Origin of the sequence: Blastococcus sp. MG754426 (assembly GCF_021699055.1) — a bacterium.
Taxonomy (GTDB): Bacteria; Actinomycetota; Actinomycetes; order Mycobacteriales; family Geodermatophilaceae; genus Blastococcus.
This window is the reverse complement of sequence record NZ_SSXC01000025.1, coordinates 1-49,386: the sequence shown is the minus strand read 5'-3', so window position 1 is coordinate 49,386 and position 49,386 is coordinate 1. Positions and strand designations below refer to the sequence as shown.

At 74.9% G+C, this 49,386-nt stretch carries 45 protein-coding genes and 1 pseudogene; 38 read left to right on the top strand and 8 right to left on the bottom strand.

The features are described 5' to 3' along the window. Nucleotides 1-350: pseudogene (locus E9549_RS10725) on the top strand (hypothetical protein); the annotation flags it as partial. A 19-nt stretch (nucleotides 351-369) separates the two neighbouring features. On the opposite strand, the gene ileS reads toward E9549_RS10725, so the two are convergent. Then, complete coding sequence (ileS, locus tag E9549_RS10720; protein ID WP_236826522.1) at nucleotides 370-3,540, bottom strand: isoleucine--tRNA ligase; 3,171 nt, start codon at nucleotides 3,538-3,540, stop codon at nucleotides 370-372. A gap of 129 nt (nucleotides 3,541-3,669) precedes the next feature. On the opposite strand from ileS, the gene E9549_RS10715 reads away from it, so the two are divergent. The 13 genes from E9549_RS10715 (at nucleotide 3,670) to E9549_RS10655 (ending at nucleotide 20,288) form a co-directional block, all read left to right on the top strand. Next, complete coding sequence (locus E9549_RS10715; protein ID WP_236826521.1) at nucleotides 3,670-5,181, top strand: potassium/proton antiporter; 1,512 nt, start codon at nucleotides 3,670-3,672, stop codon at nucleotides 5,179-5,181. A gap of 102 nt (nucleotides 5,182-5,283) precedes the next feature. Further along, the gene (locus tag E9549_RS10710; RefSeq protein WP_236826520.1) at nucleotides 5,284-6,549 is read left to right on the top strand and encodes a DUF4032 domain-containing protein; all 1,266 of its coding nucleotides are present in this window, start codon (nucleotides 5,284-5,286) and stop codon (nucleotides 6,547-6,549) included. Nucleotides 6,550-6,699: 150 nt separating this feature from the next. Then, nucleotides 6,700-8,007 (top strand): extracellular solute-binding protein, encoded by a 1,308-nt coding sequence (locus E9549_RS10705; RefSeq protein WP_236826519.1) that lies wholly within the window; start codon nucleotides 6,700-6,702, stop codon nucleotides 8,005-8,007. After that, nucleotides 8,004-8,969 (top strand): carbohydrate ABC transporter permease, encoded by a 966-nt coding sequence (locus E9549_RS10700; protein WP_236826518.1) that lies wholly within the window; start codon nucleotides 8,004-8,006, stop codon nucleotides 8,967-8,969. The genes E9549_RS10705 and E9549_RS10700 overlap by 4 nt, the downstream gene beginning before the upstream one ends. A 2-nt stretch (nucleotides 8,970-8,971) precedes the next feature. Beyond that, the gene (locus E9549_RS10695) at nucleotides 8,972-9,805 is read left to right on the top strand and encodes a carbohydrate ABC transporter permease (protein WP_236826517.1); all 834 of its coding nucleotides are present in this window, start codon (nucleotides 8,972-8,974) and stop codon (nucleotides 9,803-9,805) included. Between the two features lie 55 nt (nucleotides 9,806-9,860). Further along, entirely contained in the window at nucleotides 9,861-11,168 is a 1,308-nt protein-coding gene (locus E9549_RS10690; RefSeq protein ID WP_236826516.1) for an ABC transporter ATP-binding protein, read from the top strand. 86 nt (nucleotides 11,169-11,254) lie between these two features. Further along, nucleotides 11,255-12,907: a glycoside hydrolase family 13 protein gene (locus tag E9549_RS10685; protein ID WP_236826515.1), complete on the top strand. Its 1,653-nt coding sequence runs from the start codon at nucleotides 11,255-11,257 to the stop codon at nucleotides 12,905-12,907. After that, complete coding sequence (gene lspA / locus E9549_RS10680) at nucleotides 12,883-13,587, top strand: signal peptidase II (RefSeq protein ID WP_308113117.1); 705 nt, start codon at nucleotides 12,883-12,885, stop codon at nucleotides 13,585-13,587. The genes E9549_RS10685 and lspA overlap by 25 nt, the downstream gene beginning before the upstream one ends. 74 nt (nucleotides 13,588-13,661) lie before the next feature. Then, the gene (locus E9549_RS10675; protein ID WP_236826513.1) at nucleotides 13,662-14,609 is read left to right on the top strand and encodes an RluA family pseudouridine synthase; all 948 of its coding nucleotides are present in this window, start codon (nucleotides 13,662-13,664) and stop codon (nucleotides 14,607-14,609) included. 10 nt (nucleotides 14,610-14,619) lie between these two features. Further along, entirely contained in the window at nucleotides 14,620-15,423 is an 804-nt protein-coding gene (locus E9549_RS10670; RefSeq protein ID WP_236826512.1) for a CPBP family intramembrane glutamic endopeptidase, read from the top strand. Between the two features lie 33 nt (nucleotides 15,424-15,456). Continuing rightward, nucleotides 15,457-15,891 (top strand): GNAT family N-acetyltransferase, encoded by a 435-nt coding sequence (locus E9549_RS10665; protein ID WP_236826511.1) that lies wholly within the window; start codon nucleotides 15,457-15,459, stop codon nucleotides 15,889-15,891. A 219-nt stretch (nucleotides 15,892-16,110) separates the two neighbouring features. Continuing rightward, nucleotides 16,111-19,677 carry a DNA polymerase III subunit alpha gene (gene dnaE, locus E9549_RS10660; RefSeq protein WP_236826510.1) on the top strand — a complete coding sequence of 1,189 codons (3,567 nt, stop codon included), beginning with the start codon at nucleotides 16,111-16,113 and terminating at the stop codon, nucleotides 19,675-19,677. Between the two features lie 47 nt (nucleotides 19,678-19,724). Continuing rightward, nucleotides 19,725-20,288 (top strand): hypothetical protein, encoded by a 564-nt coding sequence (locus E9549_RS10655; RefSeq protein ID WP_236826509.1) that lies wholly within the window; start codon nucleotides 19,725-19,727, stop codon nucleotides 20,286-20,288. A gap of 60 nt (nucleotides 20,289-20,348) precedes the next feature. Here E9549_RS10655 and E9549_RS10650 read toward each other — a convergent pair whose 3' ends face one another. Beyond that, complete coding sequence (locus tag E9549_RS10650; RefSeq protein ID WP_236826508.1) at nucleotides 20,349-21,152, bottom strand: LON peptidase substrate-binding domain-containing protein; 804 nt, start codon at nucleotides 21,150-21,152, stop codon at nucleotides 20,349-20,351. Nucleotides 21,153-21,269: 117 nt separating this feature from the next. Here E9549_RS10650 and hisD point away from each other — a divergent pair, with 117 nt between their 5' ends. The 6 genes from hisD (at nucleotide 21,270) to hisH (ending at nucleotide 26,047) form a co-directional block, all read left to right on the top strand. Then, on the top strand, nucleotides 21,270-22,574 hold the full coding sequence (hisD, locus tag E9549_RS10645) for a histidinol dehydrogenase (protein ID WP_236826507.1): 1,305 nt from the start codon (nucleotides 21,270-21,272) through the stop codon (nucleotides 22,572-22,574). Beyond that, nucleotides 22,571-23,683 carry a histidinol-phosphate transaminase gene (locus E9549_RS10640; RefSeq protein ID WP_236826506.1) on the top strand — a complete coding sequence of 371 codons (1,113 nt, stop codon included), beginning with the start codon at nucleotides 22,571-22,573 and terminating at the stop codon, nucleotides 23,681-23,683. The genes hisD and E9549_RS10640 overlap by 4 nt, the downstream gene beginning before the upstream one ends. A 5-nt stretch (nucleotides 23,684-23,688) precedes the next feature. Beyond that, nucleotides 23,689-24,285 carry an imidazoleglycerol-phosphate dehydratase HisB gene (gene hisB, locus E9549_RS10635; RefSeq protein ID WP_236826505.1) on the top strand — a complete coding sequence of 199 codons (597 nt, stop codon included), beginning with the start codon at nucleotides 23,689-23,691 and terminating at the stop codon, nucleotides 24,283-24,285. 16 nt (nucleotides 24,286-24,301) lie between these two features. Next, a complete protein-coding gene (locus E9549_RS10630) occupies nucleotides 24,302-24,478 on the top strand; it encodes a hypothetical protein (protein WP_236826504.1) in 177 nt (58 codons plus the stop codon). 35 nt (nucleotides 24,479-24,513) lie between these two features. Then, nucleotides 24,514-25,107 carry a nucleotidyltransferase family protein gene (locus E9549_RS10625; RefSeq protein WP_236826503.1) on the top strand — a complete coding sequence of 198 codons (594 nt, stop codon included), beginning with the start codon at nucleotides 24,514-24,516 and terminating at the stop codon, nucleotides 25,105-25,107. Nucleotides 25,108-25,408: 301 nt separating this feature from the next. After that, nucleotides 25,409-26,047, top strand: coding sequence for an imidazole glycerol phosphate synthase subunit HisH (gene hisH, locus E9549_RS10620; RefSeq protein ID WP_236826502.1), 639 nt, complete (start codon nucleotides 25,409-25,411; stop codon nucleotides 26,045-26,047). 5 nt (nucleotides 26,048-26,052) lie between these two features. On the opposite strand, the gene E9549_RS10615 is transcribed toward hisH, so the two are convergent. Further along, nucleotides 26,053-26,817, bottom strand: coding sequence for an SDR family NAD(P)-dependent oxidoreductase (locus E9549_RS10615; RefSeq protein ID WP_236826501.1), 765 nt, complete (start codon nucleotides 26,815-26,817; stop codon nucleotides 26,053-26,055). A gap of 92 nt (nucleotides 26,818-26,909) precedes the next feature. Between E9549_RS10615 and E9549_RS10610 the strand changes: the two genes are divergently transcribed. The 4 genes from E9549_RS10610 (at nucleotide 26,910) to E9549_RS10595 (ending at nucleotide 31,960) form a co-directional block, all read left to right on the top strand. Continuing rightward, complete coding sequence (locus E9549_RS10610) at nucleotides 26,910-29,243, top strand: M20/M25/M40 family metallo-hydrolase (protein ID WP_236826500.1); 2,334 nt, start codon at nucleotides 26,910-26,912, stop codon at nucleotides 29,241-29,243. 78 nt (nucleotides 29,244-29,321) lie between these two features. Next, nucleotides 29,322-29,690 carry a hypothetical protein gene (locus tag E9549_RS10605; protein WP_236826499.1) on the top strand — a complete coding sequence of 123 codons (369 nt, stop codon included), beginning with the start codon at nucleotides 29,322-29,324 and terminating at the stop codon, nucleotides 29,688-29,690. 30 nt (nucleotides 29,691-29,720) lie between these two features. Further along, nucleotides 29,721-31,304 carry a cell wall metabolism sensor histidine kinase WalK gene (locus tag E9549_RS24140; protein WP_236826498.1) on the top strand — a complete coding sequence of 528 codons (1,584 nt, stop codon included), beginning with the start codon at nucleotides 29,721-29,723 and terminating at the stop codon, nucleotides 31,302-31,304. After that, nucleotides 31,301-31,960, top strand: a complete 660-nt coding sequence (locus tag E9549_RS10595) for a response regulator transcription factor (protein WP_236826497.1) — start codon at nucleotides 31,301-31,303, stop codon at nucleotides 31,958-31,960. The genes E9549_RS24140 and E9549_RS10595 overlap by 4 nt, the downstream gene beginning before the upstream one ends. 55 nt (nucleotides 31,961-32,015) lie before the next feature. Here E9549_RS10595 and E9549_RS10590 read toward each other — a convergent pair whose 3' ends face one another. The 4 genes from E9549_RS10590 to E9549_RS10575 form a co-directional block, all read right to left on the bottom strand. After that, on the bottom strand, nucleotides 32,016-32,345 hold the full coding sequence (locus E9549_RS10590; protein ID WP_236826496.1) for a hypothetical protein: 330 nt from the start codon (nucleotides 32,343-32,345) through the stop codon (nucleotides 32,016-32,018). A 94-nt stretch (nucleotides 32,346-32,439) separates the two neighbouring features. Further along, on the bottom strand, nucleotides 32,440-33,672 hold the full coding sequence (locus E9549_RS10585) for a phosphotransferase (RefSeq protein ID WP_236826495.1): 1,233 nt from the start codon (nucleotides 33,670-33,672) through the stop codon (nucleotides 32,440-32,442). A gap of 56 nt (nucleotides 33,673-33,728) precedes the next feature. Beyond that, complete coding sequence (locus tag E9549_RS10580; RefSeq protein ID WP_236826494.1) at nucleotides 33,729-34,331, bottom strand: nitroreductase family protein; 603 nt, start codon at nucleotides 34,329-34,331, stop codon at nucleotides 33,729-33,731. Between the two features lie 33 nt (nucleotides 34,332-34,364). Next, nucleotides 34,365-34,913 carry a TIGR03086 family metal-binding protein gene (locus E9549_RS10575; RefSeq protein ID WP_236826493.1) on the bottom strand — a complete coding sequence of 183 codons (549 nt, stop codon included), beginning with the start codon at nucleotides 34,911-34,913 and terminating at the stop codon, nucleotides 34,365-34,367. A gap of 37 nt (nucleotides 34,914-34,950) precedes the next feature. On the opposite strand from E9549_RS10575, the gene E9549_RS10570 reads away from it, so the two are divergent. From E9549_RS10570 to hisF, 4 genes are read left to right on the top strand one after another with little or no spacing between them, the layout of a single operon-like run. Continuing rightward, on the top strand, nucleotides 34,951-35,799 hold the full coding sequence (locus E9549_RS10570; RefSeq protein ID WP_236826492.1) for an AraC family transcriptional regulator: 849 nt from the start codon (nucleotides 34,951-34,953) through the stop codon (nucleotides 35,797-35,799). Nucleotides 35,800-35,837: 38 nt separating this feature from the next. Continuing rightward, a complete protein-coding gene (gene priA / locus E9549_RS10565; RefSeq protein ID WP_236826491.1) occupies nucleotides 35,838-36,569 on the top strand; it encodes a bifunctional 1-(5-phosphoribosyl)-5-((5-phosphoribosylamino)methylideneamino)imidazole-4-carboxamide isomerase/phosphoribosylanthranilate isomerase PriA in 732 nt (243 codons plus the stop codon). Further along, nucleotides 36,566-36,958 carry a RidA family protein gene (locus E9549_RS10560; RefSeq protein WP_236826490.1) on the top strand — a complete coding sequence of 131 codons (393 nt, stop codon included), beginning with the start codon at nucleotides 36,566-36,568 and terminating at the stop codon, nucleotides 36,956-36,958. Before priA ends, E9549_RS10560 begins: the two co-directional genes overlap by 4 nt. Further along, nucleotides 36,955-37,749 (top strand): imidazole glycerol phosphate synthase subunit HisF, encoded by a 795-nt coding sequence (gene hisF / locus E9549_RS10555; RefSeq protein WP_236826489.1) that lies wholly within the window; start codon nucleotides 36,955-36,957, stop codon nucleotides 37,747-37,749. Before E9549_RS10560 ends, hisF begins: the two co-directional genes overlap by 4 nt. Here the strand turns inward: hisF and E9549_RS10550 are convergent. Continuing rightward, nucleotides 37,746-38,357 carry a TIGR03085 family metal-binding protein gene (locus tag E9549_RS10550; RefSeq protein ID WP_236826488.1) on the bottom strand — a complete coding sequence of 204 codons (612 nt, stop codon included), beginning with the start codon at nucleotides 38,355-38,357 and terminating at the stop codon, nucleotides 37,746-37,748. The genes hisF and E9549_RS10550 overlap by 4 nt on opposite strands. Before the next feature lie 137 nt (nucleotides 38,358-38,494). On the opposite strand from E9549_RS10550, the gene E9549_RS10545 reads away from it, so the two are divergent. The 10 genes from E9549_RS10545 (at nucleotide 38,495) to trpC (ending at nucleotide 48,929) form a co-directional block, all read left to right on the top strand. Continuing rightward, complete coding sequence (locus E9549_RS10545) at nucleotides 38,495-40,270, top strand: ABC transporter ATP-binding protein (RefSeq protein WP_236826487.1); 1,776 nt, start codon at nucleotides 38,495-38,497, stop codon at nucleotides 40,268-40,270. Further along, on the top strand, nucleotides 40,267-42,102 hold the full coding sequence (locus E9549_RS10540; protein WP_236826486.1) for an ABC transporter ATP-binding protein: 1,836 nt from the start codon (nucleotides 40,267-40,269) through the stop codon (nucleotides 42,100-42,102). Before E9549_RS10545 ends, E9549_RS10540 begins: the two co-directional genes overlap by 4 nt. 25 nt (nucleotides 42,103-42,127) lie before the next feature. Continuing rightward, a complete protein-coding gene (locus tag E9549_RS10535) occupies nucleotides 42,128-42,526 on the top strand; it encodes a hypothetical protein (RefSeq protein WP_236826485.1) in 399 nt (132 codons plus the stop codon). 29 nt (nucleotides 42,527-42,555) lie between these two features. After that, a complete protein-coding gene (locus E9549_RS10530; protein ID WP_236826484.1) occupies nucleotides 42,556-42,975 on the top strand; it encodes a hypothetical protein in 420 nt (139 codons plus the stop codon). 93 nt (nucleotides 42,976-43,068) lie between these two features. Then, nucleotides 43,069-44,739, top strand: a complete 1,671-nt coding sequence (locus E9549_RS10525; protein ID WP_236826483.1) for an FAD-binding dehydrogenase — start codon at nucleotides 43,069-43,071, stop codon at nucleotides 44,737-44,739. A 10-nt stretch (nucleotides 44,740-44,749) separates the two neighbouring features. Further along, nucleotides 44,750-45,418 (top strand): hypothetical protein, encoded by a 669-nt coding sequence (locus E9549_RS10520; RefSeq protein WP_236826482.1) that lies wholly within the window; start codon nucleotides 44,750-44,752, stop codon nucleotides 45,416-45,418. 25 nt (nucleotides 45,419-45,443) lie between these two features. Next, nucleotides 45,444-45,821, top strand: a complete 378-nt coding sequence (gene hisI, locus E9549_RS10515) for a phosphoribosyl-AMP cyclohydrolase (protein WP_236826481.1) — start codon at nucleotides 45,444-45,446, stop codon at nucleotides 45,819-45,821. Continuing rightward, entirely contained in the window at nucleotides 45,818-47,329 is a 1,512-nt protein-coding gene (locus tag E9549_RS10510; protein WP_236826480.1) for an anthranilate synthase component I, read from the top strand. Before hisI ends, E9549_RS10510 begins: the two co-directional genes overlap by 4 nt. Continuing rightward, nucleotides 47,326-47,967 (top strand): Trp biosynthesis-associated membrane protein, encoded by a 642-nt coding sequence (locus tag E9549_RS10505; protein ID WP_236826479.1) that lies wholly within the window; start codon nucleotides 47,326-47,328, stop codon nucleotides 47,965-47,967. The genes E9549_RS10510 and E9549_RS10505 overlap by 4 nt, the downstream gene beginning before the upstream one ends. Before the next feature lie 152 nt (nucleotides 47,968-48,119). After that, nucleotides 48,120-48,929, top strand: a complete 810-nt coding sequence (trpC, locus tag E9549_RS10500; RefSeq protein WP_236826478.1) for an indole-3-glycerol phosphate synthase TrpC — start codon at nucleotides 48,120-48,122, stop codon at nucleotides 48,927-48,929. Nucleotides 48,930-49,386 lie beyond the last annotated feature (457 nt).

Sequence of the window (49,386 nt, the reverse complement as noted above, 5' to 3'; positions counted from 1 at the left end):
CCCGCCCGCCGCGTGATCGGCCGGACGAGCGCGAGGGCGCCGGCCGCCCGGCCGATCACGCGGCGGGCGGGAGCGCCGCGGCCGGGACGCCGCCGGAGCTGCCGGACCCGCCGGTCGAGGAGGTCGAGGTGACCGACCTGCTGATCATCGTGGACCTCACCGACGAGGTGCTCGTGGTCGACGAGCACCCGCGCTACCACCTGCCCGGCTGCGTCCACCTCCGCGGCCACGAGCCGATCCCGCTCCCGCTGGACGAGGCGCGCACCGACGGGTTCACCCCGTGCGGGGTGTGCCGGCCCGACCGGCAGCTCGCCGACCGGGCCCGAGCCCGGAGGACCCGGGGCGCCTGAGCGGCGCCCCGGGCCGGCGTCAGACGGCGGCCCGGGCCACCCAGAACCGCGATCCCTCCGGACCCTCGACACCCTCCCCGGCGCCGGGGGTGCCGGCGTGGACGGCGACGGCGAGCACCTCGCCGGCGAGCTGCTCGGCGTGCTCGGTGAGCGCCTGCGCCATGGTGCCGTCGGCGGTCCACGACAGCTCGATCCGGTCGCTGACCTCCAGCCCGCTGCCCTTGCGGGCTTCCTGCACCAGCCGGACCGCCTCGCGGAACAGCCCGGCCCGCTCGAGCTCCGGGGTGAGCGCGAGGTCCAGCGCCACGGTGAGCCCGCTGCTGCTGGCCACCGTCCAGCCCTCGCGGGGCGTCTCGGTGACGACCAGGTCGCCCTCGGCCAGCGCGACCGCCGCGCCGTCGACCTCGACGGTGGCGGTGCCGGCCCGGTAGGCCTTCACCAGCGCCGGGGCGTCGGCGGCGGCCACGGCCTTGGCCACCGCCTGCACCTGCTTGCCGAGGCGGCGGCCCACGGCGCGGAAGTCGATCTTGACGCTGACGTCGACCAGGTCACCGCCGACCGCGGCCAGCTCGAGCACCTCGGCCACGTTGAGCTCGTCGGCCACCTCGGCGACCAGGTCGCGGGGGAGCTCCCCCCAGCCCGGCGCCGCCACGACGGCGCGGGCCAGCGGCTGCCGGGTGCGCACCTTCGCCGTGGTGCGGGCCGAGCGGCCCAGCTCCACCAGCCGGCGGACCAGCGCCATCTGCTCGACGAGGGCGTCGTCGAGGGCGTCCTCGTCCACCTCGGGCCAGGAGGCCAGGTGCACCGAGTCCGGCACCTCCGACCCGCCCGCCGCGCTCCTGCCCGGCACGACCGCGCGGAGCCACACCTCGTCGGTGACGAACGGCGTGAAGGGCGCCATCAGCCGGGTCAGGCCGTCGAGCACTTCGTGCAGCGTGCCCAGCGCCGAGGGGTCGCCGTCCCAGAACCGGCGCCGCGACCGCCGCACGTACCAGTTGGAGAGGTCGTCGACGAACTGCGCGAGCAGCCGGCCGGCGCCCTGGGTGTCGAACTCCTCCAGCGCCGCGGTCACGTCGCGGGTGACCGCGGCGAGCTCGGCCAGCGCCCAGCGGTCCAGCAGCGGGCGGTCGGCCCGCGCCGGGGCGGGGGAGGCCGCGGCGTCCCAGCCGTTGGTCTCGGCGTACAGGGTGAAGAAGCTGGCGGTGTTCCAGTAGGTGAGCAGCACCTTCCGGACCACCTCGGACAGCGTCTCGTGCCCGACCCGCCGGGCCGACCACGGGGAGCCGCCGGCGAGCATGAACCAGCGGACGGCGTCGGCGCCGTGCCGGTCCATCAGCGGGATCGGCTCCAGGATGTTGCCCAGGTGCTTGCTCATCTTGCGGCCGTCCTCGGCCAGGATGTGGCCCAGGCACAGCACGTTCTCGTAGGAGCTCTGCTCGAACACCAGCGTGCCGACGGCCATGAGCGAGTAGAACCAGCCGCGGGTCTGGTCGATCGCCTCGCAGATGAACTGCGCCGGGTAGGCGGCCTGGAACTGCTCCTGGTTGCGGTAGGGCGCGCCCCACTGGGCGAACGGCATGGAGCCCGAGTCGTACCAGGCGTCGATGACCTGCGGCACGCGCCGGTAGGTGCCCTCCTCGCCGGGTCGCGTGAAGGTGACCTCGTCGATGAACGGCCGGTGCGGGTCGAGGTCGGAGAGGTCGCGGCCGGTCAGCTCCGAGAGCTCGGCGAGCGAGCCGACGACGACCATCCGCCCCGGGTCGGCGTCGTTGCGCCAGACCGGCAGGGGGGTGCCCCAGTAGCGGTCGCGGGACAGCGCCCAGTCGACGTTGTTGTTCAGCCAGTCGCCGTAGCGGCCGGTCTTGATGTTCTCGGGGTACCAGTTGGTGCGCTCGTTCTCGGCGAGCAGCCGGTCCTTGATCGCGCTGGTGCGGATGTACCAGGACGGCTGCGCGTAGTACATCAGCGGCGTGTGGCAGCGCCAGCAGTGCGGGTAGCTGTGCTCGTACCGGATCTCCCGGAACAGCACGCCGCGCGCCTTCAGGTCCTCGACCAGCGCGGGGTCGGCCGCCTTGAAGAAGTGCCCGCCCACCAGCGGCACCTCGGCCAGGAAGTGACCGGTGGCGTCGATCGGGTTCACCACGGGCAGTCCGTAGCCGCGGCAGACGGCGAGGTCGTCGGCGCCGAACGCCGGCGACTGGTGCACCAGGCCGGTGCCGTCGTCGGTGGTCACGTAGTCGGCCAGGACGACGAAGTGCGCATCCCCCTCAGGGAACTCGACCAGCTCGAAGGGCCGCCGGTAGTGGGTGCGCTCCCAGTCGCGACCCGGGGCGCCGGCCAGCACCTCGACGTCGTCCCCGAGGACGGCGGCCAGGAGCGGCTGGGCCACCACGACGGGGACGTCGTCGGTGCCGGCGGGGCGGGCGACGACGTAGGTGACGTCGGGGTGCACCGCGACGGCGGTGTTGCTGGGGAGCGTCCACGGCGTCGTGGTCCAGATCAGCAGGTCGGCCCGGCCGGCCCACTCGCCGTCGACGATCGGCAGGCGGACGTACACCGACGGGTCGGTGATCGACTCGTACCCCTGGGCCACCTCGTGGTCGGAGAGGCCGGTGCCGCAGCGCGGGCAGTAGGGCGCGACGCGGTGGTCCTCGACCAGCAGGCCCTTCCCGTGGATCTGCTTGAGCGACCACCAGACGCTCTCGATGTAGCCGGGGTTCATCGTCCAGTAGGCCTGGGAGAAGTCGACCCAGTAGCCCATCCGGCGGGTGAGGTCGGCGAAGTCGGCGACGTGCTTCTCCACCGACTCGCGGCAGCGGGCGTTGAACTCGGCGATGCCGTAGCGCTCGATGTCCGGCTTGCCGGCGAAGCCCAGCTGCTGCTCGACCGCGATCTCGACCGGCAGGCCGTGGCAGTCCCAGCCGGCGCGCCGGGGCACGTGCCAGCCCTGCATGGTCTTGAACCGGGGGAAGACGTCCTTGAACGCACGCGCCTCGATGTGGTGGGTGCCGGGGCGGCCGTTGGCGGTGGGCGGGCCCTCGTAGACGTTCCACTGCGGGCGGCCCTGCGAGGCCTCCAGCGACCGGTCGAAGACCTTCTCCCGCTCCCAGCGTTCGAGGATGCGGTGCTCCAGCGCGGGGAGGTCGACCTGCGGGGGCAGCGCGGCGAAGGGACCCTTGGGAGCACTCACGCCGCCCATTCTCCCCGAACCGGCAAACGGGTCCGGCGGTGCGTCCCCGGATCCGCCGACCCGCCGTCCGCATGCGCCGGGCGGTCCCGCTCACGGGGTGCGGGAGACTGCCCCCATGGGGCGGGCAGGGTGAACACGACGGTCACCGTCGCCCTGGCCCTCGGCGCCGGCGTCGTCATCCTCGCGGCCGTGGCGCTGCGCCTGGCCGACCGGCTCGGGCTGCCCAGCCTGCTGCTCTACCTGGCGATCGGCGTGGTGCTGGGGGAGAGCGGCCTCGGCATCCAGTTCGACGACGCCGAGCTCACCCAGACCCTCGGCGTCGCCGCCCTCGTGGTCATCCTGGCCGAGGGTGGGCTGACCACCCGGTGGGCCGACGTCCGGCGGGCCATCGGGCCGGGGCTGACGCTGGCCACCGTGGGCGTCGCGGTGAGCGTGGCGGTCACCGCGGCGATCACGGTGTGGCTGCTGGACGCGTCGTGGGGCTTCGCGCTGCTGCTGGCCGCCGTCGTGGGCTCGACGGACGCGGCGGCGGTGTTCGCGGCGCTGCGCCGGCTGCCGCTGCCCCGCCGTCTCGCCGCCGCGATCGAGGCCGAGAGCGGTCTCAACGACGCCCCGGCGATCCTGCTGGTCACCACGCTGGCCGCCGTCCTCACCGAGGCCTCGGCCGGCGCGTGGTGGCTGGTCGTCCTGCAGGTGGTCGGCCAGCTCGCGGGCGGGGCCGTGATCGGCGTCGCCTCCGGGCTGCTGGGTGCGCAGCTGCTGCGGCGGGTGGCGCTGCCGCTCGCAGGCTTCTACCCGCTGGCGACGCTGTCGCTGTGCGTGCTCGCCTTCGCCACCGCCACGCTGGCGTGGACGTCGGGCATCGTCGCGGTGTACCTCTGCGGCGTCGTGCTCGGGAACGCCACGCTGCCGCACCGGACGGCGAGCATCGGGTTCGCCGAGGGCATGGCGTCGCTGGCCCAGATCGGGCTGTTCGTCCTGCTGGGGCTGCTGGTCTCGCCGCCCCGGCTGGTCGACGCCGTGGTGCCGGCGCTCGTCGTGGGCGGCGCGCTGCTGCTGGTCGCCCGCCCGTTGTCGGTCGTGCTGTCGCTGGTGTGGTTCCGCTGGCCGTGGCCGCAGCAGGCGTTCGTCTCCTGGGCCGGCCTCCGCGGTGCCGTGCCGATCGTGCTCGCCACGTTCCCCGTCACCGCCGGCGTGCCCGGCGCCGAGCGCATCTTCGACACCGTGTTCGTGCTGGTCGTCGTCTTCACGATCGTCCAGGGCTGGTCGCTGCCCTGGGTCGCGCGGCGCCTGCGGATCGGCGCGCCCGTCGCGCCGCGCGAGATCCAGGTGGAGGCCGCGCCGCTGGAGGAGCTCGACGCCGAGCTCATGCAGATGCGGGTGCCGGAGGGCTCGCGCCTGCACGGCGTCTACCTGCCCGAGCTGCGCCTGCCCGAGGACGCCGCCGTGGTGCTCATCGTGCGCGAGGGGCGCGCGTTCGTGCCCGACGAGACGACGCGGCTCATGCACGGCGACCAGGCGCTCCTGGTGTCGGCGCGCGCATCCCGGCCCGAGGCGGAGCGGCGGCTGCGGGCGGTCAGCCGGGCGGGCCGGCTGGCCACCTGGCGCGGCGAGGACGGCCGCCCCGACGAGAAGGACTGAGCAGGGCCCCGCGTCCTCGCCCCCCGCGTCCTCGGCCCCCGCTCGTCGCCGGTCCCGGAGGTCGGCCGTTCCAGCGCGTCGCCGGGGCCGCGGCGTGGGATCGTGGCGGTCAGCACCTGCCAGCCCCCGGAGCGCGCCATGCGGTACCTCTTCCGACCACCGGCCGACGACGCGGCGGGGTTGCTGGCGCTGCCGTGGCACCAGCCGCTCGAGGAGTGGGACGAGAGCCTGCTGCTCGACGTCCGCTCGCGCGGCATCTCCCGCCACGTCGTGCGCTTCGTCGCCGTCGAGGACCGGGTCTACGCGCTGAAGGAGATCGACGAGCGGCTCGCGCGGCACGAGTACGCCCTGCTTGCCCAGTTCGAGGCCGAGGGCCTGCCCACGGTCTCCGTGCTCGGCATCTGCGTCGACCGGCCCGACGACCAGGCGGCGATCCTGGTCACCCGCTACCTCGAGTACTCGATGTCCTACCGCTGGCTGTTCTCCGGCCCGCGCGGTGGCCGGTCGGCCGACCAGCTGCTCGACACGATGGTCGTGCTGCTGGTGCGGCTGCACCTGGCCGGCATCTTCTGGGGCGACTGCTCGCTGTCCAACACCCTCTTCCGCCTGGACGCCGGCACCTTCGCCGCCTACCTGGTCGACGCCGAGACCGTCGAGCGCCACCCGCGGCTGTCGCCCGGCCAGCGCCGCTACGACGTCGATCTGGCGTGCGAGCGGGTGGGCGCCGAGCTGCTCGACCTCCAGTTCGGCGGGCTGCTGCCCGAGGACGTCGACCCGATCGCGGTGGCCGAGGGCCTGCCGCGGCGGTACGAGGCGCTGTGGGACGAGGTCACCCGCGAGGAGGTCTTCCGCACCGACGAGCAGCGCTACCGCGTCGCCGAGCGGCTGCAGCGGCTCAACGAGCTGGGTTTCGACGTCGGGGAGGTCGAGCTGCGCACCACCGACGAGGGCACCCGGCTGCGCGTGGAGACCCGCGTCGCCGAGCCGGGCCACAACCGCCGCGAGCTGTTCCGCCTCACCGGGCTGGAGGTGCGGGAGCGGCAGGCGCAGCGCTTGCTCAACGACGTCCGGGCGTTCCGGGCCTACCTGGAGCAGAAGTCGGGGCAGCCGGTGCCCGAGACGATCGCCGGCCACCGCTGGCTCGCCGAGGTCTACCAGCCGATCGTGGACGCGATCCCCGAGGACCTGCGCGGCCGGCTGGAACCGGCCGAGGTCTTCCACGAGGTGCTCGAGCACCGCTGGTTCCTGTCGGAGAAGGCCGGGCGCGACGTCGGGACGACGGAGGCCGCGCGCTCGTACTTCACCACCGTGCTGCCGGGCACGCCGCAGGAGCTCACCACCCCCTCGGTCATCGCCGGCCGGGGATAGCCCGAGAGGGCGGCGGACGGGCGCGGGTCTCGGTCGGGTCGCGATCGCCGGGCCCGGCGCCGTTCGAATTGACACCCCCTGTGAGGTGTATCACGCTCCGAGGACCGTCGTGATCTCGGTCGGGCCGGACGCCATTGGAGACGAGGACTCATGCCGAACGCTCCCGGTGAGAAGAGCCGGAAGGGAAGAGCAGCGGGTGCCGCGGCATCGCTCGTCGCGGTCGCCGTCCTGGCGGCCTGCGGCAGCGATTCCGGTGACGACACGACGCTCACCTGGTACACGAACCCGGACTCGGGCGGGCAGGCGGAGATCGCCGCCCGGTGCACCGAGGCAGCGGGCGGTGCCTACACCATCGAGACGGCGCAGCTGCCCCGCGAGTCCTCGCAGCAGCGGGAGCAGCTGATCCGGCGGCTCGCCGCGGAGGACGACTCGATCGACCTCATGAGCCTGGACCCGCCCTACATCCCCGAGTTCGCCGAGGCGGGCTTCCTCGCCCCGGTTCCCGAGGACGTCGCCGAACGCGTGACCGAAGGCGTGGTGCAGAGCGCCGTCGAGGGGTCGACCTGGGACGACGAGCTCGTCGCCGTGCCGTTCTGGGCCAACACCCAGCTGCTCTGGTACAAGCAGTCGGCGGCCGAGGCCGCCGGGCTGGACATGGAGGAACCGGTCACCTGGGAGCAGCTCGCGGCCGCGGCCGAGGAGCAGGGCACCCAGATCGCCGCGCAGGGCATCCGCGCCGAGGCGCTCACCGTCTGGGTCAACGCGCTGATCGAGGGGGCGGGCGGCTCGATCATCGAGGAGACCGCCGAGGCCCCCGAGGACATCGAGCTCGGCCTCCGCTCCGACGCCGCCGTGGAGGCGGCCCGGGTGATGGAGTCGGTGGCCCCCGTCGGTGGCCCGGCGTTCTCCACCGCCGGCGAGGACGCCAACGTGACCGACTTCGAGGAGGGCGACGCGGCCTTCATGGTCAACTGGCCCTTCGTCTGGCCGCGGGCCCTGGGCGCCGTCGAGGCGGGCACGCTCGAGCCGTCCGTGCCCGAGGACTACGGGTGGGCGCGCTACCCGCGGACCGTCGAGGGCGAGGAGAGCAGGCCTCCCTACGGCGGCATCAACATCGGCGTCGGCGCCTTCAGCCAGAACACCGATCTGGCCTACGAGGCCGCCGAGTGCATCGTCTCCGAGGAGAACCAGACCTACTACTTCGTCACCAACGGGAACCCGGCGGCCCTGGCGTCGGTGTACGACGACCCCGAGGTGCTCGAGGTCTTCCCGCAGGCCCCGCTCATCCGGGAATCGCTGGAGGCGGCCGCGCCCCGGCCGCAGACGGTCTACTACAGCGAGGTGTCGGGGGCGCTGCAGCGCGTCTACCACCCGGCGAGCTCCGTCCAGCCGGGCGTCACCGGCGAGCAGGCCGCCGAACTCATCCAGGCCGTACTGGCAGGGGAGGAACTGCTGTGAGCACCACGACCCTGCCGCCTGGCGAGAAGACCGATCCGAGGTCGGCGCCCGAGAGGAAGAACGGCGTCAGCGACCGGGCGCGCAGCGAGCGGAAGCTCGGCTGGCTGCTGGCCGGCCCGGCGTTCGTGGTGATGCTGGCGGTCACCGCCTACCCGATCCTGCAGGCGGTCTACGAGTCGCTCTTCTCCTACCGGCTCACCGACCCGGCGAACCGTTCGTTCAACGGGCTGAACAACTACTGGGTCATCCTCAGCGACCCCATCTGGTGGCAGGCCATCTGGGTCACCGTCTTCATCACGGTGGTCACGGTGGCGGTGGAGCTGGTGCTCGGTTTCGGGCTCGCCATGGTCATGGCGAAGGCGCTGAGCAGCATCCGGCCGGTGGTGCGCGCGGCGATCCTCATCCCGTACGCGGTGATCACGGTCGTCTCGGCGTTCGCGTGGCAGTTCGCCTTCGACATCAACACCGGCTTCGTCAACTCGTGGTTCGCCTGGATCCCCGGGGTCACCGAGAACACCGACTGGTTCGGCGACAGGTGGCAGTCGTTGCTCGTCATCTGCCTGGCCGAGATCTGGAAGACCACCCCGTTCATCTCGCTCCTGCTGCTGGCCGGTCTCGCGCAGGTCCCCGAGGTGCTGCAGGAGGCCGCCAAGGTCGACGGCGCCACGTGGTGGCAGCGGCTGTGGCGGGTGACCATCCCGAACATGAAGGCGGCGATCATGGTCGCCCTGCTGTTCCGCAGCCTGGACGCGTTCCGTGTCTTCGACAGCATCTTCATCATGACCGGCGGTGCCAACGGCACGGAATCGGTGTCGTTCCTGGCCTACCGGCAGACGATCGCCCGCTTGGAGATCGGGCTCGGGTCCGCGGTCTCGGTGCTGCTCTTCCTCGTGGTCGTGCTGATCGCGTTCAGCTTCATCAAGGCGTTCAAGGTCGATCTGGCCTCGACGCGGGGGGAGTGACGATGTCCACTCGTAGGAAAGTCATGTGGTGGATCGGTGGCGCGATCATCGTCGTCTACGCGCTGTTCCCGATCGCCTGGATCATCTCCATCTCGCTGAAGGCCCCGTCGGACATCGCCAACGGCCAGTTCCTGCCGAGCGACGTCTCCTGGGTCAACTACGAGACGATCCTGACCGGAGATGCCAGCGAGCTGTTCCTGCCGGCGCTGCGCAACTCGTTCGGCATCTGCCTCATCGCGACGGCCATCTCCTGCCTGCTGGCGATGTTCGCCGCGTACGCCATCGCCCGGTTGGACTTCCCGGGCAAGAAGGTGATCCTCTCCACCGCGCTGGCGGTCGCCATCTTCCCGGTCATCTCGATCGTGACGCCGCTGTTCAACGTGTGGCGGCAGATCGGGCTCTACGACACCTGGCCCGGGTTGATCCTCCCGTACCTCTCCCTGACGCTGCCCATCTCGATCTGGACGATGTCGGCCTTCTTCCGGGAGATCCCCTGGGAGATGGAGCAGGCGGCCCAGGTCGACGGCGCGACCACCTGGCAGGCGTTCCGCAAGGTGATCGTCCCGCTGGCCGCCCCCGGTGTGTTCACCACTGCGATCATCGCGTTCTTCATCGCCTGGAACGACTTCGTCTACGGCATCGTGCTCACCTCCACCGAGGCGGCCCGGCCCGTCCCGGCGGCGCTCGGCCTGTTCAGCGGCGCTTCGCAGTTCGAGGACCCCACGGGCGCGATCGCCGCAGCGGCCCTCATCGTGACGATCCCGGTCGTCGTCCTCGTGCTCCTCTTCCAGCGGCGCATCGTCGCCGGTCTCACCAACGGCGCGGTCAAGGGCTGACCGCCGTGCTCGCGACCTGCCTCACCTCATCGACCCACCGAGGGGACGAACACTGATGGCCTCCATCGAGATGAAGAACATCGTCAAGCAGTACGGCGACGGGTTCCCGGCGGTCAACGACGTCAGCCTGGACATCGCCGACGGGGAGTTCATGATCCTCGTCGGCCCCTCGGGCTGCGGGAAGTCGACGCTGCTGCGGATGATCGTCGGCCTCGAGGACATCACCAGCGGCGACATGATCATCGGTGGCAAGCGGGTGAACGACCTCGCCCCCCGCGACCGCAACCTGTCGATGGTCTTCCAGAACTACGCGCTCTACCCGCACATGACGGTGTTCGAGAACATCGCCTTCCCGCTGCGGCTGGCCAAGACCCCGGACGACGAGGTCCGCCGGAAGGTGAACGCGGCGTCCGACGTGCTGGAACTGAAGGAGCACCTGGAGCGCAAGCCGGCCAACCTCTCCGGTGGTCAGCGGCAGCGCGTCGCGATGGGCCGGGCCATCGTCCGCGACGCCGAGGCGTTCCTCTTCGACGAGCCGCTGTCCAACCTCGACGCCAAGCTCCGCGGGCAGATGCGCACCGAGATCTCCCGCCTCCAGCGCCGGCTGGGCATCACCACCGTCTACGTCACCCACGACCAGACCGAGGCGATGACCCTGGGCGACCGGGTCTGCGTGCTGCGCAAGGGCAAGATCCAGCAGGTCGCCTCGCCCCGCGAGCTGTACGAGCAGCCGGTCAACCTCTTCGTCGCCGGCTTCATCGGCTCCCCGCCGATGAACTTCCTGCCGGCGACCGCGAAGGGCAACACGCTCGAGACGCCGTTCGGGACGATCGAGCTGGACGCCGACCGCGCCGCCAAGGTGGCCGGTCGCGACCTGCTGCTGGTCGGCATCCGGCCGGAGTACTTCGAGGACGCCTCGCTGGTCGACGAGGCCAAGCGCCCGCTCGGGTCGACGTTCCGGGCCCGGGTCGACGTCACCGAGTGGCTGGGCGACTCCCAGTACGCCTACATCCCGTACGACGCGCCCGACTCGATCAAGGCCCAGCTGCGGGAGCTGTCCAAGGAGCTGGACTCCGAGGAGCTCCGCACCCAGGCGATCGTGTCCATCGACGCGACCAGCCGCATCCGCGAGGGGCGGGAGGCCGAGTTCTGGCTCGACAGCCGCAAGGTGCACGTGTTCGACCCGGAGTCGGGGGAGAACCTGACCCGCGATCCCGAGGCCGGCGCCGAGCTCACCCGCATGGCGGCACAGGACCGGGAAGAGCAGCTCCAGGACTCGCAGGCGCGGGCGGGCGGCGCACGTGCGGACGGCGAACGCGCGGGCGGGGCCCAGGTGGGTGGGGCCACGGCGGCCTCGGCCTGAAGAAGGACCGCCCTTCCCGCCACGCCTCGCCGGCTCGGCGCGGGCGCCCGGAGGGTGGCCGTTCCAGCCCCTCACCAGGCTCGGAGGTGTCGACGACGGCTCAGGACACCTGGTGGCGGGGCGCCGTCGTGTACGAGGTGTACCTGCGGAGCTTCGCCGACTCCGACGGGGACGGGGTCGGCGACCTCGGCGGCCTGCGGCATCGGCTGAGCTACCTCGCGGAGCTCGGCGTCGACGCCCTCTGGATCACCCCCTGGTACCCCTCGCCCATGGCCGACGGCGGGTACGACGTCGCCGACTACTGCGACATCGATCCCCGGTTCGGCACGCTCGCGGACGCCGATGCGCTGCTCGCCGAGGCGCACGCCAACGGCCTCCGCGTGATCACCGACCTGGTCGCCAACCACACCTCCGACCAGCACCCGTGGTTCCGCGCGGCGCTGGCCGCCGGGCCGGGGTCGCCCGAGCGGGCCCGCTACTTCTTCCGCGACGGCCGGGAGGGCGGCTCGGCGCCGCCCAACGACTGGATCAGCGCCTTCGGGGGTCCGGCCTGGACGCGGGTGCGTGAGCCGGACGGCTCGCCGGGGCAGTGGTACCTGCACCTGTTCGCCCCGGAGCAACCGGATCTCGACTGGGACCACCCGGGGGTCCGGGAGGACTTCGACGCCATCCTGCGCTTCTGGTTCGACCGGGGGATCGATGGCATCCGGGTCGATGCCGCCCCCGCGATGGCGAAGGTCGAGGGGCTCCCCGACGCCGGCCACGGCCCCGGGGCGATGTTCGAGTCCCGCACGTGGGTGGGCAACCCGCACTGGGACGTCGACGGCGTGCACGAGATCTTCCGCCGCTGGCGGCGGATCGGGGACAGCTACGAGGGTGGCCGGCTGTTCGTCACCGAGGCGGTGGTGAACGGGCCCGAGCGGCTCAGCCGCTACGTGCGGCCCGACGAGATGCACACCAGCTTCAACTTCGACTACCTGGCCTCGCCGTGGGACGCCCGTTCCCTGCGCACGGTCATCGACGCCAGCCTCGCCGCCCTCGAGCCCGTCGGCGCCCCGGCCACGTGGGTCCTGTCCAGCCACGACGAGACCCGGCACGTCACGCGCTTCGGCCGGGCCGAGAGCGCCGCCGCGACGATGGGCTTCGACGCCGGGGTGTCCGGCGCCGACCTGGAGCTGGGGTTGCGCCGCGCCCGGGCGGCGACGCTGCTCACCCTGGCGCTGCCCGGGTCCGCCTACGTCTACCAGGGGGAGGAGCTCGGCCTGCCGGAGGTGGAGGACCTGCCGGACGACGTGCTGCAGGACCCGACCTGGGAGCGCTCCGGCCGCACCGCCCGGGGCCGCGACGGCTGCCGCGTACCGCTGCCCTGGGAAGGCGACCGACCCCCGTTCGGCTTCACGGTGGCGGGGGTCGACCCCTGGCTGCCGCAACCGCCGCGGTGGGCGGCGCTGACGGTGGCCGCCCAGTCGGCCGACCCGACCTCGACGTTGTCGCTGTACCGCGCCGCGCTGCATCTCCGCCGGCGCGTTCCCGGCTTGCGCGGCGAGGACTTCGCCTGGCGCGCGATGGCGGACGACGTCATCGCGTTCGACCGCGGGCGGTCGTTCCGCTGCGTGGTCAACCTCTCGGGGGAGCCGCTGGACCTCCGCGGCACGGGGCGCGTCCTCCTGTCCAGCCAGCCCGGTGGCGGGCTGCTCGCTCCCGACACAGCGGTCTGGCTGGATCCCGGCGCGGCGTAGCCGCTCCGGCCTGCCGGGGCCGGCGGGCCCGCGCGGCTATCGTCGTCGGCACCGCCGGGTCAGCCGGCCGGAGCCGATCCACCGAGGAGCCCGACCTGTCCGAGCACGTCGACCCCGCCGACGGCGCGGGCGGTGGCTCCTCGGCCACCGCGCCGCCCGGCCGGCCGCGCACCCGGCTGCTGCTGTCCCTGGCCGCCGCCGTCCTGGTCCTCGACCTGGTCACCAAGCTGGTGGTCGTCGCGACCATCGAACCGGGGGAGGACATCCGCGTCCTGGGTGGCGCGCTGTACCTCACCAACCTGCGCAACACCGGCGCCGCGTTCTCCTTCGCGGAGGGCGCGACGGTGGTGTTCAGCCTGATCGCCGCCGTCGTCTCCGTCGTCATCGTGCGCACCGCCCGCCGCCTGTGGTCCACCGGCTGGGCGGTGGCGCTGGGGCTGGTCCTCGGCGGGGCCGTCGGCAACCTGGTCGACCGGGTGTTCCGCGACCCCGGCTTCCTGCGCGGCGGCGTCGTCGACTTCCTCTCCGTCTTCGGCCCGGACGGGAGCGTGTGGCCGGTCTTCAACGTGGCCGACTCGGCGATCGTCTGCGGGGGCGTGCTCGGCGTGGTCCTGGCCCTGCGGGGCATCGAGTTCGACGGCACCCGCAGCGGCGCCGACGGGCGGCCCGGCGCCGCGTAGGAGGAGGGCCGCCCGCCCTGCCGCCGCTCGCGGGCCCGGGCTGTTCCACCGCCTCGTCCGGCCCGACCCGCACAATGGGTGGCGTGACCAGCACTCCCGGCCTGCACCGGGCCCTCCCGGTGCCCGACGGCCTGGAGGGCCAGCGGGTGGACCAGGCCCTCTCCCGGCTCTTCGGCCTTCCCCGGACGACGGCGGCCGAGCTCGCTGACGCCGGCCACGTCGTCGTGGACGGCCGGGTGCGCGGCAAGGGCGACCGGCTCACCGGGGGCAGCTGGCTGGAGGTGGAGCTGCCGCCCCCGCCCGGCGAGCCGGCACCCCCGCAGCCGGTCGAGGGCATGACGGTCCTGCACGACGACGACGACCTCGTGGTCGTCGACAAGCCGGTCGGGGTCGCCGCCCACCCCAGCCCCGGGTGGGACGGGCCCACGGTGATCGGGGGCCTGGCCGCCGCCGGGTACCGCATCTCCACGTCCGGCGCGGCCGAGCGGCAGGGCGTGGTCCACCGGCTGGACGCCGCCACCACCGGCGTCATGGTCGTCGCCAAGAGCGAGCGGGCCTACACCGCGCTCAAGACGGCCTTCAAGGAGCGCACGGTGGAGAAGGGGTACCACGCGCTCGTCCAGGGCCACCCCGACCCCTCGCGGGGCACCATCGACGCGCCCATCGACCGGCACCCGCGGCACGACTGGAAGTTCGCCGTCGTCAGCGGCGGCCGGCCGTCGGTGACCCACTACGAGGTGACCGAGGCGTTCGCCGCCGCCAGCCTGGTGGACATCAGGCTGGAGACCGGCCGCACCCACCAGATCCGGGTGCACTTCTCCGCCCTGCGCCACCCCTGCGTGGGTGACACCACCTACGGCGCGGACCCGACGCTGGCCGCCCGCCTCGGGGTGTCGCGCCAGTGGCTGCACGCGGTGCGGCTGGGCTTCCCGCACCCGGCCGGCGGGCAGTGGGTCGAGTTCACCAGCGAGTACCCGCCCGACCTCGCCGGCGCGCTGGCCGTGCTGCGCGCCGAGGCCTGACCCAGCGGCGGTGACGACCCTGCCGGTCGCCCTCGACGCCTTCGGCCCGGCGGCGCTGGCCGCGGTGGTCGTGGCGGCCTACCTGGTGGTGGGGGAGCCCGTCGTGGGGCACGTGCTGCACCGCCGGTTCGAGGGGCGGCTGCGCACCGACGCCGGGGCGCGCCGCTCGTTCTACCGACGGCTGCTCGTGCTCGAGTGGGGGTTGGCGGTGGTCGCCGCCGTCGTCTGGCTGGCCTCGCCGGGGGTCGACGCCGCGGCTGTCGGGCTGGTCCGGCCGAGCGGGTGGCCAGGGCCGCTGACGGCGGTCGTCGTCGTGGTGGTGCTGCTGCTCGTCGTCGCCTCCACCCGCCAGCTGCGGGCCGGCGCCCTGCTGGAGGCGGCGCGGCAGGCCCGGCGGCCCGGTGAGGGGCGCCACGCCGAGCCGCCCGGTCAGTCCACGCTCGCGCTGCTGCCCCGCACCGAGGCGGAGCGGCGGCTGTTCACGCTGGTCGGGGTCACCGCCGGGGTGTGCGAGGAGTGGCTGTACCGGGGCTTCTTCCTCGCCGTGGTCGCGGCCGTGACCGGCGGCCCGCCCACCTGGGTGCTCGTGGTCGTCGCGGCGGTCGCCTTCGGCCTCGCGCACGCCTACCAGGGCCGCGCGGGGGTCGTCCTGACCGGCGTGCTGGGCGGCGTGATGGCGCTGGTCTACGTGGACACCGGCTCGCTGCTGCTGCCGGTGCTCCTGCACGCCCTCATCGACCTGCGGTTCCTGCTCGTGCCGTCCAGCGCCCTGCCGGCGTCGGTGCACGAGGCGGGCGGCCCGCCGGGGCGTTGACCGGCCCACCGGCGCGGGGGCGAGAATGGGCCCGTGCCGAGCCCCACCGCGCAGGTCGCCCGCCCCGCCGACCGGCCCGAGGTCCTGGCCCTGCGCACCCGGGTGTTCGTCGAGGAGCAGGGCGTCCCCCCGGAGATCGAGCAGGACGCCTCCGACGCGACCGCCGTGCACGTGCTCAGCCGGGACGACGCCGGCCGCGTGGTCGCGACCGGGCGGCTGCTGCTCGACGGGGGGACGGCGCGGATCGGCCGGATGGCCGCCGACGCCGCGGTGCGCGGCCACGGGCACGGCGCCGCGGTGCTCGCCGAGCTGCACCGGCAGGCGGTGGTCCGCGGGGCCCGCGAGGTGGTGCTGCACGCCCAGCTCCCGGCCCGGCGGTTCTACGAGCGGGCCGGCTACACCGCCGTCGGCGAGGTGTACGAGGAGGCCGGCATCGCGCACGTCACGATGCGCCGCGCGCTGCCCTGACGCGCCCCGGGGCAGGTGTGACGGATCGGTCCCTGTGAGGAGACACGTCCTGTCAGACCCTCGGCGTAGAACTCATCCAGTGCGAGGATCGGGGCACCCCCGCAGGACCCGCCCCGGGTGCCCGTCACCCGGTGCTCGCACCACCGGTCTTCCCCGCCGGTCGCCAGCCGCGGTCCTCGCCGGCCGGCACGCACGACCAGTTGAGGAGCTCGACCACCCGTGAGCAGCAGTTCGCCGTCCGATTCGTTCGTGCACCTCCACGTGCACACCGAGTACTCGATGCTCGACGGTGCGGCGAAGCTGCCGGAGGTCACCAAGGCCGCGGCCGAGCAGGGCATGCCGGCGCTGGCGATGACCGACCACGGCAACGTCTTCGGCGCCTACGACTTCTACAAGCAGGCGAACGCGGCCGGCGTGAAGCCGATCATCGGCATGGAGGGCTACTACACCCCGGGGTCGCGCTTCGACCGCGCGCCCTTCGACTTCGGCGACAACCTCATCGACGAGGAGGGTGACGGCGGCTCCAACCGGGGCAAGGCCGCCTACACCCACATGACCCTGCTGGCCCGCACCACCGAGGGGATGCACAACCTCTTCCGCATCTCCTCGCTGGCCAGCCTCGAGGGGCAGTACCGCAAGCCCCGGTTCGACCGCGACCTGCTCGAGCGCTACGGCAAGGGGCTGATCGCCACCACCGGCTGCCCGTCGGGCGAGGTGAACATGTGGCTGCGCGCCGGCAAGGAGGACAAGGCCCGCCAGGCCGCCGCGGACTTCCAGGACATCTTCGGGCGGGAGAACTTCTACGCCGAGCTGATGGACCACGGGCTGGCCATCGAGCAGAAGACCCGCCCGGCGTTGATGGCCATCGCCAAGGACCTCGGCATCCCGCTGCTGGCCACCAACGACCTGCACTACACGCACAAGGAGGACGCCGAGGCGCACGACGCCCTGCTGTGCATCCAGACCGGGTCGCGGCTCAACGAGCCCAACCGCTTCAAGTTCAACGGTGACGGCTACTACCTGAAGTCCGCCGCCGAGATGCGGGCCCTGTTCACCGGCGACCTCCGCGCGGCCTGCGACAACACCCTGCTGGTCGCCGAGCAGTGCGAGGTCACCTTCACCGAGGGTGCCGACCTCATGCCCCGCTTCCCCCTGCCGCCGGGGGAGGACGAGACCTCCTGGTTCGTCAAGGAGGTCGAGCGCGGCCTGCACAAGCGCTACCCGGGCGGCATCCCCGACCACGTGCGCAAGCAGGCCGACTACGAGGTCGGGATCATCACCCAGATGGGCTTCCCGGGGTACTTCCTCGTGGTCGCCGACTTCATCAACTGGGCCAAGGACAACGGCATCCGGGTGGGCCCCGGCCGTGGCTCGGCGGCGGGTTCGCTGGCCGCCTACGCCATGGGCATCACCGACCTCGACCCCCTGCAGCACGGGCTGATCTTCGAGCGGTTCCTGAACCCCGAGCGCGTCTCCATGCCCGATGTCGACATCGACTTCGACGACCGCCGCCGCGGCGAGGTCATCCAGTACGTCTCGAAGAAGTACGGCGAGGAGCGGGTCAGCCAGATCGTCACCTACGGGACGATCAAGGCCAAGGCCGCGATCAAGGACGCCGCCCGCGTGCTGGACCGGCCGTACTCGGTGGGCGACGAGCTGACCAAGCTCATGCCGCCGGACGTGATGGGCAAGGGCATCCCGCTGTCGGGTGTCTTCGACCCGGCGCACCCGCGCTACAAGGAGGCCGCGGAGTTCCGCGCCCGCTACGAGTCCGACCCGGGCGCGGCGGAGGTCGTCGACCAGGCCCGCAAGCTCGAGGGGCTCAAGCGCCAGTGGGGCGTGCACGCGGCCGGCGTCATCATCGGCCGCTACCCGCTGATCGACTCGATCCCGATCATGCGGCGCGAGGCCGACGGGGCGGTCATCACGCAGTTCGACTACCCGACCTGCGAGACGCTCGGCCTGCTGAAGATGGACTTCCTGGGCCTGCGCAACCTCACGGTCATCGACGACGCGCTGCGCAACATCGTGATCAACGGCAAGGAGCCGATCGACCTCGACGAGATCAGCAAGGACCTCACCGACCCGAACACCTACGCGCTGCTCAGCCGCGGGGACACCCTCGGGGTCTTCCAGTTCGACGGCGGGCCGATGCGGTCGCTGCTGCGGCTCATGCGGCCGGACAACTTCGAGGACATCTCGGCCGTCGGTGCGCTCTACCGCCCCGGCCCGATGGGTGCGAACTCGCACACGAACTACGCGCTGCGCAAGAACGGCCAGCAGGAGATCACGCCGATCCACCCCGAGCTCGCCGAGCCGCTCGAGGAGATCCTCGGCCAGACCTACGGCCTGATCGTCTACCAGGAGCAGGTCATGGCGATCGCGCAGAAGGTCGCCGGGTACTCGCTCGGCAAGGCCGACCTGCTGCGCCGCGCGATGGGCAAGAAGAAGAAGTCGGTGCTGGACGCCGAGTTCGTCGGCTTCGAGGCGGGGATGAAGGCCAACGGCTTCTCCGGCGCCGCGATCAAGACGCTGTGGGACATCCTCGTCCCGTTCGCCGACTACGCGTTCAACAAGGCCCACTCGGCCGCCTACGGCCTGGTGTCCTACTGGACCGCCTACCTCAAGGCCAACTACCCGGCCGAGTACATGGCCGGGCTGCTCACCAGCGTCCAGGACGACAAGGACCGCCGGCCGATCTACCTGGCCGAGTGCCGCCGGATGGGCATCAAGGTGCTCCCGCCCGACGTCAACGAGTCCTCCTGGGACTTCACCGCGGTCGGCACCGACATCCGCTTCGGCCTGGCGTCGGTGCGCAACGTCGGCACCAACGTCGTCGAGTCGATCGTGCGCGCCCGCGAGGAGAAGGGCGCGTTCAAGGACTTCGCCGACTTCATGCGCAAGATCGACACGGTGGCCTGCAACAAGAAGGTCATCGAGTCCCTGGCCAAGGCCGGCGCCTTCGACTCGCTCGGCCACTCGCGCCAGGGGATCGTCGCGATCCACGCGCAGGCCGTCGACTCCGCCATGGGGCTCAAGCGCAAGGAGGCGGAGGGGCAGTTCGACCTGTTCGGCAGCTTCGGCGAGGGCGACGCGGCCGAGGACCCGTTCGGCAGCGCGCTGGACATCACGATCCCCACCGCGGACTGGTCCAAGAGCGAGCGGCTGATGTTCGAGCGCGACATGCTCGGCCTCTACGTCTCCGACCACCCGCTGCACGGCGTCGAGCACGTGCTGGCCGCCAACGCCGACACCCCCATCGCCGAGATCAACGCCGGCGGGGTCGAGGACGGCGCGAACGTCACCATCGCCGGCATCCTGACCTCGGTCTCCCCGCGCACCAACAAGCAGGGCGCGCCGTGGGCCATCGCCACGCTGGAGGACCTCGAGTCCGGCATCGAGGTGCTCTTCTTCCCCAAGACCTGGGCGGAGGTCTCGGAGAAGGTCGTCCGCGACCAGATCATCGTGGTCAAGGGCCGGATCAGCCGCCGGGACGACCAGCCCTCGCTGTTCGGCTCCGAGGTGATCATCCCCGAGCTCACCGAGGGGCCGCGCGGGCCGGTGCTGGTGTCCATGGCCGCCGCCCGCTGCACCCCGCCGGTCGTCGAGCGCCTCCGCGAGGTGCTGGGCAGCCACCCGGGGACGACGGAGGTGCAGCTCAAGCTGGTCAACGGCAGCCGCGAGACGGTGCTCCGCCTGGACCAGGGGCTGCGGGTGCGCCCGAGCACGGCGCTGATGGGGGACATCAAGGCGCTCCTCGGGCCGACGAGCGTGGCGCTGCTCTAGGAGGGTCCGCCCCCACCCCGGGCGGGCGATCGTTGTTCACTGGGACGGTGACCACCTCACCGCTGCCCGTCCAGCCGGCCCCGGGGGTGCCCGTGCACGCCTACTGGCGGGGGAGGGCGGAGGTCCGCGAGGACCTGCGCGCCGCCCGTCCGCTGCTGGTGGGGCTGGCGCTCGCCGGGCTGCCGACGGGGGTGCTCTGGTGGCTGCTGGCGCCGCGCGCGGAGTTCCAGGTGACCGAGACCGGGCCGGTGGCCGTGGGCCCGCCGGCGGCGGAGGTCCGGGTGGCCGACGACGCCGTGCTGGTGCTCCTGCTGCTCGGGCTGGGGCTGGTGGCCGGGGCGGCCGCGTGGCGGGTCCGCCGCGGTCGCGGGGTGGGCATGCTCATCGCGCTGGCCGTCGGGGCCTCCGCGGCCGCGGTGTTCGCCTGGCAGACCGGGGAGCTGCTCGCGCCCCCGCCGTCGGAGGCGCTGCTGGGCGAGGTGGGCGCGCAGGTGACCACGGGGCTGGTGCTCAGCTCGCTGCCCGGCCTGGCCGCCGCGCCCTTCGCCGCGCTGCTGGTCTACGTGGGGTGCGCGCTGGTGGCCGCCGACGACGGCCTCGGCCGCTACTGAGGGGCCCGTCGCGAGGCTGGGCCCGATCTCGCGAGGGCTGAGGAGGACGGGGTCCTCCGGTCAGTTCACCGTCATCGGTGCGGCGAACTGCTGCAACGGCGCCGGCACCGCGCCCAGCGTCTGGAGCAGCGTCAGTTCCCGGCGCAGCAGCCGGGACTCCGCCGCCAGGCGCCGGCGCGTCGCGGACTCCGCCAGCAGCGCCTGCCGGTCCTCGGTGGTCAGCAGTGCGGACGAGGCGACCAGCCAGGACAGCGCGGAGGGGTCGTCGGCGGCGGCGGCGAGCCGCACCGCCGCCTCGACGCCGTCCCCGTGCGCGCCGGCACCCAGCGCCGCGACCTCGGCGACGTACTGGGTGAACAGGTCGCCCACCCCGCGGGCCAGCAGGTCCAGGGACCCGCGGGCCACGGAGCTCACCAGCGCGTCCGCGGGCGGTGCCAGCCCGGCTGCGCCGTCGCCGGTCACCGCCTCGGCGTCCCCGGCGGCCTCCTCGGCCGCCTCCTCCTCGGCCAGCCACTCGACCTCGGCCTGCAGGTAGGGCGGGTCCTCACCCACGACGACGTCGAGCAGCCGGAACCGCTCGCCGCCCACGGTGACGATGCGGAAGCCGCCGTCGGCCTGCGGCTGCACCCGCTGCAGCCGCGCGGTGCAGCCGATGTCGTAGAGGGCCGCCGCCGGGGCCACCCGCTCGACCTCCCAGCCCTGCCGGATCGCGACCACCCCGAAGTAGCGGCGGTCACCGTGCTCGGGCAGGTCCAGCAGGTCGCGCATGAGGCGGCGGTACCGGGGCTCGAAGATCTGCAGCGGCAGCACGACCCCGGGGAACAGGGGCCGCCCGAGCGGGAACAGCGGGATCAGCTCACCCATCCCGGCAAGCCTACGGGTCGCGGGCCGCCGCCCCGTGCGGGCGCCCCGGGGACGCCGGAGGGGGCTGGATACCCTGGGAGCCGCGTCGCACTCCCCGATCCGACCCCGGAGGCCCCCGTGCTGGCACGCATCGACCTGCGTGGAAACGCCCTGCCCGGCGTCCGGGAGCTCGCCGGGCTGCTGCCGCGGGCGGCCACCGACATCGACTCGGTCCTCGCCACCGTCCGCCCGCTGTGCGAGGACGTGCGCCTGCGTGGCGCCCGGGCGGTACGCGAGATCACCGCCCGGCTCGACGGGGTGGACGCCGAGGACTTCGCCGTCCCGCAGGAGGCGCTGACCCGGGCCCTGGCGGAGTGCGACCCGACGCTGCGCGAGGCCCTCGAGGAGTCCATCGCCCGGGTGCGGAAGGTGCACGCCGACCAGCGGCGCACCGACGTCACCACGGAGGTGGTGGCCGGCGGGACGGTGACCGAGCGCTGGCTGCCCGTCCGGCGGGTGGGGCTGTACGTGCCCGGTGGCCTCGCGCCGCTGCTGTCCAGCGTCGTGATGAACGTCGTCCCCGCCCAGATCGCCGGGGTCGAGTCCATCGCCGTCGCCTCCCCGCCGCAGCGCGACAACGGCGGGCTGCCCGACCCGGGCGTGCTCGCCGCCTGCGCGCTGCTGGGCGTCACCGAGGTGTACGCCGTCGGCGGGGCGCAGGCCATCGCCGTCTTCGGCTACGGCGCGGGCTCCTGCGAGCCGGTGGACATGGTCACCGGCCCGGGCAACGTCTACGTGACGGCGGCCAAGCGGCTGCTGCGCGGGCTGATCGGCATCGACTCCGAGGCCGGCCCGACCGAGGTCGCCATCCTCGCCGACGACACCGCCGACCCCGCCCACGTCGCCGCCGACCTGATCAGCCAGGCCGAGCACGACCCGCTCGCCGGTGCGGTGCTCGTCACCCCCAGCGAGGAGCTGGCCGAGGCGGTCCTGGCCCTGGTGCCCGGGCAGGTCGCGGCCACGAAGCACTCCGACCGGATCACCACCGCGCTGGACGGCACCCAGTCGGGCATCGTGCTGGTCGACGACCTGGACGCCGGGGTGCGGGTGGTGGACGCCTACGCCGCCGAGCACCTGGAGATCCAGACCCGCGACGCCCGTGCCGTGGCGATGCGGGTGCGCAACGCCGGGGCGATCTTCGTCGGCGCGTGGTCGCCGGTGTCGCTGGGCGACTACATCGCCGGCTCCAACCACGTGCTGCCCACCGGCGGGTGCGCCCGGCACTCCAGCGGGCTGTCCGTGCAGTCGTTCCTGCGCGGCATCCACCTGGTCGAGTACGACGAGCAGGCGCTCGCCGACGTCGCCGCGCACGTCGACGCCCTCGCCGGCGCCGAGGACCTGCCGGCGCACGCGGCCGCGGTGCGGGTCCGGCAGCGGTCGTGACGTCCCTCGACGAGCTCCCGCTGCGGCCGGAGCTGCGGGGGCGCACGCCCTACGGGGCCCCGCAGCTGCCCGCCGCGCACCGGCTCAACACCAACGAGAACCCGCACCCGCTGCCGGCCGAGCTGCTGGCCGACCTGGGGGCGGCGCTGGGGCACGCGGCGCTGGAGCTGAACCGCTACCCGGACCGGGACGCCGTCGCGCTGCGGGCCGATCTCGCCGCCTACCTGTCCCGCACCGGCGGCGTGCCCGTCGAGCCGGCGCAGGTGTGGGCGGCCAACGGGTCCAACGAGGTGCTGCAGCAGGTCCTGCAGGCCTTCGGAGGAGCGGGGCGCACCGCACTCGGGTTCACGCCCTCGTACTCGATGCACCCGATCATCGCGGCCGGCACCGGGACGGCGTGGGTCGACGGCCACCGGGCGGCCGACTTCACCATCGACCCCGCCGCCGCCGTCGCCCAGGTGCAGCAGGTGCGGCCCGACGTCGTCTTCGTCACCAGCCCGAACAACCCGACCGGCACCGCCGTCGACCTGGACACCGTGGCCGCCCTCTACGAGGCCACCGACGGCGTCCTCGTGGTCGACGAGGCGTACGCCGAGTTCGCCCGGGCCGGGACTCCGTCGTCGCTCACCCTGCTCCCGGGCCGGCCGCGGCTGGTGGTCAGCCGCACGATGAGCAAGGCGTTCGGCATGGCGGGGCTTCGCCTGGGCTACCTTGCAGCGGACCCGGCCGTCGTCGACGCCATCCAGCTGGTGCGGCTGCCGTACCACCTCAGCTCGCTCACCCAGGCGGCCGCGCGGGCAGCGCTGGCGCACACCGAGGCGCTCCTGGCGACCGTCGACGCGGTCAAGGCCCAGCGCGACCGCATCGTGGCGGCACTGCCGGCCCTGGGGCTGACCAGCGTGGCCAGCGACGCCAACTTCGTCCTCTTCGGGCACTTCACCGACGCCCCCGCCGCGTGGCGGGCGCTGCTGGACCGCGGGGTGCTCGTGCGGGACGTCGGGCTGCCGGGCTGGCTGCGGGTGACGGCCGGGACCGCCGAGGAGACCGACGCGTTCCTCACCGCGCTGGGTGAGGTCGCGCCGGCCCACCGCACGACTCTGGGAGACTGACCCCCATGACCCGCACCGCACGCGTCGAGCGCCAGACCAGCGAGACCAAGCTCGTGGTGGAGCTCGACCTCGACGGCACCGGCAGCAGCTCGATCAGCACGGGCGTGGGCTTCTACGACCACATGCTCACCGCGCTGTCGAAGCACAGCGGCATCGACCTCACCGTGCAGGCCGACGGCGACCTGCACATCGATGCGCACCACACGGTGGAGGACGTCGCGATCGCCCTCGGGCAGGCGTTCGCCGAGGCGCTGGGCGACAAGCGCGGCATCACCCGCTACGGCGACGCCACGATCCCCATGGACGAGGTGCTGGCCCAGGCGGCGGTCGACCTCTCCGGCCGGCCGTACTTCGTGCACGCCGAGCCGGAGGACATGACGCCGATGATCGGGCCGGACTACCCGACGTCGCTCACCCGGCACGTGCTCGAGTCGTTTGCCTTCAACGCCCGGATCAGCCTGCACGTGCGGGTGCTCTACGCCGGCCGCGACGCCCACCACATCGTGGAGGCGCAGTTCAAGGCGCTGGCGCGGGCGCTGCGCGCCGCCGTGGCGCTCGACCCCCGGATCACCGACGTCCCCTCGACCAAGGGCGCGCTGTGACCCGTCGCGGCCGGCGGTGAGCGCGGGTCTCCCGCTCCTGCTGCTCGGCGGCTTCCTGCTCGGCGGGGCGTGGAGCGTCTGGCGGCTGGACGCCGAGGGCGGCCGTCGCACCGGCCCGCAGGTGGTGTTCGCGATCATCCTGCTCGTCGCGGCCGTGCTGGCCAGCGCGGCGGGTGTCCTCCGCCTCGTCTGATGGCGGGAGGCCCTCGGCGAGCTCCCGGGCGCGCCGTGGCCGACGTCGCCGGCGAGGAGCGTTTCCTCGGCATCGTGCTGGCCGACCCGACGGTGCAGGCGGTGCTCGCGCGGGCGCCCGGGCTGGGCGTGGGGGAGTGGTGGCTGACCGCCGGGGTGCTGTTCCAGACGGTCTGGAACGAGCTCACCGGCCGGCCGCCGGGCACCGGCATCCGGGACGCCGACCTCTTCTACTTCGACCCCGACACCTCCTGGGACGCCGAGGACGCCGTCATCCGGGTGGGCGCGGGGCTGTTCGCCGACCTGCCGGTGCCGGTGGAGATCCGCAACGAGGCCCGGGTGCACCTCTGGTACGAGGCGCGGTTCGGTGTGCCCGCGGCGCCGTTCCGCGACTGCCTGGACGCGATCGACCACTTCGCGGCCGTGTGCTGCTGCTACGGGGTGCGGGTGGACCGCGACGGGCGGCCCGAGGTGTACGCGCCGCACGGCTACGCCGACCTGTTCGACCTCGTCGTCCGGCCGAACCGGCGGCTGGCGCCACGGCACGTCTACGAGGCCAAGAGCGCGCGGTGGCAGCAGCAGTGGCCCGAGCTCACCGTCGTCCCCTGGGCGGAGGCGGGCTCGGACTGACCCCGCCGTGGGGCCGGGGTGCGGCCCACGTCGAGGGGCCGGCCTTCGGGGCCGAGCACGATGCGGGTGATGCCGCCGTCGCAGGCCAGCCAGCGGGCGCGGGCGGCGGAGATGGTCGCCCCGGAGCCCAGGGTCGCCGCCCCGGGGCCGGTGCCCACACCCGCGAGCCGAAAGCGCGGGTCACCCGCGTGTCCACAGGTCTCCCGAGCCGCTGGACGGCGGGCCCCGTGCACGTGCGTGTGACCGCACACGCGCGGGAACACGTCAGGGCGCCTCGGCGCTGGTCGGTAGCGTGGCAGGCGTGAAGAAGGTGGCGGTCCTCGACTACGGCTCGGGCAACCTGCGCTCCGCGGAGCGCGCGCTGCAGCGGGTCGGCGCCGAGGTGACGGTGACGTCCGATGCGCAGACGGCGCTGGACGCCGACGGCCTCGTCGTCCCCGGCGTGGGCGCGTTCGCAGCCTGCATGAAGGGCCTGGACGCCGTCGACGGCCGCCGGATCATCGGCCGCCGCCTCGCCGGGGGGCGGCCGGTTCTCGGCATCTGCGTCGGCATGCAGATCCTGTTCGAGCGCGGCGTGGAGCACGGCGTGGACGCCGAGGGCTGCGGCGAGTGGCCCGGCATCGTGGAGCCGCTCCAGGCGCCGGTGCTGCCGCACATGGGCTGGAACACCGTCCAGGCGCCGCGGGACAGCGTGCTCTTCGACGGGCTCGCCGACCAGCGCTTCTACTTCGTCCACTCCTACGGCGTGCGGAACTTCCCCCTCGGCCAGGACGGCGCCTCCTCGCCACTGGCGCCCCCGAAGGTGACCTGGGCCGAGCACGGCGACCGGTTCGTGGCGGGCGTGGAGAACGCCGCCCTCTCGGCCACCCAGTTCCACCCCGAGAAGAGCGGTGACGCGGGGGCGCAGCTGCTCACCAACTGGCTGCACACCCTCAGCTGAGCCGTTCAGCTGCGCAGGTAGCTGGCCCCGTTGACGTCGATGATCGTGCCGGTGGAGAACCGGGCCTCCGGCGAGGCCAGCCACAACACGGCCGCGGCGACCTCCTCCGGCCGGGCCACGCGGCCGTAGGGCGACTGCGCCCGCACCGCGTCGCCGCCCGGGCCGTCGAGGATCTCGCGCGCCATCTCGGTCTGCACGAACCCTGGTGCGACGCTGCCCACGCTGATCCCGTGCGGGGCGAGCGCCTGGGCCATCGACTGCCCGAACGCGTTCAGCCCCGCCTTGGCGGCGCCGTAGGCCGGCGTGGCCGGTTCCCCGCGGAAGGCGCCGCGGCTGGTCACGTTGACGACCGCCCCGCCGCCGCCGGCGACCAGGTGCGGCACCGCCCGGAAGGTGGCGTGCATCGCGCCGACCAGGTTCACCTGCAGCGTGCGGGCCACCACCGCCTGCCAGTCGGCCCAGGAGGTCTCCAGCGGCGGGTGCGGCGTGAAGACGCCCGCGTTGTTCACCAGCACCTGCAGGCCGCCGAGGGCGGTCGCGGCCTCGTCGACCGCCGCCCCGACGGCGTCCGCATCGGCGACGTCGGCCTGCACCACGGCGTGCCCGCTGCCCGGCAGCTCCGCGGCAACCCGCTGCGCGGCTTCCCGTGAGCTGCCCGAGTGCACGGCGACCCGGTCGCCCCGGGCGGCGAAGGCGTGCGCGATCGCCCGCCCGATGCCCCGGGACGCGCCGGTGACGAGGACGGCGCGGGACTCCGCAGCGCTGGTCATGGCGGCAGTCAACCAGGCACCGTCGGCCGCGCCTGCCGGGCCCGGACGCGTCCCCGCCCTAGGGTGCCCGGGTCGTCGTCCGAGGAGGTCGTGTGGCCGCCGAGCGCCCGTCCCGTCCCGGCCGCCTCGCGGGGCTGGCCGTCGTCGCGCTGCTGCTGGCGCTCGCCGCCTGGAGCGTCGTGGGGCTCCGGCCGCCCGGCCCGCGCCCGGCCGGCGCCCCCGCCACGGAGTTCAGCGCCGCCCGCGCCTTCGCTCACGTGGAGCGGATCGCCGCCCAGCCGCACGTGGCGGGCAGCCCCGCGAACGACGCGGTGGTGGATCACCTGGTCACCACCCTCGCCGGCCTCGGGCTGGACACCCGCGTCCAGAACGCCGTCGGGGCCCGGGCCGGCAGCGGGGGCGAGGCGCGCATGGCGCGGGTGCGCAACGTCGTCGCCGTCCTCCCGGGGACCGAGCCCACCGGCCGGCTGTACCTGGTGGCGCACCACGACTCGGTGGCAGCCGGCCCGGGCGCGGCCGACGACGCGGCGGGGGTCGCCACGCTGCTGGAGTCCGTCCGGGCGCTGACCGAGGGCCCGCGGCTGCGCAACGACGTCGTCGTCGTCCTCACCGACGCCGAGGAGGCCTGCCTCTGCGGCGCCGAGGCGTTCGCCGCCTCCCACCCGCTGGCCGGTGGGGGCGTGGTGCTCAACGTCGAGGCCCGCGGCACCGGCGGACCGCCGATCATGTTGGAGACGTCGCGGGGCAACGCCGGCCTCGCCGCGGCGTTCGCCGATGCCGCGCCGCACCCGGTCGCGAGCAGCGTCGCCGTCGAGGTCTACCGGGCGCTGCCCAACGACACCGACTTCAGCGTGCTGCTCGAGGACGGCGCGTTCACCGGCATGAACACCGCCTTCATCGACGGCGCGGCCGCGTACCACTCGCCGCAGGACACCCCGGAGCGGCTGGACCGCGGCACCCTGCAGGCGCTCGGTGACAACACCCTCGCGCTCACCCGGGAGCTGGGCGGTCGCGACCTCGCCCCCCTCGCCGAGCCCGCCGACGAGGACGCGACCTACTTCCCGGTCCCGGGCCTGCTGGTGCGCTACCCGGGCTGGCTGGTGTGGCCGGTCGCCGGGGCCGCCCTCGCCGCGGTCGCGGGGCTGGCGTGGACGCTGCGCGCCCGCGGGGACAGCCCGCTGCGGCGCACGGCGGGGGCGGCGGCGCTCGCGCTGGTCCCGCTCGTGGCCGGGCCGCTCGCCGCGCAGGGGCTGTGGGCGGCCCTGGTTGCCACGCGCCCCGGCTACGCCACGATGCTGGACCCCTGGCGGCCGGGCTGGTTCCGGCTGGCTGCGGTAGCCGTGGTGCTCGCCGTGGTGCTGCTCTGGTATGCGCTGCTGCGCCGCCGGGTGGGGGCGGCCCCGCTGCTCACGGGCGCGCTGCTGTGGCTCGCCGTCCTCGCGGTGGTGCTCGCCGCGGCGGCGCCGGGTGGTTCCTACCTGGCGGCGTGGCCGGCGCTGGTCGGCGCGCTCACCGGCGTCGTCGCCGTCCTGGCGCCGGGCCGCGTCGTCCCCGCCGTCGCCGCGCTGCTCACCGGGGCGACGGCGGTCCTGGTGCTGGCGCCGACGGCGGCGCTGTTCTTCCCCGCCCTCGGCCTGTCGCAGGCCCTGGCGCCATCGGTCGTGGTGGTCCTCGCCGGGCTGGCCCTGCTGCCGGCGTTCGAGCTGCTCTTCCCCGACCCGGGGACGGCGAGCGGGGCGCGCGGCCGGCTGGCCGTGGCCGCCGTCCCCGCCGTGGCGCTGGCCACGGCGTGGGCCTGCGTCGCCGCGGGGCTGGCGGTCGACCGGTTCGACGCCGACCACCCGGTGCCCAGCCGGCTGGCCTACGTGCTCGACGCCGACCAGGAGCAGGCCCGGTGGGCGACCACCGAGACGCCGCCGGGGGAGTGGACGGGCCGCTTCGTCGACGGGCGCGGCAGCCTGGGGGTGGAGCTGCCCTACCTCGCCGGCCGCGACCTGCTGACCGGGCCGGCCGAGGCCGCCGACCTCCCCGCCCCCCAGGTCACCGTCGTCTCCGACGAGCTCCTCGGCGGGCGGCGCGAGATCGCCGTGCGGATCACCCCGCAGCGGGCGGGGGTGCGGCTGCTCGATCTCGAGCTGACCGTCGACGGCGGCAGCGTCGTCCGCGGCCGGATCGCCGGACGGGACGTGCCCGGGGCGGCGATCGGTGGCAGCGGGCTGCGCGTCACCTTCCACGCGCCGCCCGCCGACGGGCTGCAGGCGGCCTTCACCGTCGAGGGCGGCGGCCCGGTGCGGCTGCGCGCGACGGACGGCAGCGACGGGCTCGCCGGGCTCCCGGGGGTCGAGCCCCGGCCCGAGGGCGTCGACGTCGCCGGCACGCACGGCGCGGACCTGGTGCTGGTGACGGGGACGACCGCCCTGGGGTGACCGCGCCGCACCGGTCGCATGAGAGCGTCCTCATCCTCGTCTCACCGGTGCGACACCCGCGCGCTGCACCCTCGGTCCGTGCGCCTGCGTCCCCGTCCCGTCGCCGCCGTGCTCGCCGGCCTGGTGGCCGTGCTGCTCGGCGGCGGGGCGGCGTGGGCGCTGCTCGGTCCCACGGGCGCCGGGGAGCGCGCGGTGCCGACGCCGATCGAGGTGCCGGCCCGGGAGCTCCCCCTCGGGCCCTCCGCCCCGGATCCTGCTCGGGAACCGGTGCCTGCCCCCGCGCCCGCTCCGGACCCCGCACCGGCGCCGCTGGAGCCGCGGCCTCCGGCACCCGACCCCGGCGCCGGGGTCGTCCCACCGCCGCCGCTGCCCGACGACGACGACGACGGCGACGACGACGGCGACGACGACGATGGGGACGATGACGGGGACGATGACGACGACTGAGACGCCGGGAGGGAGGGGGACGGCCCGACCGTGAGCGCCGACCAGCCCAGCCCGACCGGGTGGCGCCACCGGCTCCGCGGTCGGTGGGCACCGCGGGCCGCCCGGACGCGGATCATCGGCTGGGTCCTGCTGCTGGTCCTGCTGGCGCTGGCGCTGGTCGACCTGGTCACCTGGCGACTGCTGATCCGCGCGACCGACGAGCGGATGGACCTGGCGCTGGACGCCGAGGTCGTCGAGTTCTCGCAGATCGTGGCCTCGGGGATCGACCCGGAGACCGGCGAGCCGTTCGCCTCCGTCGCCGAGGTCCTCGAGACCGTCATCCAGTACAACCTCGCCCGCCCCAACGAGAAGTTCCTCGGCTACGTCGACGGCGCGTACCGCTTCCAGAGCCGGATCGAGGCGCCGGTGCTGCTGAGCCAGGACGCGGCCTTCACCGATCTCGTCGGGTCGGTCACCGAGACGACCGCCGGCCGGTACGACAGCGGGGCCGGGGAGGTCCGCTACCTCGCTGTCCCGGTGACGCTGGAGGGCGACCCGGCCCGCGGTGTCGCCGTCGTCGCCTACTTCGCCGACCAGGAACGGCAGGCCGCCGACGACACCGCCCGGCTGATGCTGGGGGTGGGCGCGCTCACCGTCCTGCTGGCCGCGGCGGGAGCGTGGATCGTGGCGGGGCGCATTCTCGCTCCGGTCCGGGCGGTCGCGGCCACCGCCCAGGGCATCACCGAGACCGATCTGTCCGGCCGGATCCCGGTCGAGGGCCGTCCGGCCGACGAGCTCGCCGACCTCGCCGTCGCCGTCAACGGGATGCTGGACCGGGTGGAGGGCGGGGTGGCCGCGCAGCGTCGCTTCCTCGACGACGCGGGGCACGAGCTGCGGACCCCGATCACCATCGTCCGCGGCCACCTGGAGGTGCTCGACGCGGCCGACCCCGAGGACGTCCGGCAGACCGTGGCGCTGGTCGACGACGAGCTGGAGCGGATGAACCGCATGGTCTCCGACCTGCTGCTCCTCGCCCGCGCCGAGCAGCCGGAGTTCGTCCGCCTGCAGCCCGTGGACGTCGGCGAGGTGACCGCCGAGGTGTTCGGGAAGGTGCAGCGGCTCGGCGACCGCGACTGGCAGCTGGGTGCCGTCGCCCGGGCCGAGCTGCTGCTGGACCCGCAGCGGCTGACCCAGGCGGTGGTCGCGCTGGCCGACAACGCCGTCCACCACACCCGGCCGGGCGACCGGATCGTGCTCGGCAGCCGGCTCAGCGGGAACCGGCTGCTGGTGTGGGTCGACGACACCGGGCCCGGGATCCCCGTGGAGGACCAGCAGCGGGTGTTCGACCGGTTCGCGCGCGGCAGCTCCGGTGCCCGGCGCAGCGACGGGGCGGGCCTGGGCCTGTCGATCGTGCAGGCCATCGCGGCCGCCCACGGCGGATCGGTCGAGCTGCACAGCCGGCCGGGTGACGGGGCGACGTTCACCCTCGTGCTGCCCGCCCGGCCGGCGCCGCCCCGCGATGCCCGCCCGGCCGACCTGCTCCCGGGCGTCGGCGACACCGTCGACGACTCGCTGTCCACGCCGCCGCTGGTCGGCGGCGCACGTTCTGCACCGACCGAGGGGGGACGCCGGTGAGCCGCGTGCTGATCGCCGAGGACGAACCGCGGATCGCCGCGTTCGTCGAGAAGGGGCTGAAGGCCAACGGTTTCGCGACCGCGGTCGTCGGCGACGGGCTGTCGGCCCTGGACCGCGCCCGCAGCGGCGAGTTCGACCTCGTCGTCCTCGACATCGGGCTGCCGGTGCTCGACGGCTTCGCCGTGCTGCGGGCGCTGCGCGCCGAGCGCTGCGCCGTCCCGGTGGTCGTGCTGACCGCGCGGGACAGCGTGCAGGACACCGTCGCGGGGCTGGAGGGCGGCGCCGACGACTACATGGCCAAGCCCTTCCGCTTCGAGGAGCTCCTCGCCCGCGTCCGGCTGCGGCTGGCCGGTGCCCGCGACAGCGAGGTGACCGTGCTGACCGCCGGCGGGCTGTCGCTGGACCTGCGCACCCGGCGCGCCCACGTCGAGGGCCGCACCGTCGACCTGTCGGCCCGCGAGTTCGCCCTCGCCGAGACCTTCCTGCGCCACCCCGGTCAGGTGCTCGCCCGTGAGCAGCTGCTCAGCCACGTCTGGGGCTACGACTTCGACCCCGGCTCGAACGTCGTCGACGTCTACGTCCGGTACCTGCGCAGGAAGCTCGGGGCCCACCGCATCGAGACGGTGCGGGGGATGGGGTACCGCCTCGCCGCCTGACCGGCACGGCCGAGGGCCCCGGCCCCGTACGGGTCCGGGGCCGGGGGCCGGTCGATCAGTCGTCGGTGTCGGGGGAGTCGGTGTCGGCGGAGTCGGCGTCCGGGCCGGCGTCGTCGGGGGAGTCGACGTCCGGGCTGTCGACGTCCGGGCCGGCATCAGGGGTGGCGTCGTCGCCGTCCGCCGTGTCCGCGGAGGCGTCCGCGACGGCGTCGTCGTCGGGCGAGGCGTCCGGGCTGCCGTCGGCGGCGACCGAGACGGCTGCCGGGGGCTGCGACGGTGCCCCGCCGTCGTCCGCCGCCGCGGCGACGCCGACGCCGGCGACGCCGAGCCCGGTGAGGGCGGTGCCGAAGGTGACGATCTTCCAGGTAGCGGGCCTGCTGCTCATGGTGCGGTCCTCCCGTGGACGGTGGTGGTGCGCTGACGAGGACCACGGTGCCCGCCGCCGGTGAGGTGCCCGGGAGACCGCGATGAGGCAGCTCTCATCCGGCGGAGGCGGCCGACCACCGCTCGGCGAGCGCCAGCCGGGCCTCGGTCGCCTCCTCCCAGCCGGCCTGCTGCACCCGGAAGGGCCCGGTCGCCAGCCCGACGAGCACCCCGGCGACCCGGCCGGCCAGCTCGCCGCCGGGCCAGCGCCCCGCGAGCAGGCGGTGCACCCGGTCGCGGTAGGCGGCGATCGGCGCGGGGTCCCCGGCCAGGTGCTCCAGCAGCACGAGGTGGCCCAGCAGGGTGGCCCAGTCGTCGATCCGTGCCCCCGGACCCGTCGTGTCCACGTCGAGGAGGCCCACCACCGACCCGGCCTCCACGAGCAGCTGCGCCTCGTAGAGGTCGCCGTGCACCGGGACCACCGGGTGCCGGCCCGCCGCCGCCGCCACCGCGGCGGTGAGCCGCTCCAGCCGGGGGGTCAGGGCGGGGCAGACCGTCCCGAGCACCGCCGCGTGCGCCCGGACGGCGGGCAGCGGGTCGCCGGGGGCGCCGCGCCCCTTCCGGGCGGCCACGGGCGGCAGCCGGTCGAGGAGCCCGTCGAGGGCCTCCGGCTCGGGCAGCTGCCCGGGATCGCCGGCCAGCGCCGCCCGCAGCGGGGTGCCCGGCAGGCCGGGCAGCACGACGACGCCGTCGGCGGTGTGCGCCAGCACCGGTGCCACGGGCACCGCCGGGAGCAGGGCGGTGTGCCGGTGCACGAGGTCCGCCACCACGGAGGGCCGGACCACCTTGAGGAACCAGCGGCCGGCCGGGGAGGTCACCTCGACGACCGCCCGCCGGCCGGGCCGGTAGCTGCGCAGCCGCAGCCGGGGGCCCGGCACGTCGAGCCCCAGGCCGCGCAGCCGTCCGGCGACCCCGGCCGCCGAGGTCGCCCAGGCCAGCCCGGGCAACGCCGGGTCCAGCGGCCAACGCCAGAGCCCCACGGCGAGGGGCGCGCCCCCGGCCGCGCCCTCGACGACGGCGGCGCCCGGTGGGATCGCCGTCCCGGTGGTCGCCGCGAGGTGCTCCCGGGTGGTGCGCCCGTCGGCCCAGTCGACGACGGCCGTGTGGCGCACGGTCGCCGCGCCGTCCGGGCGCAGGTGCACCGAGGTGGCGGCCAGCGTGCGGAGCCGCCCGGACAGCGGCTCCAGGACGGCCGACCAGAGGTCGCCGGCCGGTTCACCGAGGAGGAGCCGCAGCGAGGGCGGCCAGGACGGGGGCACCCGGACCGGGCAGAGCAGGCCGTTCTCCACCCGGCCAGCCTCGGCGGCAGGGGTGAACCCCGCGTGAGACCCCGGTGAGGGAGCTCTCACCAGCGGCCCCGGTGGACCACCTCGTCGACGCCCCGGCGACCCCGGCGCAGCGACGGCGACCGGCGGTCCCCGGTGCCCGGGTAGCCGACCGAGACGCAGCCGACGGGCCGGTACCCCGCCGGCACCCCGAAGGCCGCCCGGAAGGCGTCCACGCGCTCGCCCGGGACGCCGAAGAAGCAGGCGCCGAGCCCCTCGTCGACCGCGGTGAGCAGCATCAGCAGCGCGGCCATGCCGGCGTCGACGTCCCAGTACGGCACCGGCCAGCGGGCCTCGTCGCGGTCGGTCCAGCCCTTGTCCGGTTCGGCGTAGCGGTCCAGGTAGGCGCTCTTGTCGGCCAGCGGCACCACCAGCAGCGGCGCCCGGCGCATGCGGGTGAGCCAGCCATCGGGGGCGGCGCCCCCGTCGGTGGTGGCGGCCCAGAAGCGGTCCCGCTCCTCCGGCGTCTCCAGCACCAGGAAGGCCCAGCCCTGGCTGAACCCGGCCGACGGGGCCCGGATCGCGTGCTCGAGCAGCCTCTCGCGCACCTCGGGGGGCACCGGGCGGTCGGGGTCGTAGTCGCGCACCATGCGGCGACGGCGGACGACGTCGGCGAACTCCACGCCGTCAGCCTGCCGCACCGGCGTGCGGGCCGGTCAGGCGCTCCGGCCCAGCCGGGCGAGCACCCGGGTGGTGCGGTCGGCGGTCCCGGGCACCTCGACGGCGGGCCGGCAGATGCCCTCCATGTGCAGCGCCGGGCCGAAGCCGTCCGCACCGGCCTCGACCCGGTCCAGTTCCTCGTCGGAGAGCGCCGCGTCCGCGCCGACGGCCCGGGCGAGGTCCCACCGGTGCACGACCATGTCCCACACGTAGAACTGCTCGAGCGCGGCGCCGACCGTCGTCGGCCCGAAGAAGCCGTCGAACCCCCGGCTCGCCACGGCGTCGTCGGCCAGCACCGCGGCCACGCGCCGTGCGTGCGCGCGCCAGGCGGCCGCCGGGTCGGCGGCGACGTCGGGTGCCGGGCCGAGGTCCGCGCCGTGGGTCGTGAGGAAGTCGCGCTGGGTGGTGACCAGGTGGTCGACGACGTCGGCGGCGGTCCACCCCTCGCAGGGCGACGGGCTCGACCAGCCGGTGGCGGGGACGGTGTCGAGCAGGGCGGTGAGCGGGCGTTCGGCGGCCTGGTAGCTCGTGGCGGTGCGGGTCATGGCCGGAACCTAGGGCCGTGCGGCAGGCTCGGTCTTGATGGAACCCGACAGCCCGGCGGCCCCGCGCGCCATGGACGTGGTCGAGCGCGCCCACCTCCGGGACCCCGGTGACGCCTCGCACGTGGTGCACCGCTACGCGGCGGCCCCGGAGTTCGAGGGCCTGCTGCAGCGGTTCTGGATCCCGGTCTGGTCGGTGCCGCCCGGCCAGGAGGCGCCGCAGCGGGTGCTGCAGTACCCGGTCGCGCTGCTGGTCGTCGCCACCGGCTACGCCCGCTTCCACGGCGTGGTCCCGGGCCTGTCGACGACGACGCTGACCGGCGAGGGGTGGGCCGTCGGCGTCATGTGCGCCCCGGCCGCCGGCGCCCTGGTCGCGGGCGGGCCGATGAGCCGGTACACGGGCCGTCACGTCGACGTCGCCGAGGTGCTCGGCGACGCGGGGGAGGAGCTCGCCGCCCGGGTGCGCGCGGCGATGGCGCCGGACCCGCGCTCCCCGGAGGCCCACGGCGCGGCGATGGCCGCGTTCGGCGGCGCGCTGCGGCCCTTCCTGCCGGTCGACGACGAGGGCCGCCTGGTCAACGAGGTGGTCGCGTTCGTGGAGGGCCACCGCGAGGTCGTCCGGGTCGCCCAGGTCTGCGACCGCTTCGGGCTCTCGGAGCGCGCGTTGCAGCGGCTGGTGCACCGGCGCCTGGGGCTGACCCCGAAGTGGCTCATCCAGCGCCGGCGGCTGCAGGAGGCCGCCGAGCGGCTGCGCGGGCGGCCGGCCGGCATGGGGGAGGTGGCCGCGGCGCTCGGCTACGCCGACCAGGCGCACTTCACCCGCGACTTCGCCCGGGTGACCGGCACGACCCCCGGCCGGTTCGCCGCCCGGCACGCTGCCGGGAGCTGACGCAGGGGAGCCCGGTGCCGGTCCCTAGGCTGGGCACCGTGCCGAAGCTGCAGCTGCTCCCCGCCGTCGACGTCGCCGACGGCCAGGCCGTCCGTCTCGTGCAGGGGGAGGCCGGCAGCGAGACCTCCTACGGCGACCCCCTCGACGCCGCGCTGCAGTGGCAGCGCGACGGCGCCGAGTGGGTGCACCTGGTCGACCTCGACGCCGCTTTCGGTCGCGGCTCCAACCGCGAGCTCCTCGCCCGGGTGGTCGGCGAGCTCGACGTCGACGTGGAGCTCTCCGGCGGCATCCGGGACGACGCGTCCCTCGAGGCGGCGCTGGCCACCGGCTGCCGGCGGGTGAACCTCGGCACCGCCGCCCTGGAGTCCCCCGAGTGGTGCGCCCGGGCGATCGCCGAGCACGGCGACCGCATCGCCGTCGGCCTGGACGTCCGCGGCACCCGGCTGGCCGCCCGCGGCTGGACCCGCGAGGGCGGCGAGCTCTACGAGACCCTCGCCCGCCTGGACGCCGAGGGCTGCGCCCGCTACGTCGTCACCGACATCACCAAGGACGGCACGCTCAAGGGCCCGAACCTCGACCTGCTCCGCGAGGTCTGCGCCGCCACCCCCCGGCCGGTGGTCGCCTCGGGCGGGGTCAGCTCGCTCGACGACATCCGCGCACTGGCCGGGCTGACCGCGATCGGCGTCGAGGGCGCCATCGTCGGCAAGGCCCTGTACGCCGGTGCCTTCACCCTCCCGGAGGCCCTGCGGGTCACCGAGCAGCTGGCATGACGGTGCTCAACCTCGGCTCGGAGAACCCCTGGGAGCCGGTCGTCGGCTACAGCCGGATCGTCGTGCGCGGCGACACGGCGTGGGTGAGCGGCACCACCGCGCTCGTCGACGGCGCCGTCGCGCACCCGGGGGACGCCGCCGCCCAGACCCGCCAGGTGCTGGCCACCATCGAGCGGTCGCTGGAGCGCGCAGGCTTCGCCCTGGCCGACGTCGTCCGCACCCGCATGTACGTCACCGACATCAGCCGCTGGGAGGAGGTCGGCCGCGCCCACGGCGAGGTGTTCGGCGCGATCCGCCCGGCGTCGACGATGGTCGAGGTGTCGGCGCTCATCGACCCGGGGCTGCTGGTGGAGATCGAGGCCGACGCCGTCCGGGAGCCCGCGGCATGACGCTCGCCGTGCGGGTCATCCCGTGCCTCGACGTCGACGCCGGGCGGGTGGTGAAGGGCGTCAACTTCGTGGACCTGCGCGACGCCGGCGACCCGGTGGAGATGGCCCGGGTCTACGACGCCGAGGGCGCCGACGAGCTCACCTTCCTCGACATCACCGCGAGCTCGGGCAACCGGGAGACCACCTACGACGTCGTCCGCCGCACCGCCGAGAGCGTCTTCATCCCGCTCACCGTCGGCGGGGGCGTGCGCGGGGTCGAGGACGTCGACAGGCTGCTGCGCGCCGGGGCGGACAAGGTCGCGGTGAACACCGCCGCCGTCGCCCGGCCGGAGCTGATCGCCGAGATCGCGCAGCGCTTCGGCAACCAGGTGCTGGTGCTGTCGCTGGACGCCCGGCGGGTCCGCGACGGCGCGGTGACCGACTCGGGCTACGAGATCACCACGCACGGCGGCCGCCGGGGCACCGGCCGCGACGCCGTCGAGTGGTGCGTGCAGGCCGCCGAGCTCGGCGTCGGGGAGATCCTGCTCAACTCGATGGACGCCGACGGCACCCGTGCGGGCTTCGACACCGACCTCATCGCCCGGGTGCGCCGCGAGGTCGCCGTCCCGCTGATCGCCAGCGGGGGAGCGGGCGCGGTCGAGCACTTCCCGCCCGCGGTCGCGGCGGGCGCCGACGCGGTGCTGGCCGCGAGCGTCTTCCACTTCGGCCAGCTCCGGGTCGGCGACGTCAAGGCCGGTCTCGCCGCCGCCGGCGTCCCGGTGCGCCGGGAGGGCGACACCCCGCTGGGCTAGGAGACCTCGACCCGGGCGACGTCGCGCCGGCCGGAGACCCACAGCATCAGCTCCAGCGGCTCACCGGTGACGGTGCGCCCCGCGTTCCCGATCCGCTTCTCGGCGCCCGGCACGTCGCTCCGGCGGAGCACGAGGCCGCGGCGGCCGGCGGCGCGCCGGGCGTGCAGGGCCAGCCCCGCCCACAGCTGGTCCTGCTCCTCCCGGGGCAGCGGTCGGGGCTCCCACCCCGGCTGGGCGCGGCGGACGTCCTCGTGGTGGATGGCGAACTCCGCGGTGTCGAACGCCGCCGCCGCGGCCGGCAGCGCCATCGGCGACCACGCGGGCGGCCCGTTGCGCACCTGCTCGACCACCTCCGCGTAGGGGGTGGACGCGCGCAGGCGGTCCTCCAGCCGGTGGGACCACCAGGCCAGCCGCCCGCCGCCGGGCAGCAGTTCCAGCCCGTACCCCGGCAGGGCGTCGGGTCGCCGGTCGCGGACGGCGAGGTGCGCCGCCAGGTGCGCCGTCGTCCAGCCCTCGCAGCAGGTCGGCGCCTCCGGCCCCAGCGCGTCGAGGAGATCGGCCAGCGCGGCGCGCTCGCGGGCCGGCAGGGAACGGGGAGAGGCGCTCATCGCTCCTGCATACCGGGCCGCCGCCCCGGACGACACCCGGGCCGGGAACAAGTCGGGTGCGCCCGCGGTTCCAGCCGCTTAGCGTCCCTAACGACCGTCCGGCATGCTGGACCGGTCACCCGACCACGAGGAGCAACGTGTCCCGCCGCAGAGACGCCGTCGTGCGACGCGGGCTCCGCCACATCCGCCGGGCCATCGCCGAGCAGCCCCGGATGTTCGCCCTCGCGTTCCTGGCCAGCAGCCTCTACGGCGGGATGACGGTCGCCAGCGCCTACGTCATCGGGGAGGTCACCGACCGGGTTCTGCTGCCCTCCTTCGAGGACGGCGCCACCACCGGCACGGCGCTCGCACTGTCGTCGGTCGCCATCCTCGGCGTCGCGCTGCTGAAGATCCTGGGCATCCTGGGCCGCCGGTTGTTCGCCGGGATCATGAGCTACCGGCTGCAGGCCGAGTACCGTCGCCGGGTCACCGGCCAGTACCTCCGGCTGCCGCTCTCCTGGCACCAGCGCCACCCCACCGGGCAGCTGCTCTCCAACGCCAACTCCGACGTCGAGTCGGCCTGGTTCTTCGTCGCGCCGCTGCCGTTCGCCTGCGGCGCCCTGGTGATGATCGCGATCACGAGCGTGGCGCTGGTGCTCACCGACCCCCTGCTCGCGCTCGTCGGGCTGGTGGTGTTCCCGCTGGTGTTCGCCGCCAACGTCGTCTACTCGCAGGTGATGAGCCCCCGGATGCAGCGGGCCCAGCAGCTGCGCGCCGAGGTCAGCGAGATCGCGCACGAGAGCTTCGACGCCGCGCTGGTCGTCAAGACCCTCGGCCGGGAGGACACCGAGACCGGGCGCTTCGCCGACCGGGCCCAGGAGCTGCGCGACGGGCTGATCGCCGTCGGCCGGGTGCGCGGGGTGTTCGACCCGCTCATGGAGGCGCTGCCGAACCTCGGCACGCTCGCCGTGCTGCTCATCGGGGCCGGCCGGGTGGCCGAGGGTGCCACCGACGCCGGCGAGCTGGTGTCGATCGCCTACCTGTTCACCCTGCTCGCGCTGCCCATCCGCGCCATCGGCTGGGTGCTGGCCGACCTGCCCCGGGCGCTGGCCGGCTTCGACCGGGTCACCCCCGTCCTCGCGGCTACCGGCGAGACGCCCTACGGGCCGGACGCGGCGGTGCCGCGGGCCGGCGGGGCCGGGGTGGGCCTGCGCGACGTCGGGTTCCGCTACGACGACGGGGGCCGCGCCACGCTGCAGGCGGTGACCTTCGACGTGCCCGCCGGCCGGACCGTGGCGGTCGTCGGGCCCACCGGGTCGGGCAAGTCCACGCTCGCCGGCCTGCTGGTGCGCCTGGTCGACCCCGCCGACGGCAGCGTGCTCCTCGACGGGGTGGACCTGCGCCGGCTGCGGGAGGGCGAGGTGAGCACCCAGGCGGCGTTCGTCGCGCAGAGCGCCTTCCTCTTCGACGACACGGTGCGCGGCAACGTCACCCTCGGCGCCCCGGTGGACGACGACGAGGTGTGGGCGGCCCTCCGGGTCGCGGCCGCCGACGAGTTCGTCGCCGCGCTGCCCGAGGGGCTGGACACCCGCGTGGGCGAGCGCGGGGCCTCCCTCTCCGGCGGCCAGCGGCAGCGCCTCGCGCTCGCCCGCGCCGTCGTCCGCCGGCCCCGACTGCTGGTCCTCGACGACGCCACGAGCGCCGTCGACCCGGCCGTGGAGGCGCGCATCCTCGACGCGCTCCGGGCCGGCGGGACGCCGACGACCGTGGTCGTGGTCGCCTACCGGCAGGCGACGATCGCGCTGGCCGACGAGGTGGTGTGGCTGGAGGACGGCCGCGCCGTCGCCCGCGGCAGCCACGAGCAGCTCCTGGCCGACGTCCCCGGCTACGCCGCGCTCGTACGGGCCTACGCGCAGGCGGAGGTGCCGGCGTGACCGCCGCGGGGCAGCTCCGCGACCGGGAGCACGAGGGCGCCCTCGCCACGCTGCGCCGGGGTCTGCGCATGATGCCGGAGTTCCGGCGCGGGCTGCCGGTCACCTTCGCGCTGGCGCTGGTCGCCACCGCCGGCCGGGTGGTCGTCCCGATCGCCGTGCAGCAGGTCATCGACCGTGGTCTGGGCTCGCCCGCGGGGCCCGACCTCGGCCTGGTCTCCTGGGTGGTGGCCGGCTGCGCGGTGGTCGTGGTGCTCACCGCGGTCGCGGTCTACCGCATGAACGTGCGGCTGTTCCGCACGACCGAGACGGCGCTGGCCGGTCTCCGGGAGCGGGCGTTCCGCCACGTGCACGACCTCTCGGTGCTGCACCAGCAGGGGCAGCGGCGCGGCTCGCTGGTCTCGCGGGTCACCAGCGACGTCGACCAGCTCTCGGTGTTCATGCAGTGGGGCGGGGTGCTCGGGCTGGTCAGCATCGGCCAGCTCGTCGTCGCCACCGTCGTCATGGCCGTCTACTCCTGGCAGCTCACGCTGCTGGTGCTGGTCTGCTTCGTCCCGCTGGTGTTCGCGGTCCGCTGGTTCGCCCGCCGGCTGGTGCAGGTCTACGGCGTGGTCCGCGAGCGGGTCGGCGACGTGCTGGCGGCGGTGTCCGAGTCGGTGGTCGGCGCCTCGACGGTGCGGGCCTACGGCGTCCGCGCCCGCACCGCCGAGCGGCTCGACGCCGCGATCGACCGGCACTACCGGGCCCAGGTCGACGCGCAGAAGGTGACCGCCGCGGTGTTCGTCAGCGGCGAGTTCGTCGCCGCCGTCGCCAACGCCGCGGTCGTCGTCGTCGGCGTGCTCCTCGGCCTGGCCGGCGACATCACGCCCGGCACGCTGGTGGCCTTCCTCTTCCTCGTCACCCTGTTCGTGGCCCCGGTGCAGACCGCCAGCGAGGTGCTCAACGAGGCCCAGAACGCGGTCGCCGGCTTCCGGCGGGTGCTCGACGTGCTCGACACCGAGCCCGACGTCCGCGACCCGGCCGTGGCCACCCCCGACCGGGTGCGCGAGCTCCCCGCCGGGCCGCTGGGCGTGCGGTTCGAGCACGTCACCTTCCATTACGCGCCCGGCGCCCGGGCGGCGCTCGACGACGTCGACCTCGCCATCGCCCCGCGCACCCGGGTGGCGATCGTGGGCGAGACCGGCTCCGGCAAGACCACCTTCGCCAAGCTCGTCACCCGGCTCATGGACCCGGTCGAGGGGCGGGTGCTCCTCGGCTCCGCCGACGCCGGGTGGGTGCCGCTGGCCGACGTCGCCTTCGCCTCGCTGCGCGCGCGGGTGGTGATGGTGCCGCAGGACGGCTTCCTGTTCGACGCCACCGTCGCCGACAACGTCCGCTACGGCCGCCCCGGCATGACCGACCACGACGTGGTCGCCGCCTTCGACGACCTCGGCCTCGGCGCGTGGCTCGCCGGCCTGCCGGCCGGGGTCGGCACGGCGGTCGGGCAGCGCGGCGAGTCGCTGTCGGCGGGGGAGCGGCAGCTGGTCGCCGTCGCCCGCGCCTACGTGGCCGACCCCGACCTGCTCGTGCTCGACGAGGCGACCAGCGCCGTCGACCCGGCCACCGAGCAGCGGCTCACCCGGGCGCTGGACACGCTGACCGAGGGCCGGACGACGCTCACCATCGCGCACCGGCTCTCGACCGCCGAGCGCGCCGACGAGGTGCTCGTGGTCGACGCCGGGCACGTCGTCCAGCGCGGCACGCACGCCGAGCTGGTCGACGCCGAAGGGCCCTACGCGCGCCTGCACGCCTCCTGGCGCCGTTCCTCGGCGGGGGAGCCGGAACCCGCGCGCTGAGCGGTGCAGCCCCTACGGTCGGCAGATGCCTCCGGACCGGCAGGACCCCGGCCGCGTCGCCGCCGTGGTGTCGGCCGTGCTCGCGTTCCTGGCCACGCTGCCCCTGCTGTGGGCGGCGCTCGTCATCTGGGCGCTCGGCGGGCTGGGGCCCGAGGCGGCCGGGGAGCGGTTCCTGGCGCTGCTGCCGCTCGCCGCGGCCCTGCTGCTCCTGGCGGGTGGGGTCCTGCTGCTGCTCCGGCGCACCTGGTCGGTGCTGGCCGGCGGTGCGGGGCTGGGCGCGGTGCTGGCCGGCTGGGTCCTCGTCCGCGCCCTCGCCGATGGCGGGGAGGTGATCGCCGGACCGGCCGCCCTGCTGCTCGCCGGCCTGCTCGTCGCCCTCGCGCTCTCGGCTTCGCCCAGCGTCCGGCGGCGCACCCGCGGTTGAGCGGCCGGTGTGTTGTCTAGCCTGCCGGGATGGGCTCTGGACCGCGGGCGCGCGGGGACACGGGCGCTCCCTCCCCGCGGATTCCCGGCATCGCGCTGGCCGCCGCGGCCATCGGGGTCATCGGCGCGATGCCCTCGGTGCTGCTGGCCCTCCTCGTCCTGGGCCTGGAGGGCTCGCAGGCGGTCACCTCCGGGGTCTCGTGGACGTGGCTGCTGCTGATCGCCCCGCTGGTGCAGCTGTTCGCCGCGTTCTGGTTGCTGGCCCGGCGCGGGTGGCTGCCGATGGCGCTGGCCTGGCTGCCGATCGCCCTCTTCACCGGCGCCGCCGCGGTGACCGGCGCCGAGTCTGCCGGCGGCGTCGCGGCCCTTGCGCTGCTCCAGCTCGTCCTCCCGGTCCTCGCCGCGGTGCTGGCCTCGACGCGGCGGGTCCGCCGCTGGACCGCGGGATGACGGTGCCCTGGCCGGCCCCCACGGCACCCGGGCGGGCGAGTCGCGCCCCCGGAGGACGGCGCGCTGCAGCGGGTGCCCGCTAGCGTCACGGTCGTGGACACAGAGAAGGCCCGCATGGAGGCAGACGTCGTCGTGGTGGGGGCAGGCCTGGCCGGCCTGGTCGCCACCGCCGAGCTCGCGGACGCCGGCAAGCGGGTGGTCCTGGTCGACCAGGAGCCCGAGGCGTCGCTGGGCGGGCAGGCGTGGTGGTCGTTCGGCGGGCTGTTCCTCGTCGACTCGCCGGAGCAGCGCCGCCTGCGGGTGCGCGACTCGCTGGAGCTCGCCCGCCAGGACTGGTTCGGCACGGCCGGGTTCGACCGCGACAGCGACCACTGGCCGCGGCAGTGGGCCGAGGCCTACCTGCAGTTCGCCGCCGGCGAGAAGCGCGCCTGGCTCAAGGAGCAGGGCATCGGATTCTTCCCGGTCGTCGGGTGGGCCGAGCGCGGCGGCTACACCGCCACCGGGCACGGCAACTCGGTGCCGCGCTTCCACATCGTCTGGGGCACCGGGCCCGGCGTGGTGGCCCCCTTCGAGCGCCGGGTGCGGGCGGCGGTGGCCGAGGGCCGGGTCGAGCTGCGGTTCCGCCACCGGGTCTCCGAGCTGGTCGTCGGCGACGGCGCCGTGACCGGCGTGCGCGGGGCGGTCCTCGAGCCCAGCGGCGTCGCCCGCGGCGAGGCCAGCTCCCGGGTGCAGGTGGGCGAGTTCGAGATCACCGCCCAGGCCGTCGTCGTCACCTCCGGCGGCATCGGCGGCAACCACGACCTGGTCCGCAGGTACTGGCCGGCGCGGCTCGGCCCCGCCCCGCAGCGGCTCCTCTCCGGCGTGCCCGCGCACGTCGACGGGCAGCTGCAGGAGGCGGCGGTCGCGGCCGGGGCGAGCCTGGTCAACGGCGACCGCATGTGGCACTACACCGAGGGCGTCGCCAACCACTCGCCGGTCTGGGACAAGCACGGCATCCGCATCCTGCCCGGGCCCTCGTCGCTGTGGCTCGACGCCACCGGCCGGCGGCTGCCGGTGCCGCTGTTCCCGGGCTTCGACACGCTCGGCACGCTCGCGCACATCGGGCAGACCGGCCACGAGCACACCTGGTTCGTCGCCACGCACAAGATCGTGGAGAAGGAGTTCGCGCTGTCGGGGTCCGAGCAGAACCCCGACCTCACCGGCAAGGACCTCCGGCTGCTGATGACGCGCGTGAAGGCGGGGGTCTCCGGCCCGGTCCAGGCATTCCTCGACAAGGGGGAGGACTTCGTCGTCGCGCGCACCCTGCCCGAGCTGGTGGCGGGCATGAACCGGGTCACCGGCGGCACCCCCGAGCTCGACCTCGCGCAGGTCGAGCGCGAGGTCGTGGCGCGTGACCGCGAGGTCGGCAACGCCTTCACCAAGGACCTGCAGGTCACCGCCATCCGCGGCGCGCGCAACTACCTCGGCGACAAGCTCATCCGGGTGGCGCCGCCGCACCGCATCCTCGACCCCGAGGCCGGTCCGCTGGTCGCCGTCCGGCTCAACGTCATCACCCGCAAGAGCCTCGGCGGCCTGGAGACCGACCTCTCCGGCCGGGTGCTGCGCCCCGGCGGTGACGTGTTCCCGGGGCTCTACGCCGCCGGCGAGGTGGCCGGCTTCGGCGGCGGCGGGGTGCACGGCTACCGCTCGCTCGAGGGCACGTTCCTCGGCGGCTGCCTGTTCTCCGGGCGGGTCGCGGGCCGCGCGCTCGCGGCCGCCCTGTGACGGGGCAGCGGTGAGCTTCCCCCGCGACCCCTGGTCGGACCCGGCGACGCCGACCGAGCCGGGGCCGGCCTACACCGGTCCGCCGCCCACGCTGCCCCCGCCGTCGCCCTACGGCGCGCCGCCTTACGGCTACGGGCCCCCGCCGTACGGCCCGCCCGGCCCCTACGGCTGGCCCGGCACGTGGGGCCCGGTCCCGCCCCGGGCCGGGCGTCGCCCGGGCCAGGTGATCGGGGCCGCGGTGCTCGGCTTCGTCCAGGCGGTGCTGGTGCTGATCGCCTCGCTGTACGTGTGGTTCTTCGCCTCGCTGGCGCAGATGGCGATCGAGGAGAGCCCCACGGCTGCACCCACCCAGGCCTACGACTTCGCCCGCGAGGGCGGGGTGCTGTCGATCGTCCAGGTGGTCTCGGTGGTGCTGCTGGTGGCCGCCGGCATCCTGGCGCTGAGCCGGCGCAACCGGGTGGCGTGGCTGGGGCTGCTGGTGGCGAACGGGGTGCAGCTGCTGCTCACCGCCTACTGGTGGGCGCAGCTGACCGACCTGCTCGGCCCGGCCGCGGCCACCGAGGACGTCGGCGGCGTGATCGCCGTCTTCAGCCTGTTCTTCGCCGCCGCCCCGCTGGTGTCGCTCGGGTTGGTGCTGTTCGGCGCCGGGCGGCACTGGTTCACCGCCCCGCAGGGCTGACCCGGGCGCACGGCACACTGGCGGCATGCCCGCGACCGACCCCTCCGCACCCGCGCCGGCCCCCGAGGTGGCCGCCCTGCTGCGCCGCGACCCGGCCGGCCTGGTCGCCGCCGTCGTCCAGCAGCACGACACCGGCGAGGTGCTCATGGTGGCCTGGATGGACGACGAGGCGCTCCGCCGCACCCTGACCACCGGCCGGGCCACCTACTGGTCGCGCAGCCGGCAGGAGTACTGGGTCAAGGGCGAGACCTCGGGGCACCGGCAGTGGGTCCGCGAGGTGCGGCTCGACTGCGACGGCGACGCGCTGCTGCTGCTCGTCGACCAGGAGGGCCCCGCCTGCCACACCGGCGAGCGCAGCTGCTTCCACCGCGTGCTCCCCGCCGTCCAGGGGGTCGCGCCGTGAGGTTCGGGGTCACCGCGCCCACGCGTGAGGTGTTCGCGGCCTCGGGGGCGGCGATCGTGCCGGTCACCCGGCGCCTGCTGGCCGACGGCGAGACCGCCGTCGGCCTCTACCGGAAGCTGGCCGGCAACCGCCCGGGCACGGTGCTGCTCGAGTCGGCCGAGCAGGGCAAGCGGTGGGCCCGCTTCAGCTTCGTCGGCGTCCGCAGCGCCGGTGTCCTCACCGAGCGGGACGGTCGCACGCTGTGGCTGGGGGACGACGTCCCCGGGGTCACCGACGACCTGCCCGAGGACCCCCTGGAGGCGGTGCGGGTGGTGGCGCGGCGGCTGCGCTCGCCCCGCACGCCGGGCCTGCCCCCACTGACCGGTGGCCTCGTGGGCTACCTCGGCTACGACGTCGTCCGCCGGCTGGAGCGGCTCCCGAGCACCAGCACCGACGACCTCGGGATGCCCGAGCTGGCGATGATGCTGGTCACCGACCTGGCCGTGCTGGACCACAGCGACGGCTCGGTGCTGCTCATCGCCAACGCGCTGCCCGGCAGCGGGGGAGGGGCGACCGCCTACGACGACGCGGTCGCCCGGCTGGACGACATGGCCGCCGCGCTGGTCCGGCCGGCGCCGCCGGCCGTCGCCGTGCTGGAGCCCGCCGACGTGCCGGCGTCGGTGCGCAGCAACCTGGCGCCGGGCGTGTTCCAGGACGGCGTGGAGGAGGTGCGCGAGCACATCCGGGCCGGTGACGCGTTCCAGGTGGTGCTGTCCCAGCGGTTCGAGCTGGTCACCGACGTCGCGGCGCTGGACCTCTACCGCGTGCTGCGCGCGACCAACCCGTCGCCGTACATGTACCTGCTGCGGTTCGCCGGCCGGGAGAGCCCCTTCGACGTCGTGGGGTCCTCGCCCGAGGCGCTGGTGACCGTGGCGGGCACCTCCGCCGTCGTGCACCCGCCCGCCGGGACGCGCCCGCGCGGGGCCACCCCGGAGGAGGACGTGCGGCTCGCCGAAGGGCTGCTGGCCGACCCCAAGGAACGGGCCGAGCACGTCATGCTCGTCGACCTCGCGCGCAACGACCTGGGGCGGGTGTGCGTGCCGGGCAGCGTCGAGGTGCCCGACTTCATGCGGGTCGAGCACTACAGCCACGTCATGCACCTGGTCTCGACCGTCTCGGGGGAGGTCCGGCCCGGCTGCGACGCCCTCGACGTCTTCGACGCGACGTTCCCCGCGGGCACCGTCTCGGGCGCCCCCAAGCCCAGCGCCATGGCGATCATCGAGTCGCTCGAGCCGACCCGGCGGGCGCTGTACGCGGGCACCGTCGGCTACGTCGACGCCAGCGGGGACATGGACATGGCGATCGCGATCCGCACCGCCGTCCTGCACCAGGGCCGCGCCTACGTGCAGGCCGGCGCGGGCATCGTGGCCGACAGCGACGCCGCCTCCGAGGAGGCCGAGACCCGGCACAAGGCGCGCGCGGTGCTGTCGGCGATCGCCACGGCCGAGAGGCTGCGGGAACTCGGGTGAGCGGCCCCCCGGACGAGGGCCGGTCCCGGGCCCGGCGGGAGCTGACGGCCGCGGTGGCGGGCGCCGCGCTGGGCGGGGCCCTGGCGCTGACGGCCGCGAGCCAGCGCTGGGTGGAGGTCACCGCCGAGCGGCGGGCGCCGCTGCCGCCGGTGTCGGGCACGCTCACCGGCGGTGCAGCGGCCCCGCTGGTCACCGCCGCCGGGCTGGTGCTGCTGGCCGCTGCGGTCGCACTGCTGGCGGTGCGCGGCGCGGGGCGGGCGGTCGTGGGGCTGCTGGTGGCGGTCTGCGGCGGTGTGCTCGCCTGGTCGGGGGCCCGGGTGCTCGCCGGGGGAGTGGCCGACGCGGCCGCCGACCTGCCCGGCGTCAGCGGCACGAGCGTGACCGGGACGACGGTGGAGGTCGCGGCGGTCTGGCCGGGCCTCGCCGTCGTCGCGGGGGTGCTGGCGGTGCTGGCCGGGCTGCTCGTCGTCGCCCGGGGGGCCGCCTGGCCGGCGATGGGGCAGCGCTACGAGCGCGCTGCTGGCCCGGCCGCGCCGCGGTCGGACGAGGACCGGGCGGACGACGCGTGGAAGGCGCTGGACCGCGGGGAGGACCCGACCGAGCCCCCGCCGGCCCCGCGCTCCGGCGGCTCGGCATAGCGGAACGCCCCGGGATCGGCGGAGCCGCCCCCGGGCCGGGGGGTGCCCGACCCGCCTCTAGAGTGGGTCCACGAATCCGCCGGGATCGACGTACGAGGAGCAGTGGCGACGATGAACGACCACCGGACCTCGGCCGAGGCTGCGGCCACGCCGTGAACGTCCTCGACGAGATCATCGAGGGCGTCCGCGCCGACCTCGCCGTCCGCGAGGCCGCGGTGCCGCTGGCCGAGGTGAAGGCGGCCGCGCAGGCGGCCCGCCCCGCACGTGACGCGCTGGCGGCGCTGCGCGCCCCCGGTGTGGGCGTGATCGCCGAGGTCAAGCGGCGCAGCCCCTCCAAGGGCGACCTGGCCGCCATCGCCGACCCCGCGCAGCTGGCACAGCAGTACGCCGCCGGTGGCGCCCGCGTCATCTCGGTGCTCACCGAGGGCCGCCGCTTCGGGGGCTCGCACGCCGACCTCGCCGCCGTCCGGGCCGTCGTCGACGTGCCGGTGCTGTGCAAGGACTTCATCGTCAGCAGCTACCAGGTGCACGAGGCGCGCGCGCACGGTGCCGACGTCGTCCTGCTGATCGTCGCCGCCCTGGAGCAGAACGTCCTGGTCGGGCTCCTCGAGCGGGTCGAGTCCCTGGGCATGACCGCGCTGGTCGAGGTGCACACCGAGGCCGAGGCGGACCGGGCGATGGCGGCAGGCGCCTCGGTGATCGGTGTCAACGCCCGCGACCTGACCACGCTGCAGGTCGACCGCTCCACCTTCGAGCGGATCGCCCCCGGGCTGCCGTCGGAGGTCGTGAAGGTCGCCGAGTCCGGCGTCCGCGGCCCGCACGACCTGATCGGCTACGCCGCGGCCGGGGCAGACGCCGTGCTCGTGGGCGAGGGTCTGGTCACCGCCGGCGACGCCCGCCAGGCGGTCGCCGACCTGGTGACGGCGGGCAGCCACCCCGCCACCCCGCGCACCACCCGTTGATCGGTCCGTCCCGACCGTTGGACGGGCTCCGTCGTCCCTTGCGAGGAGACGGGACGGGCTGTCGGTTGCAGGGCTGACCTGACCGGGACGCCGCCGTGGGACGCTGACGACCGTGTCCTGGCCGTTCCCCGTGGCGTGGCGTAGCCGCAGCCGGTGGCGTTGGCCGACATCGCCACCACCGACGGTGCCGCCTGGAGGCCCGCCTCAGTTCTGGTGCCCGGTGTGCGGCGCGCCGCTCGGGTCGGAGGATCGCTGCGATGCCTGCGGCACCGAGCCAGGGGAACTGCTCGCGAGCGGTGAGTAGCCGGAGGTCCGAGCCCGGCACGTCGACCCGTTCCTCGACTCCATCTGCTGTGTCCACCCGCCGCTGACGTGCGGGAAGTGTCGTACCCCCGGCCTAGCCTGCGGTCATGTCGTCGGTGGCGAGCTTCCAGGTGGGGGTGGGGGTGTCCCTGGT

Excerpts from the sequence above, each read along its gene's own strand:
- E9549_RS10705 (WP_236826519.1), top strand. The coding sequence starts at position 6,700 with ATGCCGAACGCTCCCGGTGAGAAGAGCCGGAAGGGAAGAGCAGCGGGT.
- E9549_RS10695 (WP_236826517.1), top strand. The coding sequence starts at position 8,972 with ATGTCCACTCGTAGGAAAGTCATGTGGTGGATCGGTGGCGCGATCATC.
- E9549_RS10690 (WP_236826516.1), top strand. The coding sequence starts at position 9,861 with ATGGCCTCCATCGAGATGAAGAACATCGTCAAGCAGTACGGCGACGGG.
- E9549_RS10675 (WP_236826513.1), top strand. The coding sequence starts at position 13,662 with ATGGGTGGCGTGACCAGCACTCCCGGCCTGCACCGGGCCCTCCCGGTG.
- E9549_RS10650 (WP_236826508.1), bottom strand. The coding sequence starts at position 21,152 with ATGGGTGAGCTGATCCCGCTGTTCCCGCTCGGGCGGCCCCTGTTCCCC.
- hisB (WP_236826505.1), top strand. The coding sequence starts at position 23,689 with ATGACCCGCACCGCACGCGTCGAGCGCCAGACCAGCGAGACCAAGCTC.
- E9549_RS10615 (WP_236826501.1), bottom strand. The coding sequence starts at position 26,817 with ATGACCAGCGCTGCGGAGTCCCGCGCCGTCCTCGTCACCGGCGCGTCC.
- E9549_RS10590 (WP_236826496.1), bottom strand. The coding sequence starts at position 32,345 with ATGAGCAGCAGGCCCGCTACCTGGAAGATCGTCACCTTCGGCACCGCC.
- E9549_RS10575 (WP_236826493.1), bottom strand. The coding sequence starts at position 34,913 with ATGACCCGCACCGCCACGAGCTACCAGGCCGCCGAACGCCCGCTCACC.
- E9549_RS10570 (WP_236826492.1), top strand. The coding sequence starts at position 34,951 with ATGGAACCCGACAGCCCGGCGGCCCCGCGCGCCATGGACGTGGTCGAG.
- E9549_RS10560 (WP_236826490.1), top strand. The coding sequence starts at position 36,566 with ATGACGGTGCTCAACCTCGGCTCGGAGAACCCCTGGGAGCCGGTCGTC.
- hisF (WP_236826489.1), top strand. The coding sequence starts at position 36,955 with ATGACGCTCGCCGTGCGGGTCATCCCGTGCCTCGACGTCGACGCCGGG.
- E9549_RS10550 (WP_236826488.1), bottom strand. The coding sequence starts at position 38,357 with ATGAGCGCCTCTCCCCGTTCCCTGCCGGCCCGCGAGCGCGCCGCGCTG.
- E9549_RS10535 (WP_236826485.1), top strand. The coding sequence starts at position 42,128 with ATGCCTCCGGACCGGCAGGACCCCGGCCGCGTCGCCGCCGTGGTGTCG.
- E9549_RS10530 (WP_236826484.1), top strand. The coding sequence starts at position 42,556 with ATGGGCTCTGGACCGCGGGCGCGCGGGGACACGGGCGCTCCCTCCCCG.
- hisI (WP_236826481.1), top strand. The coding sequence starts at position 45,444 with ATGCCCGCGACCGACCCCTCCGCACCCGCGCCGGCCCCCGAGGTGGCC.